This is a genomic window from Kitasatospora sp. NPDC053308 (assembly GCF_055585785.1).
In genome coordinates this window covers 1-47,459 of the sequence record NZ_JBVJJY010000032.1, presented here as the reverse complement: position 1 = coordinate 47,459, position 47,459 = coordinate 1, and the positions used below count along the sequence as shown (strand labels likewise).

41 protein-coding genes are annotated in these 47,459 nt (G+C 74.5%); 21 read left to right on the top strand and 20 right to left on the bottom strand.

Annotation, left to right across the window (positions count from 1 at the left end):
- The 3 genes from ACZ6Y7_RS36175 to ptsP all read left to right on the top strand — a co-directional run.
- The coding region (locus ACZ6Y7_RS36175; RefSeq protein WP_465762208.1) for a hypothetical protein at positions 1 to 196 on the top strand (196 nt) is incomplete at its 5' end.
- Between the two features lie 333 nt (positions 197 to 529).
- Positions 530 to 979, top strand: a complete 450-nt coding sequence (locus ACZ6Y7_RS36170; protein WP_465762207.1) for a PTS sugar transporter subunit IIA — start codon at positions 530 to 532, stop codon at positions 977 to 979.
- A 45-nt stretch (positions 980 to 1,024) separates the two neighbouring features.
- Positions 1,025 to 2,695 carry a phosphoenolpyruvate--protein phosphotransferase gene (gene ptsP, locus ACZ6Y7_RS36165; RefSeq protein ID WP_465762206.1) on the top strand — a complete coding sequence of 557 codons (1,671 nt, stop codon included), beginning with the start codon at positions 1,025 to 1,027 and terminating at the stop codon, positions 2,693 to 2,695.
- Between the two features lie 72 nt (positions 2,696 to 2,767).
- On the opposite strand, the gene ACZ6Y7_RS36160 is transcribed toward ptsP, so the two are convergent.
- The 3 genes from ACZ6Y7_RS36160 to ACZ6Y7_RS36150 are packed head-to-tail and all read right to left on the bottom strand — an operon-like array spanning position 2,768 to position 6,424.
- Complete coding sequence (locus tag ACZ6Y7_RS36160; protein WP_465762205.1) at positions 2,768 to 4,864, bottom strand: acetoacetate--CoA ligase; 2,097 nt, start codon at positions 4,862 to 4,864, stop codon at positions 2,768 to 2,770.
- A gap of 50 nt (positions 4,865 to 4,914) precedes the next feature.
- Positions 4,915 to 5,463, bottom strand: coding sequence for an NUDIX domain-containing protein (locus ACZ6Y7_RS36155; protein WP_465762204.1), 549 nt, complete (start codon positions 5,461 to 5,463; stop codon positions 4,915 to 4,917).
- A gap of 49 nt (positions 5,464 to 5,512) precedes the next feature.
- A complete protein-coding gene (locus ACZ6Y7_RS36150; protein WP_465762210.1) occupies positions 5,513 to 6,424 on the bottom strand; it encodes an NUDIX hydrolase in 912 nt (303 codons plus the stop codon).
- Positions 6,425 to 6,665: 241 nt separating this feature from the next.
- Between ACZ6Y7_RS36150 and mmuM the strand changes: the two genes are divergently transcribed.
- The 5 genes from mmuM (at position 6,666) to ACZ6Y7_RS36125 (ending at position 12,981) form a co-directional block, all read left to right on the top strand.
- Positions 6,666 to 7,610, top strand: coding sequence for a homocysteine S-methyltransferase (gene mmuM / locus ACZ6Y7_RS36145; protein WP_465762203.1), 945 nt, complete (start codon positions 6,666 to 6,668; stop codon positions 7,608 to 7,610).
- Between the two features lie 166 nt (positions 7,611 to 7,776).
- Positions 7,777 to 8,541 (top strand): IclR family transcriptional regulator, encoded by a 765-nt coding sequence (locus ACZ6Y7_RS36140; protein WP_465762202.1) that lies wholly within the window; start codon positions 7,777 to 7,779, stop codon positions 8,539 to 8,541.
- 285 nt (positions 8,542 to 8,826) lie between these two features.
- On the top strand, positions 8,827 to 9,564 hold the full coding sequence (locus ACZ6Y7_RS36135) for an MIP/aquaporin family protein (protein ID WP_465762201.1): 738 nt from the start codon (positions 8,827 to 8,829) through the stop codon (positions 9,562 to 9,564).
- A gap of 126 nt (positions 9,565 to 9,690) precedes the next feature.
- Entirely contained in the window at positions 9,691 to 11,211 is a 1,521-nt protein-coding gene (gene glpK, locus ACZ6Y7_RS36130; protein WP_465762200.1) for a glycerol kinase GlpK, read from the top strand.
- A 174-nt stretch (positions 11,212 to 11,385) separates the two neighbouring features.
- Positions 11,386 to 12,981, top strand: coding sequence for a glycerol-3-phosphate dehydrogenase/oxidase (locus ACZ6Y7_RS36125; protein ID WP_465762199.1), 1,596 nt, complete (start codon positions 11,386 to 11,388; stop codon positions 12,979 to 12,981).
- 229 nt (positions 12,982 to 13,210) lie between these two features.
- Here the strand turns inward: ACZ6Y7_RS36125 and ACZ6Y7_RS36120 are convergent, their stop codons facing one another.
- Positions 13,211 to 14,605 (bottom strand): GntT/GntP/DsdX family permease, encoded by a 1,395-nt coding sequence (locus ACZ6Y7_RS36120; RefSeq protein ID WP_465762198.1) that lies wholly within the window; start codon positions 14,603 to 14,605, stop codon positions 13,211 to 13,213.
- Positions 14,602 to 15,156 carry a gluconokinase gene (locus ACZ6Y7_RS36115; RefSeq protein WP_465762197.1) on the bottom strand — a complete coding sequence of 185 codons (555 nt, stop codon included), beginning with the start codon at positions 15,154 to 15,156 and terminating at the stop codon, positions 14,602 to 14,604. The genes ACZ6Y7_RS36120 and ACZ6Y7_RS36115 overlap by 4 nt, the downstream gene beginning before the upstream one ends.
- 152 nt (positions 15,157 to 15,308) lie before the next feature.
- Between ACZ6Y7_RS36115 and ACZ6Y7_RS36110 the strand changes: the two genes are divergently transcribed.
- Together ACZ6Y7_RS36110 and ACZ6Y7_RS36105 are read left to right on the top strand one after the other, a co-directional pair.
- Complete coding sequence (locus tag ACZ6Y7_RS36110; RefSeq protein ID WP_465762196.1) at positions 15,309 to 16,004, top strand: FadR/GntR family transcriptional regulator; 696 nt, start codon at positions 15,309 to 15,311, stop codon at positions 16,002 to 16,004.
- A gap of 191 nt (positions 16,005 to 16,195) precedes the next feature.
- Positions 16,196 to 16,708 carry a hypothetical protein gene (locus tag ACZ6Y7_RS36105; protein WP_465762195.1) on the top strand — a complete coding sequence of 171 codons (513 nt, stop codon included), beginning with the start codon at positions 16,196 to 16,198 and terminating at the stop codon, positions 16,706 to 16,708.
- 173 nt (positions 16,709 to 16,881) lie between these two features.
- On the opposite strand, the gene ACZ6Y7_RS36100 is transcribed toward ACZ6Y7_RS36105, so the two are convergent.
- The 4 genes from ACZ6Y7_RS36100 to ACZ6Y7_RS36085 form a co-directional block, all read right to left on the bottom strand.
- Positions 16,882 to 17,658, bottom strand: a complete 777-nt coding sequence (locus ACZ6Y7_RS36100; protein ID WP_465762194.1) for a metallophosphoesterase — start codon at positions 17,656 to 17,658, stop codon at positions 16,882 to 16,884.
- A 195-nt stretch (positions 17,659 to 17,853) separates the two neighbouring features.
- Complete coding sequence (locus tag ACZ6Y7_RS36095) at positions 17,854 to 22,416, bottom strand: hypothetical protein (RefSeq protein ID WP_465762193.1); 4,563 nt, start codon at positions 22,414 to 22,416, stop codon at positions 17,854 to 17,856.
- 39 nt (positions 22,417 to 22,455) lie between these two features.
- Complete coding sequence (locus tag ACZ6Y7_RS36090; protein WP_465762192.1) at positions 22,456 to 23,331, bottom strand: hypothetical protein; 876 nt, start codon at positions 23,329 to 23,331, stop codon at positions 22,456 to 22,458.
- Between the two features lie 137 nt (positions 23,332 to 23,468).
- Positions 23,469 to 25,007 carry a hypothetical protein gene (locus tag ACZ6Y7_RS36085; protein WP_465762191.1) on the bottom strand — a complete coding sequence of 513 codons (1,539 nt, stop codon included), beginning with the start codon at positions 25,005 to 25,007 and terminating at the stop codon, positions 23,469 to 23,471.
- Between the two features lie 185 nt (positions 25,008 to 25,192).
- On the opposite strand from ACZ6Y7_RS36085, the gene ACZ6Y7_RS36080 reads away from it, so the two are divergent.
- The 5 genes from ACZ6Y7_RS36080 to ACZ6Y7_RS36060 all read left to right on the top strand — a co-directional run bounded on the left by ACZ6Y7_RS36080 (position 25,193) and on the right by ACZ6Y7_RS36060 (position 29,741).
- Positions 25,193 to 26,284 (top strand): IPT/TIG domain-containing protein, encoded by a 1,092-nt coding sequence (locus ACZ6Y7_RS36080; protein ID WP_465762190.1) that lies wholly within the window; start codon positions 25,193 to 25,195, stop codon positions 26,282 to 26,284.
- Positions 26,285 to 26,567: 283 nt separating this feature from the next.
- Entirely contained in the window at positions 26,568 to 27,092 is a 525-nt protein-coding gene (locus ACZ6Y7_RS36075) for a hypothetical protein (protein ID WP_465762189.1), read from the top strand.
- A gap of 186 nt (positions 27,093 to 27,278) precedes the next feature.
- The gene (locus ACZ6Y7_RS36070; RefSeq protein ID WP_465762188.1) at positions 27,279 to 28,055 is read left to right on the top strand and encodes a LamB/YcsF family protein; all 777 of its coding nucleotides are present in this window, start codon (positions 27,279 to 27,281) and stop codon (positions 28,053 to 28,055) included.
- A gap of 53 nt (positions 28,056 to 28,108) precedes the next feature.
- The gene (gene pxpB, locus ACZ6Y7_RS36065) at positions 28,109 to 28,732 is read left to right on the top strand and encodes a 5-oxoprolinase subunit PxpB (RefSeq protein ID WP_465762209.1); all 624 of its coding nucleotides are present in this window, start codon (positions 28,109 to 28,111) and stop codon (positions 28,730 to 28,732) included.
- Positions 28,733 to 28,745: 13 nt separating this feature from the next.
- Entirely contained in the window at positions 28,746 to 29,741 is a 996-nt protein-coding gene (locus ACZ6Y7_RS36060; RefSeq protein WP_465762187.1) for a 5-oxoprolinase subunit C family protein, read from the top strand.
- 24 nt (positions 29,742 to 29,765) lie between these two features.
- Here the strand turns inward: ACZ6Y7_RS36060 and ACZ6Y7_RS36055 are convergent, their stop codons facing one another.
- Together ACZ6Y7_RS36055 and ACZ6Y7_RS36050 are read right to left on the bottom strand one after the other, a co-directional pair.
- Positions 29,766 to 30,689, bottom strand: coding sequence for an aminoglycoside phosphotransferase family protein (locus ACZ6Y7_RS36055; protein WP_465762186.1), 924 nt, complete (start codon positions 30,687 to 30,689; stop codon positions 29,766 to 29,768).
- Positions 30,690 to 30,946: 257 nt separating this feature from the next.
- A complete protein-coding gene (locus ACZ6Y7_RS36050) occupies positions 30,947 to 31,531 on the bottom strand; it encodes a DUF4396 domain-containing protein (protein ID WP_465762185.1) in 585 nt (194 codons plus the stop codon).
- Between the two features lie 141 nt (positions 31,532 to 31,672).
- On the opposite strand from ACZ6Y7_RS36050, the gene ACZ6Y7_RS36045 reads away from it, so the two are divergent.
- Positions 31,673 to 32,368 carry a class I SAM-dependent methyltransferase gene (locus tag ACZ6Y7_RS36045; protein ID WP_465762184.1) on the top strand — a complete coding sequence of 232 codons (696 nt, stop codon included), beginning with the start codon at positions 31,673 to 31,675 and terminating at the stop codon, positions 32,366 to 32,368.
- Positions 32,369 to 32,657: 289 nt separating this feature from the next.
- On the top strand, positions 32,658 to 33,503 hold the full coding sequence (locus tag ACZ6Y7_RS36040) for an undecaprenyl-diphosphate phosphatase (RefSeq protein WP_465762183.1): 846 nt from the start codon (positions 32,658 to 32,660) through the stop codon (positions 33,501 to 33,503).
- A 124-nt stretch (positions 33,504 to 33,627) separates the two neighbouring features.
- On the opposite strand, the gene ACZ6Y7_RS36035 is transcribed toward ACZ6Y7_RS36040, so the two are convergent.
- The gene (locus ACZ6Y7_RS36035) at positions 33,628 to 35,148 is read right to left on the bottom strand and encodes a HEAT repeat domain-containing protein (RefSeq protein ID WP_465762182.1); all 1,521 of its coding nucleotides are present in this window, start codon (positions 35,146 to 35,148) and stop codon (positions 33,628 to 33,630) included.
- 289 nt (positions 35,149 to 35,437) lie between these two features.
- Between ACZ6Y7_RS36035 and ACZ6Y7_RS36030 the strand changes: the two genes are divergently transcribed.
- Positions 35,438 to 36,067: a hypothetical protein gene (locus ACZ6Y7_RS36030; protein WP_465762181.1), complete on the top strand. Its 630-nt coding sequence runs from the start codon at positions 35,438 to 35,440 to the stop codon at positions 36,065 to 36,067.
- Between the two features lie 187 nt (positions 36,068 to 36,254).
- Here ACZ6Y7_RS36030 and ACZ6Y7_RS36025 read toward each other — a convergent pair whose 3' ends face one another.
- Entirely contained in the window at positions 36,255 to 37,736 is a 1,482-nt protein-coding gene (locus tag ACZ6Y7_RS36025) for a DNA-binding protein NsdB (protein WP_465762180.1), read from the bottom strand.
- A gap of 526 nt (positions 37,737 to 38,262) precedes the next feature.
- Here ACZ6Y7_RS36025 and ACZ6Y7_RS36020 point away from each other — a divergent pair.
- Entirely contained in the window at positions 38,263 to 39,501 is a 1,239-nt protein-coding gene (locus ACZ6Y7_RS36020; protein ID WP_465762179.1) for an aminoglycoside phosphotransferase family protein, read from the top strand.
- 211 nt (positions 39,502 to 39,712) lie between these two features.
- Here ACZ6Y7_RS36020 and ACZ6Y7_RS36015 read toward each other — a convergent pair whose 3' ends face one another.
- The 4 genes from ACZ6Y7_RS36015 to ACZ6Y7_RS36000 all read right to left on the bottom strand — a co-directional run bounded on the left by ACZ6Y7_RS36015 (position 39,713) and on the right by ACZ6Y7_RS36000 (position 43,083).
- A complete protein-coding gene (locus ACZ6Y7_RS36015; protein WP_465762178.1) occupies positions 39,713 to 41,122 on the bottom strand; it encodes an acyl-CoA dehydrogenase family protein in 1,410 nt (469 codons plus the stop codon).
- Positions 41,123 to 41,287: 165 nt separating this feature from the next.
- Complete coding sequence (locus tag ACZ6Y7_RS36010; RefSeq protein WP_402224145.1) at positions 41,288 to 41,371, bottom strand: putative leader peptide; 84 nt, start codon at positions 41,369 to 41,371, stop codon at positions 41,288 to 41,290.
- Between the two features lie 148 nt (positions 41,372 to 41,519).
- Positions 41,520 to 42,014 (bottom strand): hypothetical protein, encoded by a 495-nt coding sequence (locus ACZ6Y7_RS36005; RefSeq protein WP_030288620.1) that lies wholly within the window; start codon positions 42,012 to 42,014, stop codon positions 41,520 to 41,522.
- A gap of 856 nt (positions 42,015 to 42,870) precedes the next feature.
- Positions 42,871 to 43,083 carry a DUF397 domain-containing protein gene (locus ACZ6Y7_RS36000; RefSeq protein WP_097239819.1) on the bottom strand — a complete coding sequence of 71 codons (213 nt, stop codon included), beginning with the start codon at positions 43,081 to 43,083 and terminating at the stop codon, positions 42,871 to 42,873.
- A gap of 385 nt (positions 43,084 to 43,468) precedes the next feature.
- On the opposite strand from ACZ6Y7_RS36000, the gene ACZ6Y7_RS35995 reads away from it, so the two are divergent.
- The gene (locus ACZ6Y7_RS35995; protein ID WP_465762177.1) at positions 43,469 to 44,008 is read left to right on the top strand and encodes a PTS-dependent dihydroxyacetone kinase phosphotransferase subunit DhaM; all 540 of its coding nucleotides are present in this window, start codon (positions 43,469 to 43,471) and stop codon (positions 44,006 to 44,008) included.
- Positions 44,009 to 44,049: 41 nt separating this feature from the next.
- On the opposite strand, the gene ACZ6Y7_RS35990 is transcribed toward ACZ6Y7_RS35995, so the two are convergent.
- From ACZ6Y7_RS35990 to ACZ6Y7_RS35980, 3 genes are all read right to left on the bottom strand, one after another.
- Positions 44,050 to 44,538 carry an NUDIX hydrolase gene (locus ACZ6Y7_RS35990; RefSeq protein ID WP_465762176.1) on the bottom strand — a complete coding sequence of 163 codons (489 nt, stop codon included), beginning with the start codon at positions 44,536 to 44,538 and terminating at the stop codon, positions 44,050 to 44,052.
- A 23-nt stretch (positions 44,539 to 44,561) separates the two neighbouring features.
- Entirely contained in the window at positions 44,562 to 45,071 is a 510-nt protein-coding gene (locus tag ACZ6Y7_RS35985) for a sugar transferase (protein WP_465762175.1), read from the bottom strand.
- A gap of 442 nt (positions 45,072 to 45,513) precedes the next feature.
- On the bottom strand, positions 45,514 to 45,786 hold the full coding sequence (locus ACZ6Y7_RS35980) for a hypothetical protein (RefSeq protein ID WP_465762174.1): 273 nt from the start codon (positions 45,784 to 45,786) through the stop codon (positions 45,514 to 45,516).
- 473 nt (positions 45,787 to 46,259) lie between these two features.
- Between ACZ6Y7_RS35980 and ACZ6Y7_RS35975 the strand changes: the two genes are divergently transcribed.
- On the top strand, positions 46,260 to 47,336 hold the full coding sequence (locus ACZ6Y7_RS35975) for a polysaccharide deacetylase family protein (protein ID WP_465762173.1): 1,077 nt from the start codon (positions 46,260 to 46,262) through the stop codon (positions 47,334 to 47,336).
- Positions 47,337 to 47,459 lie beyond the last annotated feature (123 nt).

The following is a 47,459-nucleotide window of genomic DNA, read 5'->3' as shown; positions in this document are numbered from 1 at the left end:
GACCGAGGCCGGGGATGTCAACATATCTGGCGTTGACTTTTGGCACGCTGTTGAGTTCTCAAGGAACGGACGCTTCCTTCAGGCCGCCTTCCAGCAGGCCCTCCGGGCTTCGTTCTTTCGTGTTTCCAGCTTATCAGACGTTTTCCGCTCCGTTTACCGGGCCTTTTCGCATCTGAAACCTGGTGTTAACCGCTGAGTCGCGGCGACCTGACCAACCATAGCGGGTCGATGGCCGGAGTGCGAATCGGGGCGCGTCCGGCGTCGCCCGGTTGGCGGCATGATTTGTTGCTCTCGCGAGCATATACAGCAATGGTCCCGGTTCGCCAAGATGCCTGTAGAGTGCGGCGAACCGGCCGAGAGGACTAGACCACTCGTGGGTCGGTGGACGCCGGCCGGGAGGTGGGCGCGGGCCGGGGATTCGCCCGGGAATGTCGACAGATGTCCGAAGTTGACATGATTTAGGCTTCAGCTGATTGTCGTGCCGCTCCTCGCGGCCGCTCGCTGTACTGCGCACTTGGGAGGCACAACCATGACCACTGTGACGTCGCCGCTGACCGGCAAGGTCGTCGGGCTCGCCGGCGTGCCGGACCCGGTGTTCTCGGGCGCGATGGTCGGCCCCGGCACCGCGATCGACCCGGTGCGTCGGCCCACCGAGGCGGTCGCTCCGGTGGACGGCATCGTGGTCTCCATGCACCCGCACGCGTTCGTCGTCGTGGACGACGAGGGTCACGGTGTCCTGACCCACCTCGGGATCGACACCGTCCAGCTGAACGGCGAGGGCTTCGAACTGCTCGTCAACAAGGGCGACACGGTGACCCGCGGCCAGGCCGTCATCAAGTGGGACCCGGCCGCCGTCGAGGCCGCCGGCAAGTCGCCGATCTCGCCGATCGTGGCGCTGGAGGCCAACGCCGACTCGCTCGGCGACCTGCGGGAGGACGGCGAGGCGGTCTCCGGCGAGCCGCTGTTCAGCTGGAGCTGACCCCTCTCTATCCCCCACACAGACAGACTCAGCGGAGACAGGTACATGGAGAAGACACTGCGCGGCGTGGGTGTCAGCCACGGGGTCGCGATCGGCCAGGTCCGGCACATGGGCACGGCGGTGCTGGAGCCGCCCGCCACCCGGATCCCGACCGAGGACGCCCCGCGGGAGCAGGCGCGTGCCCAGGCCGCCGTCGAGGCGGTCGCCGCGGACCTGATCGCGCGCGGCAACCTGGCGGGCGGCGAGGCGCAGGCCGTCCTGGAGGCCCAGGCGCTGATGGCGCAGGACCCGGAGTTGATGGCCGACGTGTCCCGCCGGATCGCCGTCGGGAGCAGTGCCGAGCGCGGTGTGTACGACGCCTTCGCCGCGTACCGTGCGCTGCTGGCCTCCGCCGGGGACTACCTGGCCGGGCGGGTCGCCGACCTGGACGACGTGCGGAACCGCATCGTGGCCCGGCTGCTCGGGGTGCCGATGCCGGGCGTGCCGGACAGCGACGAGCCGTACGTGCTGTTCGCGCGTGACCTGGCGCCGGCGGACACGGCGCTGCTCGACCCGGCGCTGGTGCTCGGCTTCGTGACCGAGGAGGGCGGGCCGACCAGCCACAGCGCCATCCTGGCGCGGGCCCTGGGCGTGCCGGCCGTCGTGGCGCTGCCCGGGGCGACCGACGTCGCCGAGGGCACCGTCGTCGCGGTGGACGGCAGCTCGGGCGACGTGCTGCTGGAGCCGTCCCAGGAGAAGCAGGAGGAGCTGCGGGCGGTCGCCGCCGAGCGCAAGGCCGCGCTGGCCGCCTCCTCCGGCCCGGGGCAGACCTCGGACGGGCACCGCGTGCCGCTGCTGGCCAACGTGGGTGGTCCGGCGGACGTGCCGGCGGCGCTGGAGAACGGCGCCGAGGGCGTCGGTCTGTTCCGCACCGAGTTCCTGTTCCTGGACGACTCGGCGAAGGCGCCGAGTGAGGAGAAGCAGGTCGAGGCGTACCGCAAGGTGCTGGAGGCCTTCCCGGAGGGTCGGGTCGTGGTGCGCGTGCTCGACGCGGGCGCGGACAAGCCGCTGGACTTCCTGACGCCGGCCGACGAGCCGAACCCGGCGCTCGGTGTGCGCGGTCTGCGCACCCTGCTGGAGCACCCCGAGGTGCTGCGCACCCAGCTGCGGGCGCTGGCCACGGCGGCCGAGGGCCTGCCGGTGCACCTCGAGGTGATGGCCCCGATGGTGGCCGACCGCAAGGACGCCAAGGACTTCGCGACCGCGTGCCGCGAGGCCGGGCTGAACGCCAAGTTCGGCGCGATGGTGGAGATCCCCTCCGCCGCGCTGCGGGCCAGGGCGATCCTGCAGGAGGTCGAGTTCCTGTCGCTGGGGACCAACGACCTCGCGCAGTACGCCTTCGCAGCCGACCGGCAGGTCGGTGCGCTGGCGCGGCTGCAGGACCCGTGGCAGCCGGCGCTGCTGGACCTGATCGCCGCGGCGGCCGACGCCGCGCGGGTGAGCGGCAAGAGCTGCGGCGTCTGCGGCGAGGCGGCCTCCGATCCGCTGCTGGCCGTGGTGCTGACCGGTCTGGGCGTCACCAGCCTCTCGATGGGCTCGGCGTCGATCCCGTACGTGCGGTCCACGCTGGCCAAGTACACGCTGGCGCAGTGCCGACGAGCGGCCGAGGCGGCCCGGGCGGCGGACAGTGCCGAGGAGGCGCGGGCCGCGGCGCAGCAGGTGCTGTCCGGCGAGTAGCGCCGGAGGACGACGGGAAGGGGCGCCCCCACCACGGCGGTGGGGGCGCCCCTTTTCGCGGTGTCGGGCCGGTCAGGCCCGGCGGTCGGTCCGGAGGCGCTCGAAGAAGCGCAGGTGGTCGACGTGGTCGACGGAGCCGGGGTTGACGGCCTGCTCCAGCGGGGTGCCGGCGAGGATGCGCTTGACCGGGACCTCGATCCGCTTGCCGGTGAGGGTGTGCGGGAGGCCGCGGACGGCGATGACCTCGTCGGGGACGTGGCGCGGGGAGAGTTCGGTGCGCAGCGCGGTGCGGATGCGGCCGATCAGGTCGTCGTCCAGTTCGGCGCCGGGGGCGAGGACGACGAACAGCGGCATCCAGTAGCCGCCGTCGGGCTCCTCCAGGCCGATGACCAGGGACTCGGCGATCTCGGGGAGGCGCTCGACCACCTCGTAGATGTCCGAGGAGCCCATCCGGACGCCCTGGCGGTTGAGGGTGGAGTCGGAGCGGCCGTGGATGACGACGGTGCCCCGGGAGGTGACGGTGATCCAGTCGCCGTGGCGCCAGACGCCGGGGTAGGTGTCGAAGTAGCTGTCGTGGTACCGGGTGCCCTCGGGGTCGTTCCAGAAGCCGGTGGGCATCGACGGGATGGGCTTGGTGACGACGAGTTCGCCGACCGCGTCGGTGAGCGGCTTGCCCTGGACGTCCCAGGACTCGACGGCGGCGCCGAGGCAGGGGGCCTGGATCTCGCCGAGGTACACCGGGAGGGTGGGGACGCCGCCGACGAAGCAGGAGCAGACGTCGGTGCCGCCGCTGACGGAGGCGAGCCAGACGTCCTGCTTGACCTCGTCGTAGATCCAGCGGAAGCCGTCGGGGGGCAGCGGGGAGCCGGTGGTGCCGATGCAGCGCACGGCGGAGAGGTCGAGGTCGCGGCCGGGGTGGAGCTCTGCCTTGCGGCCGGCGATCACGTAGGCGGCGGAGGTGCCGAGGACGGTGGCACCGGTGCGGGCGGCGACCGACCAGAGGGCGCCGGTGTCGGGGTGGCCGGGGCTGCCGTCGTAGGTGACGATCGTGGACCCGACGAGGAGGCCGGCCAGCAGGAAGTTCCACATCATCCAGCCGGTGGAGGTGTACCAGAGGAAGCGGTCCTGCGGGCCGAGGTCGAGGTGGAGGCCGGCCTGCTTGAGGTGTTCCAGCAGGATGCCGCCCTGGCTCTGGACGATGGCCTTCGGCAGGCCGGTGGTGCCGGAGGAGTAGAGGACCCAGAGCGGGTGGTCGAAGGGGACCGGTTCGTAGACCGGTGCCACGTCGTCGGCGACCAGGTCGTCCCAGGTCAGGGTGCCCTCGGGGGCCGGGCCGCCGAGCAGCGGGACGTGCACGACGGTGCGCAGGCTCGGGAGCTCGCGGCGCAGCTCGGCGACGACCTCGGTGCGGTCGTGGTCCTTGCCGCCGTAGTGGTAACCGTCGACGGCGAAGAGGACGGCGGGTTCGATCTGCTGGAGGCGGTCGAGCACGCTGCGGGCGCCGAAGTCGGGGGCGCAGCTGGTCCAGATCGCGCCGACGGCGGCGGTGGCGAGCAGGGCGACGGCGGCCTGCGGGATGTTGGGGAGGTAGGCGCTGACGCGGTCGCCGGGGCCGATGCCGCGGGCGCGCAGGGCGGCGGCCAGTGAGCCCACCTGGCGGCGGAGTTCGGCCCAGGTGAGGACGGCGGGCTGCTCGGTGGTCTCGTCGAGGTGGAGGATCGCGGGGCGGTCGGCGTTCGCGGGGTCGTCGGCGGCGCGCAGGGCGTGCTCGGCGTAGTTGAGGCGGGCGCCGGGGAACCAGCGGGCGCCGGGCATCGCCTGGTCGGTGAGGACGGCTTCGGGGGCCTGGGTGAACCGGACGTCGAACCAGCGGGTGACGGCGGTCCAGAAGCGGTCGAGGTCCTCGGTGGACCAGGCGTGCAGGTCGGCGTAGCGCTCGGCGGCCTGCCGGTCGTCGGCGGCCGGGGCGAGCGGGGCGGCCGGGGCGCCGTGGTGCTCGGCGGCCCAGGCCTGGAAGGCCACCAGGCGGGTGGCGGCGGCGCGAGCGGGGTCGGGGCGCCAGAGCGGCTGGTCCTGGGGTGGGGTGCTCACGGTGGTGGTCTCCCGGCCGGGGTCGGGACGGGACGGCTCGTGGCAGACCCGTCCGGTTGGGCTGTCGGTGCAGACCATGCCATGCGAGCGGCCGTCGCGCCAGGGTCGACTTCCGGGTGGCCGGGCGGTCAGCGGGAGGTGAACTCGCCGCGGAAGAAGCGGTTGAGGACCCCGTTGTGGAAGTCCCAGACCAGTGCGGTGTCGGCGGTGGCGAGGTACCAGCCGTCGGTCTCGTCGGTGGGGCGCGAGGGCGGGAGCTCGGCGAGCGGACGGGCCGGGAGCAGGCCGCAGAGCATGACGAAGCGGCCGTCGGGGTCGGACGCGGTGTGGATCAGGGTGATCTCGGAGGCGTCGGCGGTGATGCCGGTCTCCTCCCGCAGCTCCCGGACGCAGGCCCGCTGCCAGGTCTCGCCGTAGTCCAGGTAGCCGCCGGGGAAGGCGAGTTCGCCGTAGCCGGGTTCGATGGTGCGGCGGATGACGACCAGGGCGGGGTCGTCGTCGGGCCTGGTGACGGGGAGGACGGTGACCACGACGGGCAGCGGGTTGCGGTAGCTGATCTCGGCGCAGCCGGGGCAGGTGCGGGGCCAGGCGCGGGTGCCGGGCGGGTAGGGCGTGCCGCAGAAGTGGCAGTGCGAGAACGGCCGGTGGGTGGTCTGGGTCGCTTCGTCAGTGGTCATGGCCGGATCGTAGCCCCGTGGGTCGACGGTGGTGCCTGGTCCGCGGTGATCAGCGGGGGTCGCCCGGTGGGCCGTCGGCGGGGCGGTCCTCGCGGGTGGGGCGGAGCAGGGCGGGGTGCAGCCGGCGGGCTCCGCCGGCGTGGTAGGTGCGGGCGCGGGGGCCGCCGCGGGCGCCGCCGCGCTCGGTGGTGCCGCCGGTGCTCTCGACGAAGCCGGGGACGGAGAGGACCTTGCGGTGGAAGTTGCCGGGGTGGAGCTTCTCGCCCCAGACCGCCTCGTAGACGGCGCGGAGGTCGGGGATGGTGAAGTCGTCCGGCAGGAAGGCGGTGGCCAGTGGGCTGTACTCGAGCTTGGCGCGGACCCGGTCGAGTCCGTCGGCGAGGATCCGGGCGTGGTCGAAGGCCAGCGTGAGCGGCGTGGGGCCGGTGCCCCCGTCGACACCACCCCCGTGGGTGTCGACGGGCGCACCGGCGGCTCGGGACCGGCCGCGGGGCCGGAGGTCCAGGTCGTGGACGGGGTGCCAGGCGGCGGCCGCGGCGTCCGTCCCGGCCCGGGGGTCGGGGAGGTCCGGGGCGAAGGCGAGGTAGGCGACGGAGACGACGTGCATCCGGGGATCCCGGTCGGGGTCGCCGTAGGTGCCGAGCTGCTCGAGGTGGAGGCGGCAGAGCGTGGCCTCGGCCTCGGCGACGCCCTGCAGGCCCGTCTCCTCGGCGAGTTCGCGGACGGCGGCCTCGGCCAGGTTCTCCTCGCCGGCCCGCAGGAAGCCGCCGGGCAGCGCCCAGCAGCCCTGGTAGGGCGGGGCGCCGCGCTCGACGAGCAGGACGTGCAGGGCGCCCCGGCGCAAGGTCAGGGCGAGCACGTCGACCGTGACGGCGATCGGGGTGAAGGCGCGCGGGTCGTACGCGGCGAGCCACTCCTGCTCGGCCTCGGGCCCGGGGCCGGGCCGGTCGTCCGCCGCCATCGCCGGTTCCTCTCCGCGTTCGTCGTGCTCGTCGTGCTTGTCGTACTCGTCGTACGTGCTGCCGTTGTTCGTTGTCGTCGTTCGCTGCTGCGGCTGTCGCCGGGTGTCGCCGGGTGATGTCGTTCTCCGGTTGAGCACAACCTAGCGATTGCGTTCCCCGGCGGCAAATGCTTTTCCCGGTCGGCGAGGGCGTCCGCCTCCTAGGCTGTGACCAGCAAGGACCGCACCAGAGGAGGCCGCCATGCCCACTGCTCCCCCGTCGGACTTCGCCGCGGCGCTGGCCGCCGGTCCGCTGGTGCTGGACGGCGGGATGTCGAACCAGTTGGCGGCGGCGGGGCACGACCTGTCGGACGAGCTGTGGTCGGCCCGGCTGCTGGCGGACGAACCGGAGGCGGTGGTGGCGGCGCACCGGGCCTACTTCGAGGCGGGCGCCGACGTGGCCATCACGGCGAGCTACCAGGCGAGCTTCGAGGGCTTCGCCCGCCGCGGCATCGGCCGGGCGCAGGCGGCGCGGCTGCTGGCGAGCAGCGTGGACCTGGCCCGGGAGGCGGCGCGGGCCGAGCCGGCCGGGCGGCGGCGCTGGGTGGCCGCCTCCGTGGGGCCGTACGGCGCGGTGCTGGCGGACGGCTCGGAGTACCGGGGCCGGTACGGCCTCGGCGTCGCGGAGCTGGTGGCCTTCCACCGGCCGCGGCTGGAGGCGCTGGCGGCGGCCCGGCCGGACGTGCTGGCGCTGGAGACGGTGCCGGACACGGACGAGGCGCGGGCGCTGCTGGAGCTGGTGCGCGGGCTGGGGGTGCCGGCCTGGCTGTCGTACAGCGTCGAGGGCGACCGGACCCGGGCCGGACAGCCGCTGGCGGAGGCGTTCGCGCTCGCCGCGGAGGTGGACGAGGTGCTGGCCGTGGGCGTCAACTGCTGTACGCCGGGGGACGCCGACCGGGCGGTGGCGGTGGCCGCCGAGGTGACCGGGAAGCCGGTGGTGGTCTACCCCAACAGCGGGGAGCGGTGGGACGCCGAGCGCCGGGACTGGCGCGGGGAGCCGACCTTCCGCTCGGCCCGGGTGGGCGGGTGGCTCGCGGACGGCGCGCGGCTGGTGGGCGGCTGCTGCCGGGTCGGGCCGGACGGGATCGCGGCGCTCGCGGCGGAGGTCGCGGTGCGCCGGGGGCCGTCGGGCGGCGCGGAGGGCTGACCGCCGGCGGGAGCGGAGATCGGCCACCGCTCGGCACGGGAGGTGAACGGCGGGCTGAGGGCGGGTTACCGAGGGGGAAGGTGCACGGAGTCCGTACGGCCTGGCAGACTCGTCCCGTCACTACCGCGGTCGACAATGTCGACCGCCTGTCCGCGCGGAGGTATCCATGCCCGGCCCGATCCAGTCGCTCTCCCGGGCCGCCGCGATCATGCGCCTGCTGGCCGGCGGCGAGCGCCGCCTGGGGCTGTCCGAGGTCGCGACGGCCCTGGACCTGGCCAAGGGCACCGCGCACGGCATCCTGCGCACGCTGCAGCAGGAGGGGTTCGTCGAGCAGGACCCGGAGAGCGGCAAGTACCAGCTAGGCGCGGAGCTGCTCCGGCTGGGGCAGAGCTACCTGGACGTGCACGAGCTGCGGGCGCGGGCCCTGGTGTGGGCGGACGACCTCGCCCGGGCGACCGGGGAGACGGTCTACCTGGGGGTGCTGCACCAGCAGGGCGTGCTGATCGTGCACCACGTCTTCCGGCCGGACGACACCCGGCAAGTGCTGGAGGTCGGCTCGATGCAGCCGCTGCACAGCACCGCGCTGGGCAAGGTGCTGCTGGCCTACGACCCGGTGGCGCGCGGGGAGTTGGGCGACGGCCCGTACGAGTCGTACACCGTGCGCACGCTCACCGAGGCGGCCGACGTGGACGCCGAGTGCGCGCTGATCCGCGAGCGCGGCTGGGCGGACTCGATCGAGGAGACCTGGGAGGGCGTGGCCTCGATCGGCGCGCTGATCCAGGACCGGCGGCGCAACCCGGTGGGCGCGGTGTGCATCAGCGGGCCGGTGGAGCGGGTCTGCGAGGACGGCTTCGTGAAGCCCTCGCTGGTGGCCTCGGTGCGCAGCGCGGCGCGCGCGATCTCCCGCGACCTGGGCGCCGGCCGGTTCTGAGCGGCGCATTCATTTCGTCACGCTGAGGCGCGGACGGGCGGTCGGCCTGTCCGCGCCGTGGCGTTTTGTCCTGTTTCGGAGCGCTCCGCTCGGTAACTTCGGTGGACCGGCCGAGGCGAGGGTCACAGCTGCGTAACCCCGCCTTGACGCGAGGGCGACCTGGGGAGGAAGCTTCCGCATGACGGTCGACATTGTCGAACGATGGCCGGAGCGATCACTCCCACGGTGCGCTCACCCGCACAGGGATCGACCGGCCGCCTGCCCCCACCCGCACCTCCGGGCCATATGGACAAGGGAGTCTTTGTGTCCGCGTTCTCCAACGGCGACGTCTTCGTCGGCGAAACCCTCGGCACCGCCGCCCTGATACTCCTCGGCGGTGGCGTCTGCGCCGCCGTGACCCTCAAGAAGTCGAAGGCCGTCAACGCCGGCTGGCTGGCGATCACCTTCGGCTGGGGATTCGCGGTCCTCATCGCCGCCTACATGTCGGCTCCGAAGTCCGGCGCGCACCTCAACCCGGCCGTGACCATCGCCCTCGCGGTCAAGAGCGGCGAATGGAGCCAGGTGCCGCTCTACCTCGGCTCGCAGCTGCTCGGCGCGATCATCGGCGCCGTGCTCGTCTGGGCGACCTACCTCGGCCAGTTCAACGCCAACCAGGAGCCCACCCTCGGCATCTTCTCGACCGGGCCCGAGATCCGGAACCCGTTCCAGAACGTGCTCACCGAGGTCATCGGCACCTTCGTGCTCTGCTTCGCGATCCTCACCATCGGCACCAACGCCGGCCTCTCCCAGTCCGGCACCGGCACCCTGATGGTCGCCTTCACCGTCGTCGGCATCGGCCTCTCGCTGGGCGGCCCGACCGGCTACGCGATCAACCCGGCCCGTGACCTCGGCCCGCGCATCGCGCACGCCATCCTGCCGATCCCGAACAAGGGCGGCTCCGACTGGTCGTACGCCTGGATCCCGGTCGTGGGCCCGATCATCGGCGGCCTCGCGGCCGGCGGCGTCTACAACGCCCTGTTCTAAAAGGACCCCCGTTCCGAACGATCCCTTCCCCGGGGGCGTCGAACCCGCCGAACACGGGGACTGACCGAGAAGCGCGTCAGGCCCACCCACCCCGTCATCCCGAACCCGAGCCGAGGACCCACCCCTATGACCTCCACCGGTAACTACATCGCCGCGATCGACCAGGGCACGACCTCCAGCCGCTGCATCATCTTCGGCGCCGACGGCCGCATCGTCTCCGTCGACCAGCAGGAGCACCGCCAGATCTTCCCGCAGCCCGGTTACGTCGAGCACGATGCCGCCGAGATCTGGACCCGGGTCCAGTCGGTCGTCCGCGGCGCGCTGGAGAAGGCCGGCCTGACCAAGGACGACATCCGCGCCATCGGCATCACCAACCAGCGCGAGACCACCGTCCTGTGGGACAAGAACACCGGCGAGCCGGTGCACAACGCGCTGGTGTGGCAGGACACCCGCACCGAGGCGCTCTGCCGCGAGCTCGGCCGCAACGTCGGCCAGGACCGCTTCCGCCGCGAGACCGGCCTCCCGCTGGCCAGCTACTTCGCCGGCCCGAAGATCCGCTGGCTGCTCGACAACGTCGAGGGCCTGCGCGAGCGCGCCGAGGCCGGCGACATCCTGTTCGGCACCATGGACACCTGGGTCATCTGGAACCTCACCGGCGGCGTCAACGGCGGCAAGCACGTCACCGACGTGACCAACGCCAGCCGCACCATGCTGATGAACCTCAAGACCCTGGCCTGGGACGAGGCGATCGCCGAGTCGATGGGCGTGCCGCTGGCCGTCCTGCCGGAGATCCGCTCCTCCGCCGAGGTGTACGGCGAGGCCGTCGGCGACCTGGCCGGCGTCCCCGTCGCCTCCGCGCTCGGCGACCAGCAGGCCGCGCTGTTCGGCCAGACCTGCTTCGACGAGGGCGAGGCCAAGTCCACCTACGGGACCGGCACCTTCCTGCTGCTGAACACCGGCGAGAAGATCGTCAACTCGTACCACGGCCTGCTGACCACCGTCGGCTACCGGATCGGCGACCAGGCCCCGGTGTACGCCCTGGAAGGCTCGATCGCCGTCACCGGCTCGCTCGTCCAGTGGCTGCGCGACCAGCTCGGCATCATCTCCACCGCCGCCGAGATCGAGACCCTCGCCAACACCGTCGAGGACAACGGCGGCGCCTACTTCGTCCCGGCGTTCTCCGGCCTGTTCGCCCCGTACTGGCGCTCCGACGCCCGCGGTGTGATCGCCGGCCTGACCCGGTACGTCACCAAGGGCCACCTGGCCCGGGCCGTCCTGGAGGCCACCGCCTGGCAGACCCGCGAGGTCGTCGACGCCATGCAGAAGGACTCCGGGGTCGAGCTCACCGCCCTCAAGGTCGACGGCGGCATGACCAGCAACAACCTGCTCATGCAGAACATCGCCGACGTCCTGGACGCCCCGGTCGAGCGCCCGTACGTGGCCGAGACCACCGCCCTCGGCGCCGCCTACGCGGCCGGTCTCGCCGTCGGCTTCTGGAACGACCTCGACACCCTGCGGGCCAACTGGCACCGCGCCGCCGAGTGGACGCCCCGCATGGACGAGGCCACCCGGGAGCGTGAGTACAAGAAGTGGCTCAAGGCCGTGGAGCGCACCATGGGCTGGGTGGAGGAAGAAGAGAACAACTGACCGACAAGCCGGTCGGGGCTCCGTGCCCCGGCCGGCTGCCCGCTGTTCCGGCAGCGGGTGTCACCGAGTTCCACCGGCCCGCCGCACCGGGCCGACCCGGTCCCTCCGGAGGGACCGCACCGCACACGAGAGGAGTAACGGCGCCGCCCGACCCGCGCGCCGTACACAACCACCATGGCAACCATCCCGACCCTGGGCGCCGAGCGCACCGCCGGCCGCACCGCCTCCCGCGCCGAGACCCGCGAGCTGCTCGGCAAGGCCACCTACGACCTGCTGGTGATCGGGGGCGGCATCCTCGGCACGGCCGTCGCCTGGACCGCGTCCCAGGCCGGCCTGAAGGTCGCCATGGTCGACGCCGGCGACTTCGCCGGTGCCACCTCCAGCGCCTCCTCCAAGCTCGTCCACGGCGGTCTGCGCTACCTGCAGACCGGCGCGGTCAAGCTGGTCGCGGAGAACCACAAGGAGCGCCGCGCGCTCTCCACCGACGTGGCCCCGCACCTCGTCAACCCGCTGACCTTCTTCGTCCCCGTCTACAAGGGCGGCCCGCACGGCGCCGCCAAGCTGGGCGCCGGCGTCTTCCTCTACTCGGCGCTGTCCGCCTTCCGCGACGGCATGGGCCGGGTCTCCACCGCCGCGCACGCCGCCCAGCAGGTGCCCGCGCTGCGCACCGAGGGCCTGCGCTCGGTGGCCGTCTACGGCGACCACCAGATGAACGACTCCCGCGTCGCCGTGATGACCGTCCGCGCCGCCGTCGACGCCGGCGCCGTGGTGCTCAACCACGCCGAGGTCACCGGGCTGCGCTTCACCGGCGGCCGGGTCACCGGCGCCGATGTGCGCGACCGCCTGGACGGAGCCGAGTTCGGCGTCAACGCCCGCCTGGTGCTCAACGCCACCGGCCCCTGGGTCGACCACCTGCGCCGGATGGAGGACGCCGGCGCCGCGCCGTCGATCCGCCTCTCCAAGGGCGCCCACGTCGTGGTCAAGCGCCGCTCGCCGTGGCGCGCCGCGCTGACCATCCCGATCGACAAGTACCGCGTCTCCTTCGCCATCCCGTGGGAGGACCACGTCCTGCTCGGCACCACCGACGAGGAGTACACCGGCGACCCGAAGGACGTCCGGGCCACCGACGCGGACATCGACCAGATCATGGGCGAGGCCGCGCACGCGATCCGCGACGAGCACCTCGACCGCGACCTGATCACCTACTCCTTCGCCGGCCTGCGCGTGCTGCCGGGCGGCCCGGGCGACACCGCCGCCGCCAAGCGCGAGACCGTCGTCACCGAGGGCAAGGGCGGCATGCTGTCGGTCTCCGGCGGCAAGTGGACCACCTACCGCCACATCGGCCGCACCGTGCTGGAGAAGCTGGCCCACGTGCCCGGCACCAGCCTCGGCGAGGACATGTCCCCGATCGCCCCGACCGTCCCGCTGCCGGGCGTCGGCGCGCCGAACGCGGTCGCCCACCGCCTGCTGATCGACCGCGAGCCGGGCTCCCGGATGGAGCCGCTGGTCGCCAAGCACCTGGCCAGCCACTACGGCACCCTCTCCTTCGAGATCGCCCGCCTGATCGACGAGAACCCGGAGCTCGGCCGGCCGATCCACGAGGACGGCCCGGACGTCTGGGCGCAGGTCGCGTACGCGGCGGACAACGAGTGGGCGTACACCACGGACGACGTGCTGCGCCGCCGCACCACGATGACGGTGCGCGGGCTGGACACGCCGGAGATCCGGGCCGAGGTGGAGGCCTTCCTCGCGAAGCGTGGAGCCAAGTGAGCACAGCCTCGCGAAGCGCGGAGCCACGTGAGCACAGCCACGCGAAGCGCGGAGCCACGTAGGCAGGTTGCTGTGAGCGGGCGGGTGTCCGGGGTTTCCCGGGCGCCCGCCCGCTGGTGTGCGTGAGCCCTGACCGCCGGGGCCGGCCGGGCGTGGACGAGCGGAGGAGACGCCGCAGGGGCGGCACCCGTACGGTCACGGGTGCCGCCCCTGCGCGTGGGCGCGGCGGCTAGATGACCAGGCTGAGCGGCAGGATCAGGGCGATCGCGACGACCGAGATCACCGTCTCCATCACCGACCAGGACTTCAGCGTCTGCCCGACGCTCATCCCGAAGTACTCCTTCACCAGCCAGAAGCCGGCGTCGTTGACGTGCGAGAAGAACAGCGAGCCGGCGCCGATCGCGAGCACCAGCAGGGCCGCGTGGGTCGAGGACATCGTCGCGGCCAGCGGGGAGACGATGCCGGCCGCGGTGATCGTGGCGACCGTCGCCGAGCCGGTGGCCAGGCGGATCAGCACGGCGATCAGCCAGCCCAGCAGCAGCGCGGAGACGTGCCACTTGCCGGACCACTCGCTGACGGCGTTGCCGACGCCCACGTCGATCAGGGTCTGCTTGAAGCCGCCGCCCGCGCCGACGATGAACACGATGCCCGCGATCGGGCCGAGCGACCTGCCGACGGTGTCGGAGATCCGGGCCTTGTCGAAGCCGGCCGCCCTGCCGAGGGTCACCATGCCGAGCAGGGTCGCGGCGAGCAGGGCGATCAGCGGGGAGCCGATGAAGTCGAACACCCGCTGGACGAGGGCCTTCGGGTCGTCGATGACGACGTCGGCCAGCGCCTTGCCGAGCATCAGCACGACCGGCAGCAGGATGGTCGCCAGCACCGCGCCGAAGGACGGGGTGCGCTCGCGCTCGGCCGGCCGCTCGGGGGCGACGGCCGCCGGGATCTCCAGCGGGCCGACCCAGCGCTCGGCGAGCCGCGCGAACAGCGGGCCGGCGATGACCAGGGTCGGGACGGCGATCAGCAGGCCGAGTGCCAGGGTGACGCCGAGGTCGGCCTTCAGGGCGTCGACGGCGACCAGCGGGCCGGGGTGCGGGGGCACCAGGCCGTGCAGCACCGACAGGCCGGCCAGGGCCGGGATGCCGACCCGCATCAGCGGCACGTTGCCGCGGCGGGCGACCAGCAGCACGATCGGGATCAGCAGGACGACGCCGACCTCGAAGAACAGCGGCAGGCCGAGCACGGCCGCGATCAGCGCCATCGCCCAGGGCAGCGCCTTGTCGCCGGTCCGGGACAGCACGGTGTCCGCGATGGTGTTGGCGCCGCCGGAGTCGGCGAGCAGCTTGCCGAGCATCGCGCCGAGGCCGATCAGCAGGCCGACGCCGGCCACGGTGGAGCCGAAGCCGGTGGAGAAGCTGCTGAGCAGCTTGTCGAAGGGAGCGCCCGCGACGGCGGCCAGCAGGCCGGAGCCGAGCGTGAGGGCGAGGAACGGGTGCAGCTTCAGCTTGGTGATCAGTAGGACGATCGCGCCGATGCTGAGTAGCACCGCGATCAGCAGCTGGGAATTGCTGCCGGTGTGCGGCAGGGCCGGTGGGGCGGCCGCCAGCAGGGTGGGGGACAGGCTCACGCGAGGTCTCCATTGACGGGCCGCAGCAACGCCGCGGCCATCTCGACGAGTTCTTCGGGGGACGGGCCCACGTCCAGGACGGCGCCGCGCTCGTCCGCCTGCAGGGGTTCCAGGGCGGCGTACTGCGAGTCGAGCAGCGACGGCGGCATGAAGTGGCCGGTGCGGTGGCTGAGCCGGTCCTCGACCAGCTCGTGGCCGCCGCTGAGGTGCAGGAAGAAGGCGCCCGGGCAGGCCGCGCGCAGGGTGTCGCGATAGCGGCGCTTCAGCGCCGAGCAGGTGACCACGCCGCCGACGCCGTCCTCGGTGCGCCCCCGGAGCCAGGCGCCGATGGCGCGCAGCCAGGGGGCGCGGTCCTCGTCGTCCAACGGGGTGCCGGCCGACATCTTGGCGATGTTGGCCGCCGGGTGGAAGTCGTCCGCCTCGGCGAAGGGGAGGCCGAGGCGGTCCGCCAGCAGGCGGGCCAGGGTGGTCTTGCCGACGCCCGAGACGCCCATCACCACGATGGTGAGGGGAGCCTGCGGGAGGTCGTGGTTCTCGACGCTGAGAGCCATGGGGTGCTGCTCCTTCGTTGCCTGGCCGCCACTATCGCCTCAAAGATATGACGTATTCAAGTGCTGGAAACCAAATCGTCATACTTTTAAGACGTGCGCTGAGTCGCAGGGCGAGGAGAGCGCCGCGGGGCCCGACGACTACCCTTGGGCGGATGGAGATCCAGGGGCTGCCCGGGCGGCTGCTTGACGAGCTCGGGCCGGCGATCGCGTCCGGGGAGATCCCCGAGGGCGCGGTCCTGCGCGGGGAGGAGCTGGAGGAGCGGTTCGGGGTGTCCCGGACGGTGGTCCGGGAGGCCGTGCGGATCCTGGAGGGGATGCGCCTGGTGGCCTCCCGGCGGCGGGTCGGGATCACCGTCCAGCCGAAGTCGCTCTGGGACGTGTTCGACCCGATGGTCATCCGCTGGCGCCTGGCCGGCGCGGACCGGCCCGCCCAGCTGCGCTCGCTCGGCTCGCTGCGCGTGGCCGTCGAACCGGCGGCGGCGGCGCTCGCCGCGGTCCACGCCAGCGACGACGAGCGGCGCGAACTCAGCGCACTCGCCGTGGAGTTGACCGTCGCCGCGCGTGACGCCGACCTGACCACCTTCCTCCGGCACGACATCGCCTTCCACGCCCTGGTGCTGCGGGCCTCCGGCAACGAGATGTTCGCCCACCTCGGGGACACCGTGGGGGCGGTGCTCACCGGGCGGACGGAGTACCATCTGATGCCCCATCAGCCGGAGCCGTACGCGATCCGGCTGCACCGCGAGGTCGCCGACGCGATCTGCTCGGGCCACGGCGACGAGGCGGAGCAGGCGATGCGGACGATCGTCACCGGCGCCCTGGCGGAGCTCGACCAGCAGTTGGGCTGACCATCGGCCGGTCGCGGGCCGACCGCGGGCCGGTCGCGAGCGGACTGCTGCCCGGTTGGCGTGTTTTGGCGGCAGTTCGGTTGATTCGGACGCATACTCCCGGTTCGGCGGGGGCAGAGTGTGCCGAGGGGGCGCGCACCGCGAGCGCCCGTTCCGTGTCCGCCGCCGAATCCGCGCCTGGGGGTCGCTCGATGTCCGTGCCACGCCGCCGTCGCCGCCTGCCCGACGAGGTGCGCGCCGCCGCCGTCCGGGCGGTGCTCTCCCTCGCCTTCACCCTGGTCTGCGTGGTCGTCGCGACCCTGGCCTCGTACGCGGGCAGTTCGATGCTGGCGCCCGCGCTGATGGCGATGGGCCTCGGCGTGTTCGCCACCATGTGGTGCCTGCTGGAGATCCTGGTCTCCCGCCAGGTCGCCGCCCAGCGCATGCGGGCCCCGGGCTCCGCGCACCCGATGGCGGGCAGCCGGGCGCCCGCCGAGCCGCTCGCGGCCCGGCCGTTCCCGCGGCCGGGGGCGGGTGCCGGCGACCCGTACGGCCGTGGTGGCGTGGGCGGTCCTGGGCTGGGCGGCCCTGGCGTGGGCGGTGGTGCGGGCGACTCGGTGTACCAGCAGCCGTACCCGTCGGTCTACCGCGAGCCGTCCCCGCGGCCGTACGGGTCCCCGCAGCAACCGCCGCACCAGCCACGGGTGTCGAGCACCCCGCTCTGACACCGGGGGCCGCGCCCTCGGAGCGCTCGCCAGGCGGCGCGGCGGCACGGTGAGCGGCCTGGCCCCCGTCGACGAGGCCGAGCGGTCGTTCTCGATCGAGCCGCCCGACGAACTCAGGGCGGTCCGGCGCCGGTTGAACGGCCGGCACCTCCCGGGGGCCGGCGGGCCGGGCGTCAGTCGACCGGGACGACCCGGTAGTGGGTGGTGATCCGGCGGTCGCCGTCCAGGACGTGGAAGGCGAGCATCGGCGGGTGGTCGAAGGTGACGCCGCGCCCGCCCTCGCAGGGCAGGGTGACGGTGGACACCACCCCGGGCGCGACCAGCAGCGGCAGGCCGGCGAAGGTGGTCGCGGCGGGGGTGTGGGAGTGGCCGCAGAGCAGGCCGGCCACCCGGGGGTGGGCCCGCAGCACCCGTGCCAGGCGCGCCTCGCCGAACTGGCGGATCCCGTCGACGGTGGGCAGGTGCAGCTCGACCGGCGGGTGGTGGAAGGCCACCAGGGCGGGCAACTCGGTCCGGCCCGAGGCGAGTCGACCGTCCAGCCAGTCCAGGGTCCGGTCGTCCAGCAGCCCGTCGGACTGTCCCGGTATGGACGAGTCCAGCATCAGCACGTCGGCGCCGGGGAGTTCGTGCAGGCGGTTGACCGGCCCTCCCTCGCGCCCCTCCCCCGGTGACTCGCCGAGCAGCACCTCCCGGTAGGGCGCCCGGGCGTCGTGGTTGCCGGGGCAGGTGAGCACCGGGTGCCGCGAGGTCAGCACCTCGGCCACCTGCCGGTACTCCTCGGGCAGCCCGTGGTCGGCGAGGTCGCCGGTGACCAGCACGCCGTCCAGTGGTCCCGGCAGGGCGTCGAGGTACGCCATCACCCGCTCGGCCCGCCGCCGGGCGCGCTTGCCACCGTCCCGGCGGTGGACCTGGCCGAGGTGGATGTCACTGAGGTGCGCGATCGTCAGCATGCCGGTCACGCTAACCAGTTCACGCCCGTACGGGAACCTCCGGAGACCACGGGGGCCTCCCCGGGACCTCGCCGGGATCTCCCGGGACCTCGCCGAGACCCCGGGACCTCGCCGGGATCTCCCGAGACCTCGCCGAGACCCCCGGGGCCGCCCGCGACCGCGCGAGAGGCACCCGGGAGGCACCCGGGACACGGCTCACGCCTGGGCGGGCACCTCCGCGGGCCGCTTGAACATCCGGGTGGCGGTGATCTCGCCGTGGATGGCCGGGCCGTCCGGGTCCGGCGCGGCGGGCAGGCCGGGGCGCAGGTGCTCCTCCACCGAGATGTACTTGAGGCCGGCCCGCAGGTCGGCGTCGTTGCGCAGGCGGATCACCAGCGGGAACTCGGCGAGCGCGGTGGTGTCGAACAGGCCGGTGGTGTAGATCAGCTGGACGCCGAGCGCGTCGGCGACGGCGCGCTGGAGCTCCAGCAGGTACGTCGCGTTGGCGCGGCCGATCGGGTTGTCCAGGAACAGCGTTCCGGCGTGCCGCAGTTGGGACTGGCCCCGGTCGTTGGCGCGCAGCGCGGCCATCGTGCAGTAGAGCGCGATGGCGGCGGTGAGCAGCTGGCCGCCGGAGAAGACGTCGGACATCTGGCCGACGCTCACCCGCTCGGCGCGCAGCACCGCGTCCGGCTTGAGGATCTCGACGCTGACGCCCTTGGGGCCGATCGCGGCGGCGACCCCGCGCAGCAGCAGGGACATGCCGTCGCGGCGCAGGTCGCTGTTCTTCCGGACGGCGGCGCGGGTGGCCTCGTCGATGACCTCGCCGAGGCGCTCGACCAGGGTGGCGTGGTCCGGGTCCTCGAAGCGGATCCGGAGGAACTCCTGGCCGGACCACTCGCCCAGGCCCTCGGGCAGCCGGGAGAGGCGCTGGGCGGCGCGCAGGGTGGTGAGCGAGGACTCGACCAGGCCGCGCAGGCGGTCCACGATCGAGCCGCGGTTCTTCTCCAGCTGGGCGAGTTCGTCGGTGAGCACGCGCAGCCGGGGGGCGAAGGCGGCGGCCCAGGCGGCGGCGTGCTCGGGCAGCGCCGAGGCGGGCAGTTCGCGGATCTGCTGGCGGGCCGGAGTGCGGACGGCCTCGTAGCGGGCGGCGTTGGCGTGCCGGACGAGGGCGTCGGCGGCGTCGCGGACGGCGAGTTCGGCGCTGGACAGCTCGCCGGCGGCGGTGCGCAGGCCGCGGCGGGCCTCGGTGGCGCCGGTGCGGGCCTCGGCGAGGGAGCCGAGGTACGGCTCGACCGGGTCCTCCGGGTCCTCCTGGTGGTCGCGCAGGCCGTCGCGGAGCTGGCCGGCCAGTTCGTCGAAGTCGGCGGCGGCGGCCTGGGCGGTGTCGAAGGTGCGCTGCAGGTCGGCGTACGCGGTGCGGGCGGCCTCCAGGGCCTCGCGGCGTTCGGCGAGGCGGCTGGTGGCGGTGCGCAGCAGGGCCTGGGCGTGCTCCGGGTCGGTGGGGACGAGGTCCTCGGGCAGTTCGGTGTGCGCCTCGCCGTCGGTGGGGGCGGAGCGCTCGGCGTCGCCGCGCAGGCGGCCGAGGTGCTCGCTGGCGGCGGCGGAGCGGGCCTCGATGGTGGCGACCAGTTCCTCGGCGCGGGCGGCGGCGGCCTGGCGGGCCGGGCCGTCGGCGCCGTCGGGGCTGCCGAGGAGTTCCTCGGCGCGGGTGCGCACCTTGTTGGTGAGGCGGTCGAGTTCGGCCGCGGCGGCGGCCTCGTCGCCCTCGGCGCGGGCCTGTTCGGCGCGCAGGTCGGCGCCGACGCCGACCTTCTCGTACAGCTGGGAGGCGGCGCGGTAGGCCTCGCGCAGGGCGGGCAGCGCGGCGGGGGCGGTGTCGGCGGGCTCGTCGGTCTGCTCGGAGGCGGGGATCTCGGCGCGTTCGGCGCGCAGCGCGCGGGCGGTGCGGCGGGCGTCGTCGGCGGCGCGCTGGGCGGCGCGGCGGTCCTCGTCGCAGGTGCGGGCGCGTTCGGCGCACAGGGCCTGGCGGCGGTCGCACTCGGCGGCGTCCTCGGCGAGTTCGCGCTGGCGGCGGGCCCAGTTGGCGCGCTCGCGCAGGCGGAAGGCGAGGCCGGAGAGGGCGTCGGCGCGGCGGCGGGCGCGCTGGGCGCTCTCGCGGTGCTCCTCGTGGGCGGAGGCGGCGGCGGCGTGGTCGGCCTCGGCCTCGTCGTGCTCGGCGCGCAGGGTGGCCAGGGCGGCGGCGGCCTGCTCGGCGTGCTCGCGGGCGGCCTCGGCGGCGGCGGCCAGTTCGGCGAGGGTGCCGGGCGGGCAGCTGGCGTGCCAGGAGGCGAGACGGGCGGCGAGGGCGCGGTCGGCGCCGAGGCGGCCGGCGAGTTCGCGGATGTGCTCCTCGCGGGCGCTCGCCCGGGCGCGCAGCTCGCGGCGCTCGCCGTCGGCGGCGGATTCGTCGTGCATGGCCGGGTTCGGCGGCACCAGGAAGAAGGCCGGCTCGTCGGTGATCGGGGCGACCAGCGAGGCGGCGGCGCCGACGGCCACGGTGGAGCGCGGCAGCAGCGCGGCGGCCTGCAGGGCCTCCCGGGCGCGTTCCAGCGAGGACGGGTCGGTGACGACGACGCCGTCGACCAGCTCGGGGCGGGCGGCGAGGATGGCCTCGTGGTCGGCCGGGTCGACGGACTGGGCGAGGTAGCGCCAGCCGGGCAGGGCCGGGATCCCGTGCTCGGCGAGGTACTCGACGGTGGCGAGCACGTCCGGGCCGGGCGGCAGCAGGCCGCCGTCGCCGAGGGCGGCGAGGATGCGGGCGTCGTCGGCGGCGGCCGTCCGGAGGTCGAACAGGGTGCGTTCGGCGGTGGCGATGGCCTCGTCGAGGAGCTCGCGCAGGTACTCGGCGTTGCGGTCGAGCACGGCGGGGGTGAGGAAGCCGGCGTCCTCCTCGGCGCCTTCCTGGTAGGGGGTCAGGGAGAGCAGGTCGGCCAGGCGCTGCTCGGTGGCGAGCAGGGCGGCGGTGCGCTGCTCGCCGGCCAGCGCGCGGGCGGCGGCCTTGCGGGCGTCGCCGGCCCGCTCGGCGGCGAGTTCGGCACGCGCGGTGGCGGCGGCGGCCTCGCGCAGGCGGCCGGCGGCGGCTTCGGCGGCCGTACGGGCCTGGGCGAGCGCGGCGGCGGCGGCCTTCTCGACGTCGGCGGCGTGCAGCGCGGCGCGGGCCGGGTCCACGTCGCCGTCGGCGTCGATGAAGCCGGCCTCGACGGCGGCTTCGGTCTCCTGCTCGACCTCGGCGAGGCGCTGGCGCAGGTGCTCGGCCTCGCTGCGGGCCTTCTGGGCGGCGGTGGCGGCCTCGGTGGCATCGGACTGCGCCTTGGCGCCGTCCTCCTGGAGCTCGCCGGCCCGCTGCTCCTCGGTGTCGGCGCGGGACTCGGCGGCCGCGGCGGCGGCTTCCAGGGCGCGGGCGAGGGCGGTCGCGGCGCGGGCGCGGGCGGCGAGCGCGGGGGCGGCGTCCAGTTCGGCCTCGCGGATGGCGGCGGCGACCCGGCTGACCCGGTCGGCGGCGGCCCGCTGGCGCAGCACGGCCTCGGCGGCCTGCCAGGCGGCGTGCAGGGTGCGGGCGTCGATCAGCTCGCGGCGCAGCGCGGCGGCCTCGGCGGTGGCCGCGGCGAGGCTCAGCGTGGCGTGCCGGTAGGTGAGTTCGTCGGTGATGAGGCTGTGCCGGGTGCGGTCGGACTCGGCGGCGGTGACGGCGCTCGCGGCGGCGGCGACCTCGATGGCGAGGTCCTGGGCGCGGTCGCGTTCGGCGGCGGCCCGGGAGGCCAGGGCGTGGGCGAGGCGGCGGGTGCGGCGCTCGGCGGTGCGGTGGGCCTCGCGGACGGTCTCGCGGGCGGTGGTGGCCTCGGCGATGCGCTCCAGGAGGTCCAGCGAGCCGGCGGTGAAGTCGCGTTCGGCGGTGAGTTCGGCGCGGCGGCCGAGCTTGGCGGCGAAGCCGTGGACGAGGTCGGCGAGGCCGTCGGTGTCCCGGGTGTCGGTGACGGCGCGCAGCAGCAGGTCGGTGAAGTCGCTGTCGTGCTTGACCGCGAAGAGGCCGGCCGCCTCGCCCTCGTCGGCGTTCATCTCCCGCTGGTAGCGGAAGAGTTCGGGGTCGAGGCCGAGTTCGCCGAGGTGCTCGGTCCAGCGGTCGTGGCCGTCCTCGAAGACCAGGTCGAGGTACGGGTGGGCCTTGCCGGCCTCGGTGAGGGCGTCGCGGAAGCCCTTCATGGTGCGGCGGCGGCCGCGGGCCTTCTGGTCGCCGGCCAGGCTGACCCGCTCGGCGACCGGCAGGGAGTCCAGGGTGAGGCCGGGGCCGGGGCGGAAGGAGTACCAGGTCTCGGCGAACTTGCGCGGGTCGGAGGAGACCTGGCGGCCGCGCCACTCGCTGACCTTGCCGACCACGATCAGTTCGCCGGTGACGGTGTGCTGCCACTCCAGGGCGACGTGGCCGCAGTCGTCGGCGAGCAGGAACTTGCGCAGCACGCCGGAGCTGGCGCCGCCGAGGGTGTTGCGGTGGCCGGGCAGCATGACCGAGAAGATCAGCTTGAGCAGGACGGACTTGCCGCCGCCGTTCTCCAGGAAGAGCACGCCGGCCGGGGCGGGGCGGCGGACCGGGCCGTCGGTGTCCTCGCCGAACAGCCCGATCTGCTGGGGGGCCGGGTCGGCGACGGGCTCGCCGACGCCGCGCAGGTCGAGCACCGTGTCGGCGTAGCGGGCGCCGGCCGGTCCGATCGAGTAGAGGCGGACCCGGTTGAGCTCGTACATGTGCGGCGGTTCTCCGTGGCTTCCGTGGCGGGGGTGGGTTCAGAGCGAGTGGAACGGCAGGCCGGCGTCCGCGACCAGTTCGTCGGAGGTGTCCGGCGGCAGCAGGCTGGCGGTTCCGTCGGAGACCGGGACGACGCCCAGGTCGAGCAGTTCGGCCATGGCCGCGCTGCCGGCCAGGTCCCGGACCTGGAGCTGGTAGCGGGCGGTGGTGCGGTAGGTGCCGCCGGAGTCGTCGGAGACCTTCTGCAGGAAGCCGGAGTCGACCAGGAACATCACCGCCTTGGCGACGATGCCGATGGTGGAGCCGGAGAGCCGGCGGGCGTCCTTGGTGGCGCCGGTGGCGGTGCGCCGGGCCCAGACCCGCCAGGCGGCCTCCAGACCGGGGGCGTCGGACTGCGGGTCGGTGTTGGCGCCCTCGGCGTCGGCCTGCTCCTCCAGGCGGCGGCAGGCCTGGCGGACGAAGGAGTCGACGCCGTTGACGGTGATCCGGCCGAGGTAGGTGTCGTCGGCGAGGTCCTCGGGGCGGGGGAAGGCCATCGCGGCGACGGCCAGGTGGGCCAGTCCGTGCAGGAAGCGGTCGGTGGACTCGGAGGCGGCGCGGCGCGAGTAGTCGCCCATCCGGACGGCGAACAGCGAGTCCTCGGCGGCGGCCACGGCCATGCCGGCGCGCGGCGAGACCTCCAGGACGACCAGGCCCATGCCGGTGGCGATGGCGTCGGCGAGCCGGGCGAACGGCGGGTCCTCGCGGTGGCGGCGCACGAGTTCGGCGTACTCGGCGTCCCGGGCGGGCAGCAGCTTGGCCTGGAGGCCGAAGGAGACCAGCCGGGCGGCGTCGGCGACGTCGGCCGGGGTGATCGGTGCGGGGGCCGCCGGTTCGGTCTCGGTCGCCCAGGACGCGTCGTGGTGGGTCGTCACGGGCGGTGCTCCTCGGGGGTGGCGGTGGTGCGGGTGTTCGGGTGCGTCACGGCCGGTCGGCCGTCGTCGTGCGTCACGGCCGGTCGGCCGTCCTCGTGCGTCACGGCCGGTCGGCCGTCCTCGTGCGTCACGGCCGGTCAGCCGGCGTCCTTGCGGTCGGCGGCCATGCCGACGGCGTCGAGCAGGGCGCTGCCGACGATCAGGTCGGCGCCGCCGAACTCCGGGTCGCGCAGCGGGGTGCCGTCGTCCACGGCGAACAGCAGCCGCTCCTCGCCCTGCCGGTAGGCGGTGCCGACCGGCGGGCTGGCGGCGTGCACGGACAGCAGGGCGACGAGGTACGGCAGGTCCGGGTCCTGCTTGCGGGCGTCGGCGAGCAGGCCGGAGAGCCGGCGGGGGGCGTCCGGGGGCAGGTCGAGCAGGACCAGCGCGGCCTCCAGCTGGGCCTCGGAGAACCGGCTGTCGTCCGGGGTGGCGACGAGGTCCGGGTCGGGCAGCTCGGCGCCGAGGTGCTCGCGCTCGACCGGCGGGGTGAGCAGCAGGTCGACCAGGTCGGCGACCCGGACCGAGACCGGGGTGCGCAGGCCGGTGCCGCGGGCGAAGAAGGCGCCGGTGGGGCGGACGGCCTGCTCCAGCGGCAGCCGCAGCACGGGCGCGAGCAGCTGCCCGTACAGGTCGATGCCGCTGCGGGCGCCGGGGGCGGCGAAGGCCTGCCGGTCCTGCTCGGCGCGGAACAGCGGGCCGGCCTCCAGCAGGCGGGTCTGCAGCTGGGTGTGGCGGCGGATGCAGTCCTTGACGATGTCGACCAGCTCGGCGGCGCGGCGCTTGTGCTCCGGGTCCTCGGCCTCGTCGCGAGCCTTGCGGATGTTGGTGAGAATCGCGTTCTCGTGCCGGTAGCGGTCGGCGATGTGGTCCAGCGCCTCCTCGATGAGGTCCGGGATCGCGCGCATCCAGTCGACCGCCCGGACGTTGCGGCGGGTGGCGTCGAGGGCGCGGCGCAGCGTCTCGGCGTACTGGACGGTGCGGTAGCGGGCCTGCTCGGCGGCGAGCTGGGCGTCGGCCAGGCGGCCGCGGCGGATCAGCACCTCCAGCTTGACCTCGGCGGCGATCTGGGCCGAGGTGACGTCGGTGTCGAGCGCGCCGACCAGGACGTTGACCGCCTCGTCGGTGGTGCGCAGGTAGACGCCGCCGTCGGGGCCGGGGACCTCCTCGATCAGCTTGAAGTCGTAGTCGCGGCGGACGTACTCGCCGTCCGCGCCGAAGGTGCCGTAGACGGCGCGGAAGCCGCGGTCCACGCTGCCGACGTTGATCAGCGACTCCAGCACCCAGCGGGCGACCCGCTCGTGCTCGGCGCCGGGGCGGCCGGCGGCCTGGGCGGCGACCCGGGGCAGCAGGCGGGCGAGGACTATGTCGCGGTCGGCCCCGGTGTCGAAGTCCATGTTCAGGGTGACCAGGTCGATCGCGGCGAGGCCGACCTCGGCCATCGCGTAGCCGCCGTACTCGCCGGCCAGGTTGACCTTGCGGTTGTCCAGGTCGTGCAGCGGGGCGGTGCAGGCCAGCGCCTTGAGCCGGCGGGCCAGGCCCTCGTCGGCGGCGGGGCCGGGCGCGGGGCGCGCGGCGACCGGGCCGGCGGACGGTCGGGTGCCGGGCTCGGTGGGCGGGTCTGCGATGGCGGTCACGGGGGACAAGATTAGAGGTTCGCACCGACATCGACCGAAACGGACCTTGCGGGCGGGCGGAGCGGCAGGTGGGCGGCCGTCCGGGGATCGATTTCAGAACGGGGTTTCGATGATATCCCGCCATTCTCGAACCGATATTCGACAAAGCCGTGAGGGCGGCGCGACGGTTCGGTGATGATCGACCCATGATCACCCGACTGGCCAAAGCGGGCCTCGCCGCCGCGCTGTCCGTGACCACCCTCACCACCGGCGCCGCGCTCGCCGCCGGCACCGCCGCGGCCGCGCCGGCCGCCTCCGCGGCCGCTGCGCCGACCACCCCGAAGGCCGCCGCGGTGTCGCCCTCGGCCCAGCACGTGACCGTGTCGCAGAGCGGGAACTACCCCGGCGGCTTCTTCACCTCCGGAAACATGTCGGCGAGCTGGGTGTCCGCCGGCACTGCGGACCTCACCGGCCCGACCCACTTCACCGTCGACCTGCCGCCGGGCGTCACCACCGACGGCGCCATGTTCTACTCCACGCCGTACGACTACACCTTCACCGAGACGCTCTCCCCCGACGGCCGCCACCTGGAGGCCGTCCTCACCGGCACCCGGGTGGTCGGGAAGAGCGAGTTCATGAAGCTCAACCTGCGCACCACGCCCGGTGTGCCGATCACCGGCGTGATCACCGTGACGGCCGGCAACCCGAACGACACCGACCCGACCGGCCACATCTCCCGGTACGACCTCGGCAGCGGCGGCTACCTGCCCGCCACCGTGCAGGCCGCCCCGAGCGTCACCGGCCTCGACACCACCACCGGCCCGGGCACCGGCGGCACCGCGGTGACGGTCAGCGGCAGCAACCTCGCCCACGGCATGGTGCTGGTCGGCGGCGTCCCGGCGGCCGGCAGCTGCACCGACACCGCCTGCACGGTGACCACGCCGGGCGGTTCGGGCAGCGCCCCGGTCCGCGTGGTGACCCCCGGCGGCACCGCCACCGCGGCGGCCGGCTTCGACTACACGGGTGCCGCTCCCCCGGCCCCGCCCGCGCCCGCGGTCAGCAGCCTGTCCCCGAGCAGCGGCCCGGTCGCCGGCGGGACCAGGGTCAACGTGATCGGCGGCAACCTGACGTACGGGACGGTCGCGTTCGGCGGCGTGCCGGCCACCCACGTCTCCTGCGGCCCGTCCTTCTGCACGGCCACCGCGCCGGCGGGTGCCCAGGCCGGGCCGGTGAACGTCACGGTCACCACGGCGGGCGGGACCAGCACGTCGGTGGCGACGTACACGTACACGGCGTAGCGGACGCCACGCACACCGCGCAGCGGACGCGCGGTGGGGCGGGCTCCGGTGGTGCCCGGGCGCTTCGGCGGCCGGGCACCTTCGCGTTTCGGGCGCACCTTCGCGTTTCGGGGGCCGGTTCCGCGAGGTCGCCCTCGAGGCTGCGCACCTGCGGGAGGCAGAGTTGAACATGTTCAAAAGGAGGGTCTAGAGTCGCTGCCACGCAGACGGGACAAGACTCCGCCCGCCCTTCGGCACGCTTCGGCGCGGATGCGCCGGACTGCCCCGCATGGAGGTGCACGACATGGACGGCGATCACGCGGCCATCCTTCGCAAGGTCCGGCGCTGGCTGTGGTTCTTCCTGATCGCCCTGGCGCTCAGCGGACTGACCGCCTTCCCGCTGGAGACCGAGACCCGCTGGCTGGTCGGGTTCGCGACCGGCCCGGCCGCCCCGCTGACCGACCACTTCCCCGCCGCGACGGCCTGGTCCGAGCGGGTCCACACCGGCATCGCCGAGACCGACGCGCGCTACCCCTTCCTGGCCTACGGCACCGACTGGCTGGCCTTCGCCCACCTGGTGATCGCCGCTGCCTTCTGGGGGCCGCTGAAGGACCCGCTCCGCAACATCTGGGTGATCCGCTGGGCCGTGCTCGCCTGCGGGGCCGTCATCCCGCTGGCCCTGATCTGCGGGCCGCTGCGCGGGATCCCGCTGGTGTGGCGATTCGTCGACATGTCGTTCGGAGTCTTCGGCGTCGTCCCGCTGCTGATCGTGCTCCGGGCCCTGCGTCCGCTGGAACGTTCCTTCCCGGAAGCCGCGCCCGCCCGCTGAGCCGAGGCGGTCCGCACACCCCCGGGGCGGCGCTCGGGGGCGTGCGGACCGGGTCGCGCGCGGTGGGCCACCGGGGCGGTCGGGCCGGATCACCCGCGACGGCCTCCGGGGGCCCGGGTCACGGGCAACGGCCTTCATCCGCAGGCCCTACCATCTGGCTCAACAGCTGCTGGGAGGCGGACGGGCGTGGCCGATGCGGTGATCGATCTCAATGCGGACCTCGGCGAGGGGTTCGGACGCTGGACGCTGACCGACGACGAGGCACTGCTGTCCGTGGTGACCAGCGCCAACGTCGCCTGCGGCTTCCACGCCGGCGACCCGTCCACGATGCGCCGGGTCTGCGCGCTGGCCGCCGAGCGCGGCGTCCGGATCGGCGCCCAGGTCTCCTACCACGACCTGGCCGGCTTCGGCCGCCGCGCCATGGACGTCCCCCCGGAGGAGCTCGCCGACGAGATCGCCTACCAGATCGGCGCCCTCCAGGTCTTCGCCCGCGCCGCCGGCTCGAAGGTCTCCTACGTCAAGCCGCACGGCGCGCTCTACAACCGGGTGGTCACGGACTCCGACCAGGCCGAGGCGGTGGTGGCCGGCGTGCTGCGCGCGGGCGCGGTCTGCGACGGCCCGCTGCCCGTCCTCGGACTGCCCGGCTCCCGGCTGCTCGAGGTCGCCGAGGGCGTCGGACTGCCTGTGGTCACCGAGGCCTTCGCCGACCGCGCGTACACCCGCGCCGGCACCCTCGTCCCGCGCCGCGAGCCCGGCGCGGTGGTACACGACCCCGAGACGGTGATCACCCGCGCGGTCGGCATCGCCCGGGACGGCTCGGTGGAGTCCGCCGGCGGTGAGCGGATCGGTGTCGAGGCCCGCTCGCTCTGCGTCCACGGCGACACCCCCGGCGCCGCCCAGCTCGCCTGGCGGGTGCGCGGCGCCCTGGCCTCGGCCGGGGTCCGGGTGGAGGCGTTCGCGTGACGGCGGGCGGCGGAGCGCGGTCGGGCGGCGGAGCGCGGTCCGGCGACGAGGCCGTGCCCACCGCGGTGCGGCGGGTCGGCGAGCGGGCGCTGCTGGTGGAGCTGTCCGGGACGGCCGAGGTCGCCGCGCTGTACGGATGGCTGCGCGAGCGGCGGGAGGCGGGGGCGCTCGGCGAGGTCGGCGAACTGGTACCGGCCGCCCGCACCGTCCTGCTGGACGGCGTCGCGGACGTCGACGCGGTGGCGCGGCTGCTGCGCACGGCCCGTCCGGCGGCGGCGGAGACGGCCCCCGGGCCGCTGCTGGAGGTCCCGACCGTGTACGACGGCGCCGACCTGGCCGAGGTCGCCGCGCTGTGGGGGGTGTCCGAGGAGGCGGCCGTGCGGATCCACACCGAGCCCGAGTACGTGGTCGCGTTCTGCGGCTTCGCCCCCGGCTTCGGCTACCTCACCGGCCTGCCCGCGCGCTACGAGGTCCCGCGCCGGGACACCCCGCGCAGCTCCGTCCCGGCCGGCTCGGTCGCGCTGGCCGGCCCGTACACCGGTGTCTATCCGCACCCCTCCCCCGGCGGCTGGCAGCTCGTCGGCCGGACGGCGCTCCCGCTGTGGGACGTCGACCGGCAGCCCCCCGCCCTGCTCGCCCCGGGCGTCCGGGTGCGGTTCACGGTGCGGCGGGACTGAGGAGAAGGCGGCGATGAGCGAGCTGGGCACGAGCGGGCCGACGACGGGCGGCGGGCCGGTGACAGGCCGCGGGCCGACGACGGGCGGCGGGCCGGTGACGGGTGGCGAACCGGCGGCGGCCGATCCGGCGAGGAGTGAGCCCGCGGGGAGTGAGCTGGTGGTGGTGCGCCCCGGGCCGCTGACCACGGTCCAGGACCTCGGTCGGCGCGGGGTGGCGCATCTGGGGGTGCCCAGGGCCGGGGCGCTGGACGAGCCCGCGCTGCGGGCGGCGAACCGGCTGGTCGGCAACGAGCCCGGCGCCGCCGGTCTGGAGACCACGCTCGGCGGGGTCGCGCTGCGCGCCGTCGGGACGGTGGTGGTCGCGGTCACCGGCGCGCCCGCGCCCGTACGGGTGGCCGGACGGGCCGCGGCGTGGGGCGCGGCCGTCGTGGTACCGGACGGGGCGGTGGTCGAGGTGGGTGCGGCGACGGACGGCGTGCGCGGCTACCTGGCGGTGGCCGGCGAGATCGTTGTCCCGCCGGTGCTGGGCAGTCGCTCGGCGGATCTGCTCTCCGGCCTCGGCCCGGCGCCGCTGCGTGCCGGGGACCGGCTGCCGGTCGGCACCCCGCCGCCGCACCGGGACCGGCCCGAGCTGGTGCCGCTGCCCGCTCCCCCGGCCGAACTGGTGCTGCGGCTGCGGCTCGGTCCGCGCGCCGACTGGTTCACGGCACAGGCGGTGGCCCGGCTGGGGCGCGACGGGTACCGGGTGTCCAGCACCAGCAACCGGGTCGGGCTGCGCACCGAGGGACCGGCGGTCGCGCGCGCCCGGGAGGGCGAACTGCCCAGCGAGGGCATGGTGGTGGGGGCGGTGCAGATCCCGCCGGACGGGCAGCCGGTGGTCTTCCTGGCCGACCACCCGACCACCGGAGGCTACCCGGTGATCGGCGTCGTCCCGGCCGCCGACCTGGCCGCCGCCGCGCAGGCCCGGCCGGGGACACCGGTGCGGTTCGCGCCGCTTCGGGAGCGCTGACGGCGGCGAGATCGCAGGCCGGTGTCAGCGCCCCAACAGCGCTTCGGCGACGGCCCGTTGGGCCGGATCCAACTCCGTCGCGCCCTGGTCGGCCGCCCAGGCCGCGTTCTGCAGCACCCGGGCGAGCGTCCAGGCCGCCGCGACCTCCCGGTCCAGCTCCAGCGCCTCCGTCAGCAGGTCGAAGCGCCGCCGCACCGCCCGGGCGGGTTCGCCGTCGGCCAGCACGTCCTCCCAGCGGTTGCGCAGCGCGGGAAGCAGCTCGAACCCGGGGTGCCCGGCGAGCGGTTTGGGGTCGATGGCCAGCCAGGGCCCCCGGTCGTTGCCCGGGAGCGGGGCAAGGACGTTGCCGTAGTGCAGGTCCCAGTGGAGCAGCCGGTCACCGGTCTCGGCACGCACCTCGCGGAGGGCGGCGGCGCAGTCGCCGAGCAGGCCGCGCTCCTCCGGGTCGACGAGCGCGGCGACGGCGGCCGGGGCGCGGTTCCACAGCCTCTCGGCCGCCGCCGTCAATGTCCTCATGCCGGGCGGTGCTTGATGCTGCGTCAAGCCTCTGAGCAGCTCGGCGATCACCCGCAGCGCCGCGAGGTCGTCCGGTACGGCGTGGAGCGAGCGCGTCGCGTCCAGCCGCTCCAACAGCAGGGAACCCGAGGCGGGTTCGTGGTCCAGCAGCCGGACGGCACCGCGCCCGCTCCAGGCCCGCAGGGCGAGCGGTTCACCGGCCGTCTCCTCGTCCACGGGTTGCAGCTTCAGGACGGCGGGCGTGCCGTCGGCGCGCAGCACCGGAAGCACCAGTGCGACGACGCCGTGCGCGGTCGGCCCGTCCGGGCGCAACTCCCAGTGGTCGAGCAACTCGCCTGCCAAAGCGGGCAGTCGGGCCGCCCAGGCGCGGCCGTCGGCACCAAGGAACTCCTCCAGTGTCGCGGCCAGCGCGGGCGGGACGGCTACGGGCACCGGTCGGGCTCCTCTCGGGTGCTTCCGGCCCAGCCTAGGCGCTCCCGTTCGACACGCCCGGCCCCGCGCGGACGGACCCCGGTCGGCCCGCAGTGGACCCCGGCCGCCCCCCCGGCCGCCCCCCGGCCGTCCCGAGGACGACGGACGGTAGCGGGCACCGTCGGAACGCGGCGCGGCCCGTACCGGCCGTCGAACGGTCGGTACGGGCCGCGGGCGAGAGGTTCCGGCGCCTCGGGGTGCGAACAGACCCGGCGGCGTCAGTGCCGGTGGTGGGCGTGGACCACGGCGTGGCCGCGCCCCCGGCCGATCATCCACCGGTTGACCGGGACGGTCAGCGCGAAGGCCAGGACCAGCGAGCCGGCCAGCGAGACCCAGAACAGCAGATCGCCGAGGCCTGCGTCCATCGCCCCGGGAACGGCGACCATCACGGTGTTGTCGATCAGTTCCATCACCAGGATCGACACGGTGTCCGCGGCCAGCGCGACCTTCACCGCGGCGCCCACGTCCAGACCGGCCTGCAGTACGCCGCGCATGGTCAGCGCGTAGCCGAAGGCGAAGGCCAGGAGGATCGAGACCACCACGGTCGCACCGTTGTGCAGGCCGAAGGCGGTGCCCAGCACCATGCCGAGGATCTCGCCGACGGCGCAGCCGGTGAGGCAGTGCAGGGTGGCCTGAACGGCCGTCCGCCAGGTCGCTCCGCCCCCGTGGGCCCGGGGGTGGCCGTGGCCGCCGTGCCCGCCGCTCTCGTGACCCGCGTGACCCGCGTGACCCGCATGGTCCTCGCGCCCGTGGTGCCCGTGGTGTTCGCGCCCCTGGTGGTCGTGCTGTGCGGGGTGTGCCATCTCGTCCTCCGCGTCACTTCAGCGCCCGTCCGGCGCCGCTTCCTCACTCCGTCGATGATCGAAGTTATACCCCCAGGGGGTATCTGGCAACCCCACGGGGCCGTCTTCCCACCCGCGCCCGTCCGTGCTCGGATGAACGGCATGACCGACTACCGACGCAAGGGACACGACGGAACCGGTGAGGGCGCGATCACCCCGGACGGCTGCGCCGTCGAGATGTGGAGCCGCCTGCCCGCGGGCGACGCCCCGGAGGTGATCGCGGCCGCCGTGCCCCCCGGCGCGAGCATCCTCGAACTGGGCTGCGGCGTGGGCCGGATGACCCATCCGCTGACCGACCGGGGCTTCACCGTCACGGCCGTGGACGAGTCCGCCGACATGCTGGCCCGGGTCCGCGAGGGCATCCGCACGGTGCGCAGCCCGATCGAGGAGCTGGACCTCGGCGAGCGCTTCGACGTCGTCCTGCTCGCCTCCTTCCTGGTCCACGCCGGTGATGTGACGCTGCGCCACGGCCTGCTGGAAGCGTGCCGCCGGCACGTCACCGAGGACGGCTGCGTCCTGCTGCAGCGCGAGGGCGAGGACTGGCACCTGAACGTGCCGCGCGAGACGGCGATCGGACCCGGCGCGTGGTCCCGGCTCGTCTCCGCCACCCCGGTCGGCGACGGCGTGAACTCCGTCCGCTGCGAGTACACGTTCCCGGACGGCTTCTGGACGCACACCTTCCTGTCCCGCCCGCTGAGCACCGAGGCGTTCGAGGGGGCACTGGCCGACGCCGGCCTGACGGTCGAGCGGTACCTGACGGAGGACCGCACCTGGGTCCGCGCCCGGCCCGCGCGGTAGGCCGCTCACCCCGGACGGGCGCTCGGCCCCGGTTCGCCCGCCGGGAGGGGCCCCGTACGCAAAGGGCGGACCAAGGGTGAACAAAGAACTGTCACCTTCACCCCGTACCATCGGCCGCGCGCCGGGCCCGCGCGCGGCCCACGGGGCCGGGCGGGGGCGCGGTCGTCCGCCTGCCCGTTCCGACCCGCGAGGACCCGCCCGTGCCGCCCGTGCCGCCCAGGCCGCCCCAGCAACCGCTGCTCAACTCACCTACCGCCACCGCCCGACGGATACCCCCGGCGGGTGTCCGGTGACCGAATGGTTCCACGGGGCCGTTCTCGGCCTGATCCAGGGGCTCACCGAGTTCCTGCCGATCTCCTCCAGTGCCCACCTGCGGGTCTTCTCCGCGCTGCTGGGCTGGGAGGACCCGGGTGCGGCCTTCACGGCCGTCACCCAGCTCGGCACCGAGACGGCGGTGTTGATCTACTTCCGGGAGGACATCGTCTCGATCGTGAGGACCTGGGCGCAGTCGCTGGTCCGCCCGGCGCTGCGCTCGGACCCGGACGCCCGGATGGGCTGGTTCGTGATCATCGGCACCCTGCCCATCGGCATCCTCGGCAAGCTGTTCCAGGACACCATCGAGACCCACCTGCGCGACCTGCGGATCATCGGCACCACGTTGATCGTCTTCGGCCTGATCCTGGCCTTCGCCGACCGCACCCGCGCCGTCCGCCACGCCCGTCCGATCACGGACCTCACGCTGCCGCACGCGGGCGTCTACGGCTTCGCGCAGGCACTGGCGCTGATCCCGGGCGTCTCCCGCTCAGGCGGCACGATCAGCGCGGGCCTGCTGCTCGGCTACAGCCGGGAGGCGGCGGCCCGCTACTCGTTCCTGCTGGCGATCCCGGCGGTGCTGGCCTCGGGGGCGCTGGAACTGTTCAAGATCGGCGAGGGCCCGGCGCCGGCCTGGGGGCCGACCGTCCTGGCCACCCTGATCGCCTTCGCGGTCGGCTACGCGGCGATCGCCTGGTTCCTGAAGTACATCTCCAGCCACAGCTTCCTGCCGTTCGTGGTCTACCGGGTACTGCTCGGCATCCTGATCATCGGACTGGTCGCCGGTGGCGTCCTCGCCCCGGACGCGGGCTCGGTCAAGTAGAACCACGTTCCACATCCGGGCGGTCAGCGCCACCTGAACCGCCTCCAGGGCGGCCTGAACGCAGGGGGCCCGGACACCGTGTCGGTGTCCGGGCCCCCGCAGCATGGGGTGGGAAGACGGACCCTCAGCGCCCGGACTCCCGGGCGGCGGTCAGCCGGCCGCGGACGGCGGCGTGGACCTCGGCCTCCTCGGCCGGGTCGGCGGCGAGTCGGCGCAACCGCTCCAGCACACGCGCGTCGCCGGTGGTGGCGACATGGCGCGCGGCGAGCTCACGCGTGGACTCCTCGCAGTCCCAGAGGCACTCGACGGCCGGCCCCTCGGGAAAGTGCACGTCGGTGGCGGCGAGCGCCCTGGCGGCGCGGCCGCGCAGCTCGGAGGAGGCGGCCTCCCCGTAGATGTGGCGCAGGACCGGGACGGCGTCGGCGGCGGCCAGCCGCCCCGCACCGTCCACCAGGGCCCCGAGCCCGGTACCGGTGACCCCCCGCACGGAGACCCAGCGGCGCAGCCCGGCCACCACCAGCGGCGCGTCCTGCGGCTCACCGGCGTCGGCGAGCAACTGGACGGCGGCCTCGCCGAGCGCGCTGTCCGCGCCCCCGGTGGCCGGGTCGGCCCAGCGGCGGGCCTGGGCCAGCACCTCGGGGCCGCGCATCCGGCCGAGCAGCTCCAGGGCGGCCCGGACCATGCGGTCGTCCACGTCGGCGGCGGCGACCTCGATCAGCTCGACGGCGGCCGGATCACGCTGGTCCACGAGGTAGCGCAGGGCCGCTCGGCGGGCGCCGGGCAGGCCGCTGCGGGCGGCTTCCAGCAGGGCGGGACGGTCCTCGGGACGGACGACGGCGGTCAGGCAGCGGGCGGCCGCGGCGGCGCGGCGGTCCACCGCGTCCGGGCCGCTCGGGGAGGCGGCGTCCCGCGCGGGCTCGGGTCGTTCCGGGCGGGCGTCGGGCCGACCGAGGAAGGCGCCGACACCGACGCCGCCGAGATCGCCCTGGTCGGCCCAGGCCAGCACGTCGGCGGTGGACCAGCCGGGGGTGACGCCGCTGCGGTTGACCTGGCGTTGCCAGAGGTCGAAGGGTGACTGCTCGGTCGCCGCCGCCACTCTCGGGTGGTAGGCGGCCCACAGCCGCCAGGGCCGGGGCTCGTACGCGTTGCGGATGAACTCGCGCAGCTCGGCGTCGCCCTCGGGGCCCGGCGGGAAGCGGTCCAGCACGGCGGTGCCGAGCAGCAGCAGGCCGCGGTCGTCGTCGCGCAGGGCGAGTTCGTCGAGGGCCCAGGCCCAGTTGGCGCCGGTGGCGGCGTACTCGCGCAGCATCAGCAGCGCGTCGCGCCGGCCGTACGCGGCGAGGTGTCCCAGGACGGAGAGGGCGAGGCCGGTGCGGCTCTCGTCGTCGGTGACGAGGTCCTCGGCGGAGTGGAGGTGGTCCTCGATGCCGTCGAGGGGGGCCTCCAGCTCCATGTAGAGGCGGGCGTAGTAGAGGGAGCGGCTCTCGACCTGCCAGTCGGCTCGCGGATCCCTGGTGACGCACTCCTCCAGCGCGGCGATGGCCTCGGCCCGGTCGGCGGCCAGCGCATGGAGCTGCCCGTCACCACGGCCTCGCTGCAGGAGGCCTAGGAGGCTGGCACTGGGTGCTATCACTGGCTCGAACATGAGGTCAGCATCCGTTGCGGCGGTCGTAGTGGCAACGGGATTTCCGTCGCCGGGGGTCTCTGGTCGGTACTGCGGTGGGCGCCCGGGCGCCGGAATCACCGAAGGTTACCGCCTCGGGACCCCTTCCGCACACAGGGCGACGAGGCCCCCTGCCACAGTGGCATATGCCAGGGGAATTTTGCCTGCGATCTGTCCAAATCGCCCACGGGGGTGAGGACGCTGTGCGACAGTCTTCTCACAACCCGAACGACCCGCACAAAGCGGGCCGAACCCGAGCGATGGACCCGCCATGAACATGCCCTTAGGTGCCGCCCGCCCCCCGGGCACCGCCACGGTGGACGGCGCCCCGGCGGGCGCGATCGGCCGGTGCGCGAACACCTCGGGCGCGCACGCCTCGGGCTCGGGCGCGGGCGGCTCGGGCCGCGGCGCGGCGGGCAGGGCAGGCCTCGCCCACGACGGCACCGGCGGGGACGACGGCTCCGGCGGGGACGCCGACGGCGGGACGGACGACAGAGTGGACGGCACGGCGCAGGAGCCGTCCGGCCCCGGCCTCGGCCAGGGCAAGGGGGACGGCGGCGCACTCGACGGTGACACCGTCCTCGGCTCCGCCGAATGGGACCTGCTCAACGACGGCATCCGCTGGAACGCGGAGACCTACCTCCTCCTCGGGTGCGACCCGGACCACGGCCCGCTCAGCCTCGACCGGCTGCCCGACCGCCTCCCCGAGGCGGACCGGCCGCTGCTGCGCAGGATGATGACCGACGCCCTGGTGCACGGCCGAACCGCGGTCGGCACCCTCCGGTTCCGCCGGCCCTGCGGACGCCAGGACAACGTCGAGTGCGCGGGCGAACCCGTCCTCGGCGCGGACGGCACCGTCACGGCGCTGCGGATGCTGCTCCGACCGGCGCCTCCGGCCTGATCCCGGGCATCGCCGGCCTGATCCACGGCGCCACCGGGCCGGCCTGCGACGGTTCCGCGCCGGCCCGCGCCGACTCCCGCCCGACCCGCGCCGACTCCCGCCCGACCCTCGGCGTCGCCGACCTGACCTGCGACGGCTCCGACCCGACCGGTTCCGCTACGGGGCCTCCGGACGACAGCCCCGCGCCTCACGTCAGCCGCGGCCGGTTCTTGGCGTCCGCCGCCCGCAGCTCCCGCCCCAGCTCGGCCCGCAGCTCGTCCACCACCGGCAGCCCCCGGTACGCCGCGGTCAGCCGGTACATCTCGCGCAGCCGGTCCCAGGTCCGGTGCGAGGAGTTCTGGCCGATCAGGTTCATCGCCATCTTGGCCTGGGTCTCCGCCGCGTCCGGCTCGCCGGTGATCAGGTGCACCGAGGCCAGCGTGATCCGGTCGAAGAGCGCCGAGCGCAGCTGCCCGGTGCCCTCCCGCAGGGCGATCACCTGTTCGGCGCGCTTGCGGGCCGTGGGCGCGGCGCCCGGGTCGTGCTCGGAGAGCGTGCGCAGCACCAGGGCCTGCATGCCGCGCAGCTCGGCCTCGTCGAAGACCTGCATCCAGGACGGCGGCGGCTCCGGCGACTCCTCGGCGAACAGGTCCTCGGCCTCGCCGAGCAGCCGGTAGGTGTCCTGGGAGTGCCCGATCGAGGCGTGCGCCCAGGCCTCGACGGTGTTCAGCATGGCCCGCGTTCTGGGCATCAGCCGCCCGCCCGCGGCCTTGGCGGCCGACATCAGGTCCAGCGCGTCGTCGGCACGGCCCAGGTGGACCATCTGCCGCGCGGCCCGGGAGATCGCCTCGCCGGCCCGCGGCCGGTCACCGGCCTCCTTGGCCGCCTCGGCCGCGATCATGAAGTACCGCTGGGCGGTGGGCTCCAGGCCCACGTCGTGCGACATCCAGCCCGCCAGCACCGCGAGGTTGGCCGCGACCAGCCACAACCGCTGCTCCACGGCGGGCGGGTGGCGGTGCGTCAGCAGACCTCCGACCTCGTTGAGTTGACCGACCACCGCCTTGCGCTGCAGCCCGCCGCCGCGGGCCGCGTCCCAGGCCCGGAACACCTGCACCGAGCGTTCCAGCGACTCCAGCTCGTCGAGCCCCACCGGGCCCGCGTCGTACACGTCCACCACCGGGCGCGCCGCGCTCCCGGTGACCACCTGTCGGGGTCCGGGCACGGAGGCCGCGTACGCGACCGCGTCCCCGCCCAGCCAGCCCTTCAGCGAGTCGGCGATGACCGCCCCGGCCGTGAGCGCGGCTCCCGCGCCCACCAATCCACGTCGGTTCAGCATGAGGTCCATTCCCGTGAACTCGGTGAGGACCGCGGCTGTTCGATCCGGCGACCATGGCACTGCTGCGGACGGCTCCGCTCCGGACCTGGTGGGCCGGTGTCGTTCCAGACCGAGGTCCTCAGTGGTGACGACACGGCCGAGCCGCTCCGTGAACACGGCTGCCAGCACCCTGGGCACCGGATCGCGCGGGATCTCCCCCTGCTCGATCCAACGCCGTACCCTCGAGGTGTCGGTGGACAGTTGCATCTGCCCCATCGCGGCACCCCGACGGTTGACCAGCCGCGCGAGTTCGCCCTTGGACCATCCGGTCAGGACGAACAGGTCGGCGAGTCGGGTGTTGGGTCCCCTGCTCAATGAAGCCCCCAGGTTCCTCGGCTCCTTCGAGGCTAGAGGCTCCGGCAAGTGCCAGGCGAGCATTCGCCACCGTTCGCCAGGGCCCGCCAGACTACTAAGCCAGTGCCCGACGGGTGTGTTGTAGGGGTGCGCCACCTCGCCCCCGGTCCGGGCGGCGTCCCACCGGCGTCGGGGCAGTCCCCCGACGGTGTCACGGGACGCCACCGGGTCTCACCCGAGGGGGTGGCGCGGCCGGGTGGCGCGGGGGCGCCGGGCACGGCCACGGCAGTCCGGCCGACCGCATTCCCCAGGGTGCGGACGGGCGGAACACCGCCGACCAGGGGTTCCTGACCCCGCGCCCGTGCCCGGCGCCCGCGCACCACCCGCCGCAGGACCCGTACCACCCGCAACTCCCGTACCACCCACAACTCCCGTACCACCCGCACCCCGCAGGGCCGCCGTCACGCCAGGAAGCACGCGGCACCGGCCCTCCCCGCCCCCGCGGGGCCGCACCCGCCGACGGACCGGAAGGGACCTCCCTCAGCCCATGTACTCCTCAGCGACGACCCCCACACCGACCGCGACCCGCACCGCGCTGCGCCCCCCCACCGCAGCCACCGGTCGGACCGGCCCCCGGCAGATGCCCCCGGCCAGCCGTCCGGTGGCGCCGCGGGGGGTCGAGGGCCGGGCCACGGACACCCGGGTCGTCCCGGCCGGCCGTACGGCCCCCGGGCCGGTCGGCCGTACCGCGCTGGGGCTGCGCGGCCCCGAGACCGCCGCGCCGGCCGGCACCCGGATCCCGCTCGCCCGGCAGGCCGACGGCCAGGTGCTGCGCGCCCGGCGGCCCGGCCAGCCCGGCGGGCCGGAGCGGATCGATCCGTCCGCGCTGCAGACCCCGTCGGTCCGGGCGGCCCTGGCGAGCGTCGCGCGGATATGTCCCGCGTTCACCCCGCGCCAGGTCCTGCGCGAGGGCAGCCGCCACATCCTGGTGGCGGGCACCATCGGGCGGGCTCCGGTGGTCGCCAAGTGCCTGGCGCCCCAGGCGGTGCGGAGTGAGTACTTCGAGCAGCTGGTGGCCGACTTCCACCACGAGGTCGCGGTCTACCGGGCGTTCGTCCGGCACCGCCCGCCGGTGCGGCTGCCCCGGCTGGTCGCGGCCGACCACGACCGCTGCGTGCTGGTCATGGAGCGGATCCCCGGCCGACCGGCCGCCCGGGAGCGCCACCCCGTCAACGCGCCCACCCCGGGCGAGGTGCGGGCGCTGCTCACCGCCGTCCGGACGCTGAACCTGTGGCGGCCGCCGACCGACGTGTTCCAGCCGCGCATGGACTACCAGTTGGAGATCGCCCGCTACCACTCGGTGGGCCAGCTCACCGACCGGGACGCCGGCGACCTGCGCGGTCTGCTGCACGGCCTCGGCCAGACCCCGATGCAGCTCTGCCACGGCGACGCCCTGCTCAGCAACATGCTGCTGGCGCCGTCCGGACCGGTGCTGGTCGACTGGGAACAGGCCGGCTGGTACCTGCCCGGCTACGACCTGGCGGTGCTGTGGAGCGTGCTCTCCGGGGACACGGCGGCGCGTCGGCAGATCAGCCAACTCGCCCAGAGCGGCGGCACGCTGGCCCGGGACGCGTTCCTGGTGAACCTGGTGCTGGTGCTGATGCGGGAGATCCGGCTGTACGACGTGCCGGGCGCCGGCGAGGAGCAGCGGATCATGATCCGCCGGCTCTACGACGACGCCGCGCTCGCCCGCCGGGCCGTCCGGGCCGCCGTCGGGACGCGCTGAACCACCGCGTACGGGCCGGAGAGTCCGGACGGGCCGGCCGGCCTGTCCGGACTCTCCGGTTCGTCCGGACTCTTCGGTTCGTACGGGCCGTTCGGCTCGTCCGGGCCGTTCGGCTCGTCCGCGCCATCCGCGCTTTACCGGCCGTGCAGGCCGTACGGTCCGTACGGTCCGTACGGCCTGCACGTGCCGTACGGACGACGGCGAGGACGGGTCACGGCCGCGCGCCACGCTCCAGGGCGGCCCGGCCGGCGGCCTCCAGGACGGTCTCCTCCGAGGCCAGGTGAACCCGGCTGCTGAGCACGTCCCGCAGGTAACGCTCCAGCGGGTGACGCCGGCTCAGCCCGGGGTTGCCGGTGAGCGCGACGGCCTGCTGGACCGCCGTCGTCGCGGCGCGGGTCGCCAGCAGGTGGGCCGGCCCGGTCCGGGCGACGGCGTCCGGCTCGCCCCGGTCCACCCGGGGCGCGAGGCCCTCGACCAGCTCCTCGGCACCGATCAGCAGTGCCTCGATCTCGCCGAGGGCGCAGCGGTAGCGGGGCAGGGTGCCGAGCGGCTCGGTCAGGTTGGCCGGGGTCCGCTGGTTGAGGAAGCGCACCAGCCAGGACTCGGCGGCCCGGGCGACGCCGATCGCCACCGCGGAGAGGGCGAGGTCGTGCCAGGCGCGGGAGAGTTCGGCCTCGCCGGTCCCGGCGGCGTCGTCCTCGGGCCCGCGGGATCCCAGGCCGAGCGCGAGGTCGCCCGGCACCCGGACCCGGTCGAGCACCACGTCGTGACTGGCACTGGCCCGCAGGCCGAGCTGGTCCCAGGTCGGGTCGATCTCCAGGCCGTCGCTCTCACCGCGGACCAGGAACGTCCCGGTCCGCGGTTCGTCCTCGTCGGTCCGCGCGGTCACCGCCATCCACGCCAGCGCCTCGGCGCCGGTGCAGTACGTCTTCCGGCCCGTCAGCAGCCAGTCGTCGCCGTCCCGCCGGGCGACCGTCCCGGGCAGTCCGTCCGGCTGTCCACCGGGCTCCGCCCGCAGGGTGTTGACCAGCACCGGACCACGCCGGGACTCGGTGAGCAGCCGCCGGTAGCCCGCCGTCGGCCAGTCCGCGCGACGGGCCTGCTCGGCGTGCCGCAACAGGGTGAACGCGGTGACCACGGCCACCGAGGCGTCCCCGCGCCCGAGTTGGGACAGCACCCGGACGGTGTCGGCCAGCGTGCCGCCCGGTCCGCCGTACTTGCGGGAGACGGTGAGGGTCAGCAGCCCGGCCTCGTGGACCGCCTCGATGCCCTGGTACGGGAAGGTCGCGTCGCGGTCGTGCTCCTCGGCCCGGGCCGCCAGGAGGTCGACCACCCGGGGCAGCCCGGCCAGGGCGGCCTCGACCGCCGTGCGCTCGGACGCGTGGCCGGGCTCCGACGGACCGGATCCGGCCTGGCCGGAAATCGACGGCGGCGCCGCGGCCCGGGACCGCCCGCCGGCGGAACGCTCGGAGCCTGGGCTGTCGGAGCCGGAACGCTCGGACGTGGAACGCTCGGAAGCGGAACGCTCGCCGGACGAGTGGTCGGCGGACGGGCGCTCCTGGAACGAGCGGGCGTCGGACGAGCGGGCGTCGGACGAACGGTTGGCGGCGCGGGTCGTCATGATGCGGTGCCTCCGGGCGGCAGCGTGGGCTCGACGAATGCGGGCGGCACGCCGTACGGGCGCGCGGTACCGACTGGCGGCCCCGGAGGTCAGGTCACGGCCCGCCCCCGGGTTCGGCGCCGACCGGATCCGGCCGACCCCCCGCCGCCGGGGGACGGATCCCCCTCAGCAGCCCGGACATGCCGCGCTGGCGGTGCGCCCCAGGTCCAGATGCCTGCGGCGGGTCAACAGCGGGAGACGGCACGGCATGTTCGCGACTGTACGAACCGTTGATCGATACCGTCAAGCAGCGTCCGGACCCTGACGGGCGCCGGCCGGGGCCCGGCGCCGCCCGACGCCGCTCGACGCCGGAGTCAGCCGTGCCGGAACCGACCCTGCCGGAACGACCTCGCCGGGATCAGCCCTGCTGGAACATGTCCGCCGGGAGCGGCTTCAGCAGCTGATACAGGTCGTCCGAAATCGGTCGGTCCCAGGACGCGATGGTGACCAGAACGCCGTCGCTTCGGCCGAACTGGGCGCAGAACACGCGCTCCTCGCTGACCTTGACCTTCTTCACGATCAGCAGGTCGTCGCCGAGCATGACCGGGAAGTCCTCGGCCGAGACGAACTCGACCGGCTCGTCGTTCTCCAGCGCCGCGAGCAGCTGACGCACCTCGAAGGGCACCTCGTCGCCGGTCTCCCGGGCGGGCGAACCCTCGGGGAGGTTGCCGATGAACATCGCCGGGCCTCTGCCGCCGAACAGGTCGTAGCGCAGGAAAATCCCCTGGCAGGAGCCGTCCGGGCCGGTCATCATGGCCGCACCGAAGTCACCGGGCCAGTCGCCCGGGTCCATCGCGAGCACGTCGAAGTCCGGGCCGGCGGGCTGTCCGGAGCGACGGCGGAGAAAAGACATGGGAACATCGTACGTGTCCGGCACACCACGCTCGCGAGGTGGGTCGGGCACCGGCAGGGGACGGGCGGGAGATCGACGCTCAGAGACCAATGTTGACTCTGAGCAACCGTCCGGGCTACGTTCGGTTCAGCACGACAGCCGTTCTGGGTTTCACCCTCCGGGGGGACGGCATGTCGCAACGCGGCCCTACACGCGTATCCCTCACTGTGCACTTGTCGTGCCGAACCGCCGAGCACCCAGCTTCGTCGTCACACACAGCACTACACACAAGCCAACAGTTCCATGCATCACAAGCCAGATCCGCGGGGCCCCGGCCCGTCGCTCCCGTGGATCTGCTCGGGACGCCGCCGCGTGGGGGCGTGCGGGTCCCGAGCGTCGGCGCCGTTTCCCGAGTCGCTCTCGGTTCTCGGCGCCAGCCTCCCGGCGACTGCCGGCCCCTCGCGGGGCCGGGACCGGCCGACGCACCCCGGTGCGCAGGGGATGACTGGGAGGATGGCCTGGCAGCACTGCCGGGCCGCACAGCAGGCGCCGTGTCTGGCCGCGTGGGGGCGGTGGGCACGGCGTCTGCCTGTGCTCATACTCTGAGCTGCGTTTGTCTAACAGTCAACAGAAATTCTGACGGGGCACGCTCAATAGATCATCAGTTGTGATGTTCCGCCCGGAAAACCGCCCGCGGAGCGGACCCCGGTCGGTGCCGGGGGTCCGCTCCGCGCGGCTCGGGCGAGCGGTCCGCGAGCTCCTGGGTGAAACCCTCAGTCGAGCCCCTCAGTCGAGCCTCTCCGTCGAGCCCCTCGGACGAGCCTCTCCGTCGAGCCCCTCTGACGAGCCTGCCGGACAAGGCCCTCGGACGAGGCCCTCAGGTGAGGTCGAACTCACCGTCCCGGGCGCCGAGCACGAAGGCCCGCCACTCCGCCGGCGTGAAGACCAGGACCGGACCGTCCTCCTGGCGGCCGTCCCGCATCCCGATGTACCCGTCCACGAAGGCGATCTGAACGTCCCCGACCCCCTGGCTGCTGCACAGCCACTCCGCACCGGTGAAGTCCACCCGGGGCTTCCCGCTCGGCGCCAGCTCAGGCTGCGCGCCACCGACCTCCGTGTCCGTCCCACTGTCGACTGCCACTGACCGATCTCCTCCCGACGTCGTTCCGGGTCCAGCCTAGCCACACCGGCCTTGCCGGGTCAGCGGGTTGACGAGGACTCCTGCCGCCGGGGACGGGCGCCCCCGGAGAACGGGTCGAGGAGCGCCGGAAAGGTCGAGGCGTGTCCCGACCGGCAGCGGCACCGGGCAGCTGCCAGAGTGCTGGCAGGGCGCCGCCCCGGCCCGGGAGGCACCTCCGGGGCCGTACCGGCCCCGCGCGGCCCGCACGGGGCCGGACCGCACCTCCGGGCGACCCCGTCCACCCCCGGGCGATCCCGCCCGCTCCGTCCCACCGACCCGCCCAAGGGAGCAGCCGATGAGCCGCCGGGAGGCCACCCGTGCCGACGTCATCCCCATCTCCGACGCCCCCTCGGCCCATCCCCCGGCTCCCCGTACGCCCCCCTCGGCCACGCCGCTGCCCCGGCCGACGCCGGCCCGGCCCCCGACGCACGGCCGGGTCGGGATCGTCCTGGTCTCGCACAGCCAGGAACTGGCCACCGCCGTACGCGATCTCGCGCTCGCGTTGACCGGATCCGACTCCCCCGCCCCGGTCTCCGCGACCGGCGGGAACCCGTCGGACGGTCCCGGCATCAGCGCCGTCCTGGTCGCCGCCGCCACCCGCCGGGTGGACCAGGGCCACGGCGTGGTGGTGCTGGCCGACCTGGGCGGCGCCGTCACCACCGTCCGCGCCCTGCTGTCCGAGGCCGACGAGCACGGCCTGCCGTTCCCGGTCCGGTTCGCCGACGCCCCGTTCGTCGAGGGCGCGGTGGCCGCCGCCGCGACCGCCACGGCGGGCGGCGACCTGGCGGCGGTGCTGGACGCCGCGGAGGAGGCGTACCGGCAGCACAAGGGCTGACCGGGGCGGCCCGGGCCTCGGGCCGTGTCAGCGGTGCGGCGTCAGGGACGCTCCTTGCCCTCCCAGCTGAAGACGGCCGGTCCCTCGCACTCCAGCGCGTGGCGCAGCCGCTCGTGCTCGGACTCGATCATCGGCGGCAGCTCGTCCAGCGCGAACCAGCCGACCTCCAGCGACTCGTCGTCGTTCACCCGGGCCTCGCCGCCGACCGCGCGGCAGCGGAAGGTCAGCACCAGGTACTGGGTCACGTCGCCGTTCGGGTACGTCACCTGCGGCGAGACGGTGACCGAGGCGAGCAGCTCGGGCACCGCCACCACGCCGGTCTCCTCCTCGCACTCGCGCACCACGCCGTCGGCGGGCTGCTCACCGGGGTCGAGGATGCCGCCGATCGGCGCCCAGCGGCCGTCGTCGGAGCGGCGGGCGAGCAGCACCCGGTCGCGGTCGTCCAGCACGACGGCGACGACGGCGCTCAGCCAGAGCGGGCGGTGCCCCACGAGGGAGCGGAGTTCGGCGAGGAAGGGGGGAATGGCCATGGGGCGCAGCCTATCCGGGCAGGTCAGCCCGATCGGCTCCCGGTTGCCCGGAGCCGGTCGGCGGTGGGGCGCAGCAGCGCCAGGACGGTGAGGCCGAGGATGCGCAGGTCGAGCCGGAGCGAGCGGTGCTCGACGTACCAGAGGTCCAGCTCGGCGGCGTGACCGTGGAGCTGGGCCCAGCCCGTCAGTCCGGGGCGCACGGCGAGCCTGGCGCGTTCGCGGCGGGAGTAGCGCCGCACCTGGTCGGGACGGACCGGTCGGGGGCCGATCACCCCCATGTCGCCGCGGACGACGTTCCACAGCCGCGGCAGTTCCTCCAGGCCGGTACGGCGCAGCAGGGTGTCGAGCCGGCCACCCCCACCGGTCCGGAAGCGCAGGACCTGGAACTCCCGGCCGTGCCGTCCGGCCCGAGCCTGTCGTTGGAGCACCGGGCCGCCGGCGGTGCAGTGCAGCAGGACGGCGATCAGCAGGGCCAGCGGCAGCGCCACGATCGCGGCCAGGGCGGCGACGGCGAGATCGCCACCGCGTTTCATGAGGCGGACACGGCACGACCCGGTCTGCCGCTCATCGCTCCCCCTCCACGGCGCGTCGAGCCGGAAGAACGGATTCAGCGTAGGGGCCCGATGAAGTGATTGTCCGGGAATGGTGAAAGAAGGGCGGCCAAGATAGTCAGACAGGACGATATTCAGTCGGTCTGACCAATTTCGCTCGCTCGGTCGTTTCGGAATGTCGAACGCGGTCGACACAAGGGTGTCCGTCCGGCGTCGTCCGAGATCTTGTCCGGGGCTCGGGCGGGTTCTCTCCGGGCCCGTTCGGATTGTCTCCGGACCTCGTAGCCGTGCCGTCCCTGCGCCCTTCCCGTGCCGCCCCGTGCGGCCCCGTGCGGCCCCGTACGTGCCCGTGCGTGCCCGTGCTGACCGGACGTGGTCCCCTGCCGGCCGGACGGTACCTTTCGACAGGAGCCGGTCCGCGCGATCAGACCGCGGTGCGCCGCCGGTCGCGGACGAGCCCGAAGGCGATCCGCCCGAGCAGCAGGACACCCGCCGCGAGGCAGCCGGCCACCGCCATGGCCCACGCCGGACCGCCGCTGTCCGGGACGAGGACCGCCACGAGGATGCCCGCCGCCAGGCAGGCCAGGCCCACCACGGCCAGCGGGAGCTGGTGGGTGACCAGGGCTCCGCCACTGCACGCGCGCGCCATCCGGGACGCGCCGTGCACATGAAAGGGGTCACGGTCCGCATCTGCCATGAGCCCAAGGTACCCCGGGCCGAAGCGGTAGGCAGCCTGCGGGGAGTCCGGGGTCGGACACTCTGCGCAACCGCCGAGCGGGCCGGTCCGGGACCACTACGGGATGTCCTCCGAGGCCCTCCCGGGGCCCCTCCCGGCTCTCCGCCGGCGCTCGTCCGGGTGCTCGTCCGGCGCTCGTCCGGGTGCTCGTCCGGCACATGTGCGGCGCTTGTCCGGCCTTCGTCCGAGGTGTCCGGATGCGCATTCCGGCTCCACAATCAGTCCACGAAAAATCCTCGTCCCCCCGGTACAACCATCCCCCTGGTGCAACGGTCTCAATGGCATTGAGTGATCCAGGAGCCGTTCGCGGGACGGGCATGAACCCCCACCGCGAACAGGAAAGTCCAGGGGCCGGAGCCGCCGCCCCCTGGAGTCGGAGGCCGGCTCCGTCCTCCGGCGGTACCGCCACGCCGCTCGGCGAACGAGGGGGAACCGTGCCGCAGTCCCAGTCCACACCGTCGATCTCCATCGCCCGCGCCAGGCCGACACCCGGCGTGCGGGCACTGCCGCCACCCGTCGGGTACCCGGCGGGCCGGCAGGACGGGAGCCGGCAGGGCGGGGGCCCTCGCCGACTCCCCGTAGAGCAGGAACACCAGTACCAGGACGCGCGGGGCGAATGGCTGCGGTTCGCCCCCGTCCAGCCACTGTTCCGGGCCCGGGCCGCCCAGCGCCTGGCCGTGCTCGCCTACCACGGGGTGACCGACCACCGCTCGTTCGGCGCCCAGCTCGACCGGCTCCAGCGGCTGGCCAACCCCGTGCCGCTCAGCGCCGTCCTCCAGGCCGTCACCGAGCGGCGGCCGCTGCCGCCCCGGAGCGTCCTGGTCACCTTCGACGACGCCGACCGGAGCGTCCTCACCCACGCTCTGCCCGCCCTCGACGCCCGCGGCATTCCGGCCACCGCCTTCGTCATCTCGGAGCTCATCGGCACCGAGCGGCCGTTCTGGTGGCACGAGGCCGACTTCCTCGCCCGACACGGTGGCCGTGCCCGCTCGCTCGACTGCGGCCACCCCTCCCAGCTGCTCCGCCGGCTCAAGGCCATGCCCGACCCGGACCGCCGGCGCAGCCTGCACGAGCTGAGGGCCAGCGCCGACCGCCGGCCGCCCCGCCAGGAACAGCTCACCCCCGCCGACCTCCTCGCCCTCCGGGACGGGGGCGTCGCGATCGGCAACCACACCCAGGGGCATCCGTGTCTCGGCCGCTGCGACGACGACACCGTTCGCGCGGAGATCACCGGCGCCCACGAGGCCCTCACCCGCTGGCTCGGCGAACCGCCGACGGCCTTCGCCTACCCGGACGGCGGCCACGACCCCCGTGCCGAGGCCGTCCTGCAGGAGCTCGGCTACCGCCTCGGCTTCCTCTCCGACCACCGCCTGGGCCCCCGCCTCCCCTCCCACCCCCTCCAGATCAGCCGCCTCCAGGTCGACTCCACCACCAGCACCCGCCGCTTCGACACCATCCTCTCGGGCCTCGAACCCGCCTACCGCCGCTGGCGCCGCCAGGCCGTCGCCTGACCCCTCATCGGCGTGGGGGGGGGGGGTGGGTGGGCTCCCCCCCCCACCTCCCCCAAAAAAACCAGAAGGCCCGCCTCTTAAAAAACAAACCTTCCCTCTCGGGGGGGCCGTACAAAACGTCCA

What these genes read in the sequence shown, in the direction of transcription:
- ACZ6Y7_RS36170 (WP_465762207.1), top strand. Translation starts at nt 530, where the DNA reads ATGACCACTGTGACGTCGCCGCTGACCGGCAAGGTCGTCGGGCTCGCC.
- ptsP (WP_465762206.1), top strand. Translation starts at nt 1,025, where the DNA reads ATGGAGAAGACACTGCGCGGCGTGGGTGTCAGCCACGGGGTCGCGATC.
- ACZ6Y7_RS36160 (WP_465762205.1), bottom strand. Translation starts at nt 4,864, where the DNA reads ATGGTCTGCACCGACAGCCCAACCGGACGGGTCTGCCACGAGCCGTCC.
- ACZ6Y7_RS36155 (WP_465762204.1), bottom strand. Translation starts at nt 5,463, where the DNA reads ATGACCACTGACGAAGCGACCCAGACCACCCACCGGCCGTTCTCGCAC.
- ACZ6Y7_RS36150 (WP_465762210.1), bottom strand. Translation starts at nt 6,424, where the DNA reads ATGGCGGCGGACGACCGGCCCGGCCCCGGGCCCGAGGCCGAGCAGGAG.
- mmuM (WP_465762203.1), top strand. Translation starts at nt 6,666, where the DNA reads ATGCCCACTGCTCCCCCGTCGGACTTCGCCGCGGCGCTGGCCGCCGGT.
- ACZ6Y7_RS36140 (WP_465762202.1), top strand. Translation starts at nt 7,777, where the DNA reads ATGCCCGGCCCGATCCAGTCGCTCTCCCGGGCCGCCGCGATCATGCGC.
- ACZ6Y7_RS36135 (WP_465762201.1), top strand. Translation starts at nt 8,827, where the DNA reads ATGGACAAGGGAGTCTTTGTGTCCGCGTTCTCCAACGGCGACGTCTTC.
- glpK (WP_465762200.1), top strand. Translation starts at nt 9,691, where the DNA reads ATGACCTCCACCGGTAACTACATCGCCGCGATCGACCAGGGCACGACC.
- ACZ6Y7_RS36125 (WP_465762199.1), top strand. Translation starts at nt 11,386, where the DNA reads ATGGCAACCATCCCGACCCTGGGCGCCGAGCGCACCGCCGGCCGCACC.
- ACZ6Y7_RS36115 (WP_465762197.1), bottom strand. Translation starts at nt 15,156, where the DNA reads ATGGCTCTCAGCGTCGAGAACCACGACCTCCCGCAGGCTCCCCTCACC.
- ACZ6Y7_RS36110 (WP_465762196.1), top strand. Translation starts at nt 15,309, where the DNA reads ATGGAGATCCAGGGGCTGCCCGGGCGGCTGCTTGACGAGCTCGGGCCG.
- ACZ6Y7_RS36105 (WP_465762195.1), top strand. Translation starts at nt 16,196, where the DNA reads ATGTCCGTGCCACGCCGCCGTCGCCGCCTGCCCGACGAGGTGCGCGCC.
- ACZ6Y7_RS36100 (WP_465762194.1), bottom strand. Translation starts at nt 17,658, where the DNA reads ATGCTGACGATCGCGCACCTCAGTGACATCCACCTCGGCCAGGTCCAC.
- ACZ6Y7_RS36095 (WP_465762193.1), bottom strand. Translation starts at nt 22,416, where the DNA reads ATGTACGAGCTCAACCGGGTCCGCCTCTACTCGATCGGACCGGCCGGC.
- ACZ6Y7_RS36080 (WP_465762190.1), top strand. Translation starts at nt 25,193, where the DNA reads ATGATCACCCGACTGGCCAAAGCGGGCCTCGCCGCCGCGCTGTCCGTG.
- ACZ6Y7_RS36075 (WP_465762189.1), top strand. Translation starts at nt 26,568, where the DNA reads ATGGACGGCGATCACGCGGCCATCCTTCGCAAGGTCCGGCGCTGGCTG.
- ACZ6Y7_RS36060 (WP_465762187.1), top strand. Translation starts at nt 28,746, where the DNA reads ATGAGCGAGCTGGGCACGAGCGGGCCGACGACGGGCGGCGGGCCGGTG.
- ACZ6Y7_RS36050 (WP_465762185.1), bottom strand. Translation starts at nt 31,531, where the DNA reads ATGGCACACCCCGCACAGCACGACCACCAGGGGCGCGAACACCACGGG.
- ACZ6Y7_RS36045 (WP_465762184.1), top strand. Translation starts at nt 31,673, where the DNA reads ATGACCGACTACCGACGCAAGGGACACGACGGAACCGGTGAGGGCGCG.
- ACZ6Y7_RS36035 (WP_465762182.1), bottom strand. Translation starts at nt 35,148, where the DNA reads ATGTTCGAGCCAGTGATAGCACCCAGTGCCAGCCTCCTAGGCCTCCTG.
- ACZ6Y7_RS36030 (WP_465762181.1), top strand. Translation starts at nt 35,438, where the DNA reads ATGAACATGCCCTTAGGTGCCGCCCGCCCCCCGGGCACCGCCACGGTG.
- ACZ6Y7_RS36020 (WP_465762179.1), top strand. Translation starts at nt 38,263, where the DNA reads ATGTACTCCTCAGCGACGACCCCCACACCGACCGCGACCCGCACCGCG.
- ACZ6Y7_RS36015 (WP_465762178.1), bottom strand. Translation starts at nt 41,122, where the DNA reads ATGACGACCCGCGCCGCCAACCGTTCGTCCGACGCCCGCTCGTCCGAC.
- ACZ6Y7_RS36010 (WP_402224145.1), bottom strand. Translation starts at nt 41,371, where the DNA reads ATGCCGTGCCGTCTCCCGCTGTTGACCCGCCGCAGGCATCTGGACCTG.
- ACZ6Y7_RS36005 (WP_030288620.1), bottom strand. Translation starts at nt 42,014, where the DNA reads ATGTCTTTTCTCCGCCGTCGCTCCGGACAGCCCGCCGGCCCGGACTTC.
- ACZ6Y7_RS35995 (WP_465762177.1), top strand. Translation starts at nt 43,469, where the DNA reads ATGAGCCGCCGGGAGGCCACCCGTGCCGACGTCATCCCCATCTCCGAC.
- ACZ6Y7_RS35990 (WP_465762176.1), bottom strand. Translation starts at nt 44,538, where the DNA reads ATGGCCATTCCCCCCTTCCTCGCCGAACTCCGCTCCCTCGTGGGGCAC.
- ACZ6Y7_RS35985 (WP_465762175.1), bottom strand. Translation starts at nt 45,071, where the DNA reads ATGAAACGCGGTGGCGATCTCGCCGTCGCCGCCCTGGCCGCGATCGTG.
- ACZ6Y7_RS35980 (WP_465762174.1), bottom strand. Translation starts at nt 45,786, where the DNA reads ATGGCAGATGCGGACCGTGACCCCTTTCATGTGCACGGCGCGTCCCGG.